General features: G+C 58.0%; 51 protein-coding genes and 1 riboswitch (2 of these 52 running past the window's edge). Of the genes, 17 read left to right on the forward strand and 34 right to left on the reverse strand.

Annotated elements, in window-relative coordinates; translation table 11 throughout:
* On the forward strand, positions 1-352 hold the 3' end of the coding sequence (gene plsB, locus C1Y41_RS13595) for a glycerol-3-phosphate 1-O-acyltransferase PlsB (protein WP_039381961.1). Its footprint begins 2072 nt before the window's first position; the window shows 352 of its 2424 coding nt (coding positions 2073-2424); the start codon falls outside the window, past its left edge; the stop codon is at positions 350-352.
* 35 nt (positions 353-387) lie between these two features.
* On the opposite strand, the gene ubiA is transcribed toward plsB, so the two are convergent.
* The 3 genes from ubiA to psiE all read right to left on the reverse strand — a co-directional run bounded on the left by ubiA (position 388) and on the right by psiE (position 2292).
* On the reverse strand, positions 388-1272 hold the full coding sequence (ubiA, locus tag C1Y41_RS13600; protein WP_039381959.1) for a 4-hydroxybenzoate octaprenyltransferase: 885 nt from the start codon (positions 1270-1272) through the stop codon (positions 388-390).
* A gap of 5 nt (positions 1273-1277) precedes the next feature.
* The gene (gene ubiC, locus C1Y41_RS13605; protein ID WP_104085618.1) at positions 1278-1793 is read right to left on the reverse strand and encodes a chorismate lyase; all 516 of its coding nucleotides are present in this window, start codon (positions 1791-1793) and stop codon (positions 1278-1280) included.
* Between the two features lie 88 nt (positions 1794-1881).
* Positions 1882-2292, reverse strand: coding sequence for a phosphate-starvation-inducible protein PsiE (psiE, locus tag C1Y41_RS13610; protein WP_039381954.1), 411 nt, complete (start codon positions 2290-2292; stop codon positions 1882-1884).
* A gap of 285 nt (positions 2293-2577) precedes the next feature.
* On the opposite strand from psiE, the gene C1Y41_RS13615 reads away from it, so the two are divergent.
* Positions 2578-4203 carry a Na/Pi cotransporter family protein gene (locus C1Y41_RS13615; protein ID WP_104085619.1) on the forward strand — a complete coding sequence of 542 codons (1626 nt, stop codon included), beginning with the start codon at positions 2578-2580 and terminating at the stop codon, positions 4201-4203.
* Positions 4204-4434: 231 nt separating this feature from the next.
* On the opposite strand, the gene gntU is transcribed toward C1Y41_RS13615, so the two are convergent.
* From gntU to ggt, 4 genes are all read right to left on the reverse strand, one after another.
* On the reverse strand, positions 4435-5775 hold the full coding sequence (gene gntU, locus C1Y41_RS13620) for a gluconate transporter (protein WP_039381950.1): 1341 nt from the start codon (positions 5773-5775) through the stop codon (positions 4435-4437).
* Positions 5775-6314 (reverse strand): gluconokinase, encoded by a 540-nt coding sequence (gntK, locus tag C1Y41_RS13625; protein WP_039381948.1) that lies wholly within the window; start codon positions 6312-6314, stop codon positions 5775-5777. Before gntK ends, gntU begins: the two co-directional genes overlap by 1 nt.
* Before the next feature lie 141 nt (positions 6315-6455).
* Positions 6456-7451, reverse strand: coding sequence for a gluconate operon transcriptional repressor GntR (gene gntR / locus C1Y41_RS13630; protein WP_039381945.1), 996 nt, complete (start codon positions 7449-7451; stop codon positions 6456-6458).
* Positions 7452-7611: 160 nt separating this feature from the next.
* Entirely contained in the window at positions 7612-9363 is a 1752-nt protein-coding gene (gene ggt / locus C1Y41_RS13635) for a gamma-glutamyltransferase (RefSeq protein ID WP_104085620.1), read from the reverse strand.
* Between the two features lie 201 nt (positions 9364-9564).
* Between ggt and C1Y41_RS13640 the strand changes: the two genes are divergently transcribed.
* Complete coding sequence (locus tag C1Y41_RS13640) at positions 9565-9861, forward strand: DUF2756 domain-containing protein (protein ID WP_039381941.1); 297 nt, start codon at positions 9565-9567, stop codon at positions 9859-9861.
* Here the strand turns inward: C1Y41_RS13640 and ugpQ are convergent.
* The 10 genes from ugpQ to C1Y41_RS13690 form a co-directional block, all read right to left on the reverse strand.
* A complete protein-coding gene (gene ugpQ, locus C1Y41_RS13645; RefSeq protein ID WP_104085621.1) occupies positions 9858-10601 on the reverse strand; it encodes a glycerophosphodiester phosphodiesterase in 744 nt (247 codons plus the stop codon). The genes C1Y41_RS13640 and ugpQ overlap by 4 nt on opposite strands.
* Positions 10598-11671, reverse strand: a complete 1074-nt coding sequence (locus C1Y41_RS13650; RefSeq protein ID WP_039381936.1) for a sn-glycerol-3-phosphate import ATP-binding protein UgpC — start codon at positions 11669-11671, stop codon at positions 10598-10600. Before C1Y41_RS13650 ends, ugpQ begins: the two co-directional genes overlap by 4 nt.
* Positions 11672-12514, reverse strand: a complete 843-nt coding sequence (gene ugpE, locus C1Y41_RS13655; RefSeq protein ID WP_039381934.1) for a sn-glycerol-3-phosphate ABC transporter permease UgpE — start codon at positions 12512-12514, stop codon at positions 11672-11674.
* On the reverse strand, positions 12511-13401 hold the full coding sequence (gene ugpA, locus C1Y41_RS13660) for a sn-glycerol-3-phosphate ABC transporter permease UgpA (protein WP_039381930.1): 891 nt from the start codon (positions 13399-13401) through the stop codon (positions 12511-12513). Before ugpA ends, ugpE begins: the two co-directional genes overlap by 4 nt.
* Before the next feature lie 55 nt (positions 13402-13456).
* Positions 13457-14773 (reverse strand): sn-glycerol-3-phosphate ABC transporter substrate-binding protein UgpB, encoded by a 1317-nt coding sequence (gene ugpB / locus C1Y41_RS13665; protein WP_071668456.1) that lies wholly within the window; start codon positions 14771-14773, stop codon positions 13457-13459.
* Between the two features lie 223 nt (positions 14774-14996).
* Positions 14997-15710, reverse strand: coding sequence for a high-affinity branched-chain amino acid ABC transporter ATP-binding protein LivF (livF, locus tag C1Y41_RS13670; RefSeq protein ID WP_039381926.1), 714 nt, complete (start codon positions 15708-15710; stop codon positions 14997-14999).
* 1 nt (position 15711) lies between these two features.
* Complete coding sequence (gene livG, locus C1Y41_RS13675) at positions 15712-16479, reverse strand: high-affinity branched-chain amino acid ABC transporter ATP-binding protein LivG (protein ID WP_039381923.1); 768 nt, start codon at positions 16477-16479, stop codon at positions 15712-15714.
* The gene (locus tag C1Y41_RS13680) at positions 16476-17747 is read right to left on the reverse strand and encodes a high-affinity branched-chain amino acid ABC transporter permease LivM (RefSeq protein ID WP_094111289.1); all 1272 of its coding nucleotides are present in this window, start codon (positions 17745-17747) and stop codon (positions 16476-16478) included. Before C1Y41_RS13680 ends, livG begins: the two co-directional genes overlap by 4 nt.
* On the reverse strand, positions 17744-18670 hold the full coding sequence (livH, locus tag C1Y41_RS13685) for a high-affinity branched-chain amino acid ABC transporter permease LivH (protein WP_071668458.1): 927 nt from the start codon (positions 18668-18670) through the stop codon (positions 17744-17746). Before livH ends, C1Y41_RS13680 begins: the two co-directional genes overlap by 4 nt.
* 155 nt (positions 18671-18825) lie before the next feature.
* Entirely contained in the window at positions 18826-19953 is a 1128-nt protein-coding gene (locus tag C1Y41_RS13690; protein WP_104085622.1) for a branched-chain amino acid ABC transporter substrate-binding protein, read from the reverse strand.
* 401 nt (positions 19954-20354) lie between these two features.
* On the opposite strand from C1Y41_RS13690, the gene panM reads away from it, so the two are divergent.
* Positions 20355-20750, forward strand: coding sequence for an aspartate 1-decarboxylase autocleavage activator PanM (gene panM, locus C1Y41_RS13695; protein ID WP_039381914.1), 396 nt, complete (start codon positions 20355-20357; stop codon positions 20748-20750).
* 71 nt (positions 20751-20821) lie between these two features.
* On the opposite strand, the gene rpoH is transcribed toward panM, so the two are convergent.
* The 4 genes from rpoH to ftsY all read right to left on the reverse strand — a co-directional run bounded on the left by rpoH (position 20822) and on the right by ftsY (position 25231).
* A complete protein-coding gene (rpoH, locus tag C1Y41_RS13700) occupies positions 20822-21679 on the reverse strand; it encodes an RNA polymerase sigma factor RpoH (protein WP_039381911.1) in 858 nt (285 codons plus the stop codon).
* Between the two features lie 240 nt (positions 21680-21919).
* Positions 21920-22915, reverse strand: coding sequence for a permease-like cell division protein FtsX (gene ftsX / locus C1Y41_RS13705; RefSeq protein ID WP_104085623.1), 996 nt, complete (start codon positions 22913-22915; stop codon positions 21920-21922).
* Positions 22905-23573 (reverse strand): cell division ATP-binding protein FtsE, encoded by a 669-nt coding sequence (gene ftsE, locus C1Y41_RS13710; protein WP_065650521.1) that lies wholly within the window; start codon positions 23571-23573, stop codon positions 22905-22907. Before ftsE ends, ftsX begins: the two co-directional genes overlap by 11 nt.
* A gap of 5 nt (positions 23574-23578) precedes the next feature.
* Positions 23579-25231 carry a signal recognition particle-docking protein FtsY gene (gene ftsY / locus C1Y41_RS13715; protein ID WP_104085624.1) on the reverse strand — a complete coding sequence of 551 codons (1653 nt, stop codon included), beginning with the start codon at positions 25229-25231 and terminating at the stop codon, positions 23579-23581.
* A gap of 228 nt (positions 25232-25459) precedes the next feature.
* Here ftsY and rsmD point away from each other — a divergent pair, with 228 nt between their 5' ends.
* Positions 25460-26059, forward strand: coding sequence for a 16S rRNA (guanine(966)-N(2))-methyltransferase (gene rsmD, locus C1Y41_RS13720; RefSeq protein ID WP_039381905.1), 600 nt, complete (start codon positions 25460-25462; stop codon positions 26057-26059).
* A complete protein-coding gene (locus C1Y41_RS13725; RefSeq protein ID WP_039331733.1) occupies positions 26049-26318 on the forward strand; it encodes a DUF1145 family protein in 270 nt (89 codons plus the stop codon). Before rsmD ends, C1Y41_RS13725 begins: the two co-directional genes overlap by 11 nt.
* Before the next feature lie 39 nt (positions 26319-26357).
* Here the strand turns inward: C1Y41_RS13725 and C1Y41_RS13730 are convergent, their stop codons facing one another.
* Complete coding sequence (locus C1Y41_RS13730) at positions 26358-26714, reverse strand: DUF2500 domain-containing protein (RefSeq protein ID WP_039381903.1); 357 nt, start codon at positions 26712-26714, stop codon at positions 26358-26360.
* A 159-nt stretch (positions 26715-26873) separates the two neighbouring features.
* Here C1Y41_RS13730 and C1Y41_RS13735 point away from each other — a divergent pair, with 159 nt between their 5' ends.
* Both C1Y41_RS13735 and C1Y41_RS13740 read left to right on the forward strand, forming a co-directional pair.
* Positions 26874-27503: a lysoplasmalogenase gene (locus tag C1Y41_RS13735; protein ID WP_039381901.1), complete on the forward strand. Its 630-nt coding sequence runs from the start codon at positions 26874-26876 to the stop codon at positions 27501-27503.
* 92 nt (positions 27504-27595) lie between these two features.
* The gene (locus C1Y41_RS13740; RefSeq protein ID WP_104085625.1) at positions 27596-29878 is read left to right on the forward strand and encodes a zinc/cadmium/mercury/lead-transporting ATPase; all 2283 of its coding nucleotides are present in this window, start codon (positions 27596-27598) and stop codon (positions 29876-29878) included.
* On the opposite strand, the gene tusA is transcribed toward C1Y41_RS13740, so the two are convergent.
* Positions 29856-30107, reverse strand: a complete 252-nt coding sequence (gene tusA / locus C1Y41_RS13745) for a sulfurtransferase TusA (protein ID WP_039381895.1) — start codon at positions 30105-30107, stop codon at positions 29856-29858. The two genes, C1Y41_RS13740 and tusA, sit on opposite strands and share 23 nt — an antisense overlap.
* A gap of 249 nt (positions 30108-30356) precedes the next feature.
* Between tusA and C1Y41_RS13750 the strand changes: the two genes are divergently transcribed.
* The gene (locus C1Y41_RS13750) at positions 30357-31022 is read left to right on the forward strand and encodes a 7-cyano-7-deazaguanine/7-aminomethyl-7-deazaguanine transporter (protein WP_039381893.1); all 666 of its coding nucleotides are present in this window, start codon (positions 30357-30359) and stop codon (positions 31020-31022) included.
* Between the two features lie 113 nt (positions 31023-31135).
* Positions 31136-31690: a DcrB family lipoprotein gene (locus C1Y41_RS13755; RefSeq protein ID WP_104085626.1), complete on the forward strand. Its 555-nt coding sequence runs from the start codon at positions 31136-31138 to the stop codon at positions 31688-31690.
* A 70-nt stretch (positions 31691-31760) separates the two neighbouring features.
* Here the strand turns inward: C1Y41_RS13755 and glgP are convergent, their stop codons facing one another.
* The 6 genes from glgP to asd form a co-directional block, all read right to left on the reverse strand.
* Positions 31761-34208: a glycogen phosphorylase gene (gene glgP, locus C1Y41_RS13760; RefSeq protein WP_104085627.1), complete on the reverse strand. Its 2448-nt coding sequence runs from the start codon at positions 34206-34208 to the stop codon at positions 31761-31763.
* 22 nt (positions 34209-34230) lie between these two features.
* Positions 34231-35664 carry a glycogen synthase GlgA gene (gene glgA / locus C1Y41_RS13765; RefSeq protein WP_039381887.1) on the reverse strand — a complete coding sequence of 478 codons (1434 nt, stop codon included), beginning with the start codon at positions 35662-35664 and terminating at the stop codon, positions 34231-34233.
* A gap of 65 nt (positions 35665-35729) precedes the next feature.
* Positions 35730-37022, reverse strand: a complete 1293-nt coding sequence (gene glgC, locus C1Y41_RS13770) for a glucose-1-phosphate adenylyltransferase (protein WP_094112167.1) — start codon at positions 37020-37022, stop codon at positions 35730-35732.
* Between the two features lie 10 nt (positions 37023-37032).
* Positions 37033-39012: a glycogen debranching protein GlgX gene (glgX, locus tag C1Y41_RS13775; protein ID WP_104085628.1), complete on the reverse strand. Its 1980-nt coding sequence runs from the start codon at positions 39010-39012 to the stop codon at positions 37033-37035.
* Complete coding sequence (gene glgB, locus C1Y41_RS13780) at positions 39012-41198, reverse strand: 1,4-alpha-glucan branching enzyme (RefSeq protein WP_104085629.1); 2187 nt, start codon at positions 41196-41198, stop codon at positions 39012-39014. The genes glgX and glgB overlap by 1 nt, the downstream gene beginning before the upstream one ends.
* 355 nt (positions 41199-41553) lie before the next feature.
* Positions 41554-42663: an aspartate-semialdehyde dehydrogenase gene (gene asd, locus C1Y41_RS13785; RefSeq protein ID WP_104085630.1), complete on the reverse strand. Its 1110-nt coding sequence runs from the start codon at positions 42661-42663 to the stop codon at positions 41554-41556.
* 220 nt (positions 42664-42883) lie between these two features.
* On the opposite strand from asd, the gene C1Y41_RS13790 reads away from it, so the two are divergent.
* Positions 42884-43477, forward strand: a complete 594-nt coding sequence (locus tag C1Y41_RS13790; protein WP_039381881.1) for a YhgN family NAAT transporter — start codon at positions 42884-42886, stop codon at positions 43475-43477.
* 46 nt (positions 43478-43523) lie between these two features.
* Here the strand turns inward: C1Y41_RS13790 and panS are convergent, their stop codons facing one another.
* Positions 43524-44444: a ketopantoate/pantoate/pantothenate transporter PanS gene (gene panS / locus C1Y41_RS13795; protein ID WP_039381880.1), complete on the reverse strand. Its 921-nt coding sequence runs from the start codon at positions 44442-44444 to the stop codon at positions 43524-43526.
* A 296-nt stretch (positions 44445-44740) separates the two neighbouring features.
* Positions 44741-46096 carry a lysine-sensitive aspartokinase 3 gene (gene lysC, locus C1Y41_RS13800; RefSeq protein WP_094112172.1) on the reverse strand — a complete coding sequence of 452 codons (1356 nt, stop codon included), beginning with the start codon at positions 46094-46096 and terminating at the stop codon, positions 44741-44743.
* Between the two features lie 112 nt (positions 46097-46208).
* A riboswitch (Lysine riboswitch) is annotated at positions 46209-46403 on the reverse strand.
* Positions 46404-46857: 454 nt separating this feature from the next.
* On the opposite strand from lysC, the gene pgi reads away from it, so the two are divergent.
* The 6 genes from pgi (at position 46858) to iclR (ending at position 53837) form a co-directional block, all read left to right on the forward strand.
* Complete coding sequence (gene pgi / locus C1Y41_RS13805) at positions 46858-48504, forward strand: glucose-6-phosphate isomerase (RefSeq protein WP_065650404.1); 1647 nt, start codon at positions 46858-46860, stop codon at positions 48502-48504.
* A gap of 505 nt (positions 48505-49009) precedes the next feature.
* Positions 49010-49264: an exopolysaccharide production protein YjbE gene (yjbE, locus tag C1Y41_RS13810; protein ID WP_039381876.1), complete on the forward strand. Its 255-nt coding sequence runs from the start codon at positions 49010-49012 to the stop codon at positions 49262-49264.
* A 75-nt stretch (positions 49265-49339) separates the two neighbouring features.
* On the forward strand, positions 49340-49987 hold the full coding sequence (locus C1Y41_RS13815) for a YjbF family lipoprotein (RefSeq protein ID WP_094112274.1): 648 nt from the start codon (positions 49340-49342) through the stop codon (positions 49985-49987).
* The gene (locus tag C1Y41_RS13820; protein WP_104085631.1) at positions 49984-50721 is read left to right on the forward strand and encodes a capsule biosynthesis GfcC family protein; all 738 of its coding nucleotides are present in this window, start codon (positions 49984-49986) and stop codon (positions 50719-50721) included. Before C1Y41_RS13815 ends, C1Y41_RS13820 begins: the two co-directional genes overlap by 4 nt.
* Positions 50721-52811 carry a YjbH domain-containing protein gene (locus C1Y41_RS13825; protein ID WP_104085632.1) on the forward strand — a complete coding sequence of 697 codons (2091 nt, stop codon included), beginning with the start codon at positions 50721-50723 and terminating at the stop codon, positions 52809-52811. The genes C1Y41_RS13820 and C1Y41_RS13825 overlap by 1 nt, the downstream gene beginning before the upstream one ends.
* Positions 52812-53003: 192 nt before the next feature.
* Complete coding sequence (iclR, locus tag C1Y41_RS13830; protein WP_039381868.1) at positions 53004-53837, forward strand: glyoxylate bypass operon transcriptional repressor IclR; 834 nt, start codon at positions 53004-53006, stop codon at positions 53835-53837.
* On the opposite strand, the gene aceK is transcribed toward iclR, so the two are convergent.
* From aceK to aceB, 3 genes are all read right to left on the reverse strand, one after another.
* The gene (aceK, locus tag C1Y41_RS13835; RefSeq protein WP_104085633.1) at positions 53834-55570 is read right to left on the reverse strand and encodes a bifunctional isocitrate dehydrogenase kinase/phosphatase; all 1737 of its coding nucleotides are present in this window, start codon (positions 55568-55570) and stop codon (positions 53834-53836) included. The genes iclR and aceK overlap by 4 nt on opposite strands.
* A 67-nt stretch (positions 55571-55637) precedes the next feature.
* The gene (gene aceA / locus C1Y41_RS13840) at positions 55638-56939 is read right to left on the reverse strand and encodes an isocitrate lyase (protein ID WP_104085634.1); all 1302 of its coding nucleotides are present in this window, start codon (positions 56937-56939) and stop codon (positions 55638-55640) included.
* 16 nt (positions 56940-56955) lie between these two features.
* Positions 56956-57671 carry the end of a malate synthase A gene (gene aceB / locus C1Y41_RS13845; protein ID WP_104085635.1) on the reverse strand. 883 nt of this gene lie beyond the right edge of the window, so only the last 716 of its 1599 coding nucleotides appear in the window; the start codon falls outside the window, past its right edge; its stop codon occupies positions 56956-56958.

Genomic DNA, 57671 nt, shown 5'->3' on the forward strand with positions numbered 1-57671 from the left:
CGCGCGCTATCGCACGCTGCAGCTGCTGGCAGCCGGTATTCGCGAAACGCTGCAGCGCTTTGCGATCACTTTCGCCATTCTCAGTGCCAAACCGACGATCAACCGCGGCACGCTGGAGAAAGAGAGCCGCACGCTGGCGCAGCGTCTGTCAGTGCTGCACGGTATCAATGCGCCGGAGTTCTTTGATAAGGCGGTATTTACCACGCTGGTGCTGACGCTGCGCGATGAGCGCTATATCAGCGACTCAGGTGATGCCGATGCGGAGCGCACGCACGCGATGTGGCAGATGCTGGCGGAGCTGGTCACCAGCGATGTGCGTCTGACGATAGAGAGTGCGGTCGCACACGAGTAAGGCAAAGCAGGGACGCAGGATGCGTCCCTGCCGGTTCAGAACAGCGCCAGAAACGGCTGCGTATTCAGCAGCACGCCAGCAAACAGCACCAGTCCCACATAGTTGTTATTCAGAAAGGCCTGAAAGCAGGCGTCGCGTTCGCGGCGGGCGATCAGGCTCTGCTGATAGACAAACAGCGCGCCGGCAGCCAGCAGTGACCAGTAGAATGCCCCGTTCAGATTCAGCATACTTCCCACCAGCGCCATCAGCCCCAGCGTGGCCAGCTGCAGCAGGCCAATAATCAGCTTGTCAAAACGACCAAACAGAATCGCCGTAGATTTAACGCCTATCTTCAAATCGTCATCACGATCCACCATGGCGTACTGGGTATCGTAGGCCACCGTCCAGCAGATATTAGCGAAGAACACCAGCCAGCAAACTAAAGGTAAGGACTCACTTACTGCAGCCCACCCCATCGGGATCGCCCAGCCAAAGGCTGCGCCGAGCACCACCTGCGGCAGATGGGTATAGCGTTTCATAAAGGGGTAGACCCAAGCCAGCGCCAGCCCGCCGAAAGAGAGCAGGATGGTCATGCGATTCATGGTCAGCACCAGCATAAACGCCAGCAGGCCCAGCGCAGCAAACAGCAGCTTTGCCTCTTTCTCTGAAACCGCCCCGCTCGCCAGCGGCCGGCCGGCGGTGCGTTTAACGTGACCATCCACTTTGCGATCGGCGTAATCATTGATGACGCAGCCGGCAGCGCGCATAACGATGACGCCAAGCACAAACACAATCAGCACCGGCAGCGGCGGCACCGCCATGCCAGCCAGCCACAGCGCCCAGAGCGTAGGCCACATCAGCAGCAGCGTGCCGATAGGTTTGTCGATGCGCATCAGGCGGCTGTAAGCCTGCCATTTGCTTACGGATAATGATTTTTGCACGGGTCTCATCCTTGCTGCAGCGCGCGGTAAAGCGGCGATGCCGGTAAAAAAAGTTCAGTTAACAGAAGGGGCTTATCCGACAGGCGCAGGCGCGAACGCCGTCCCCACAGATCGCCGACCTGGCCGGGATGAATAAAATCGCGGCTCAGCGCTGAAGAGGCAAAAAGATAGCGCCCCAGCGGGCGTGTGCCAAGTTGCTGCAGCATCTGCTCCGGTCCCTGCAGCGTACTCTCGGGCACTACGGTGCGGCCCAGCAGCCACGGCTCGCCGTCGCCGCACAGCACGATTTCGCGCAGCCAGAAGCGCGTATCGTTCGGCAGAAAAGCCGCTTCTGCTGCGACCTCCGCCGCGCTGACAAAGCCTTCACGGATGGGTTGAACGGTAACCTGCCGGCAGTGCTGCTCAAAACGGCGCGTCATGGAATCTTCTTCCATCAGCCAGTCGGTCAGCGGTGCGGGCAGCAGCGAGGAGGCGGGTAACCACTGCAAGGCATATAACTGGCGCAGCGCATCGTGCGACATCAGGCGATCTCCGGCAAAAAAGTTGCCTTAGTTTACCGCAGAGCGCGGCCGCTGGCACGGCCGCGAGCGCCGGAGATGATAAGGGACGTTATTCGCGCTTCAGCCGGTTGCTGTTTGCCAGCCACAGCGTGACTACCAGAATCAGGATCGCAGCGGAATAGCAGAGCGTGTCGAACGGGTTTTTGTGGTCAACGATAATCAGCCGGATAATGGCGGTGATCCCGATATAAACAAAGTAGCGCAGCGGAAAGTGATAGCCCGACTGAAAATATTTCACAATCAGCGCGATAAATTCAAAGTAGAGAAAGTAGATCACAATGCCTTCAATCAGCAGATAGGATGACGCCTGTTCACCGGTGCTGAACAGCACGTTAGCCAGATGAATCGTCTCCTTGCCGAGAAACACCACCAGGATCACGGCCAGGATTAACAGGCCGAGGTTAAGTACCCACTGCAGCACCGTCGCGATGAGCTGACCGGCGGCTGATTTATCTGTCATTGCTGCGTCCTTAATGCGCAAATGAGAAGATCGCTATCATGCTGCAATGTGATCTGAATCACAATATGACGTTAAGGTGGCGGTTCTCCGTCAGGGGCAGCGTAAACGCCGTGGATATCTCATCGCAGTGAACCGGATTCAGCTACAGTTAACAGGTCGACGCCGCTTCAGGTTATTTATATCTAACGAAAAATTCATGCGGTGCGCTACCGGTCTTCCCCCGCTGCCGTGTTTGCCAGGCAGGCAGCTGGCTGCTTTTTGCCTGGCATACAGGAGCCTGCGACCGTGCTAACTCTGCTTAATCTGCTTTCTACTGTCGCACTGCTGGTCTGGGGCACCCACATTGTGCGTACCGGCATCATGCGCGTGTACGGCGCCGATCTGCGCCGGGTACTGAGCCGCAGCGTGGAAAAAAAACCGATGGCTTTTCTGGCCGGCATTGGCGTTACCGCTCTGGTACAGAGCAGCAACGCCACTACGCTGCTGGTCACCTCGTTTGTGGCGCAAAACCTGGTCAGCCTGACACCTGCCCTGGTGGTGGTACTGGGGGCTGACGTCGGCACGGCCATTATGGCGCGCGTGCTGACCTTCGATCTCTCCTGGCTCTCCCCGCTGTTTATCTTTTTTGGCGTGGTCTTTTTTCTCAGCCGCAAACAGACGCGCGTCGGACAGATGGGCCGTGCTGCCATTGGTCTCGGGCTGATCCTGCTGGCGCTGCAGCTGATTGTCACCGCAGCACGTCCGATAACGCAGGCTTCGGGCGTGCAGGTGCTCTTCTCCACCCTGACCGGCGATACGCTGCTGGACGCCCTGATTGGCGCCGTTTTTGCCATCATCAGCTACTCGAGCCTGGCGGCGGTGCTGATCACCGCGACCCTGACGGCCGCCGGGGTGATCTCATTTAAGGTGGCGCTCTGTCTGGTCATTGGTGCCAACCTCGGCAGCGGCCTGCTGGCGATGATCAACGCCAGCGGTTCTAATGCGGCTGGCAAGCGGGTGGCGCTCGGCAGCCTGCTGTTCAAGCTTATCGGCAGCATTGCGGTACTGCCGTTTGTTGATTTTATTGCTGAGCTGCTGGATCGGCTGCCGGTGAATGATGAAGAGCTGGTGATCTTTTTCCACGTTTTCTACAACCTGGCACGCTGCCTGATCATGGTGCCGTTTGCGGCACCGATGGCGCGACTCTGCCAGCGTATGATTTCTGACGATGCAGAGCATCAGGCGCATCTCAAGCCCAGACATCTGGATAAAAGCGCGCTGGATACGCCTGCGCTGGCGCTGGTCAATGCCGCGCGTGAGACCCTGCGCATGGGCGACGTGCTGGAGCAGATGCTGGAGTCGTTCAGCCGCGTAGTCCGGGGCGAACTGCGTGAATCGCACCGGGTGCGGCAGCTGGATGATGATGTTGACGTGCTCTATACCGCGATCAAACTCTATCTGGCCCGCATGCCGCGCGAAGATCTGGCAGAGGAGGATGCGCGGCGCTGGGCTGAAATTATTGAGATGGCGCTGAATCTTGAACAGGCGGGTGACATCATTGAGCGCATGAGCGGTGACGTTGCGGATAAATCGTTGCAGGCGCGGCGGGCCTTTTCGGCAGAAGGGCTGGAAGAGCTGAATACACTGCAGGAGCAGGTGCTGAATAACCTGCGCCTGAGCCTCTCGGTATTTCTGTCGCATGATATCACCAGCGCGAAACGTCTGCGGCGGGCCAAACATCGCTTCCGTATTCTGATCCGCCGTTTCTCTCACTCGCACGTGGAGCGGCTGCATCTGAATAATGTGCAGAGCATTGAGACCAGTTCGCTGCATCTGGGGCTGCTGGGAGATATGAAGCGCCTTAATTCGCTGTTCTGCGCGGTGGCTTACACCGTTCTCGACCAGCCAGATGATGAGCGGGAAGTAGATTAAGGTAAGCACGCAGAGGCGCATTTATACGCCCCTGGTTTAGGGTGTGCACGGTATCAACCGCCACTAACGGCGTTATTTAATCCCGTAGGGGGCGCATTTATGCGCCCCTGGTTTAGGGTGTGCACGGTATCAATCGCCATAAATGATTCGGTGCGGGCATCGGCCAGGGCGTCATTAATGACGCCCCTACGAGGGCGATGTAGGGGGCGCATTTATGCGCCCCTGGGTTATTTACGATAACAAACTAAACGCAATCATGCCGACGATGGCGCCGGTGGTGCCGAGGATGGTCTCCATCAGCGTCCAGGTTTTCAGCGTCTCGCCCTCGGTGGCACCGGTAAAGCGGCCAAACAGCCAGAAGCCGGCATCGTTGACGTGGCTGATAATAATTGAGCCACCGCCGATACAGATTGAAAGTGCCGCGAGCTGCGCGCCGCTGTAGTGCAGCGGTTCGATCACCGGCATCACCAGCCCTACGGTGGTCAGACAGGCCACGGTTGCAGAGCCCTGAATAACCCGGATAGCGCCCGCCAGAATAAAGCAGGCCAGCGCGATCGGCATACCGGCGCCGGTCAGCGCGTGACCCAGCACCGGCCCCACGCCAGAGTCAACCAGCACTTGCTTAAAGACGCCGCCGGCACCGATAACCAGCAGAATAATGCCGGCGGGCTGCAGCGCGCTGCCGCACACCTGCATCACCTTCTCTTTATCCATGCCCTGCCGGTACGCCAGGCCATAGATCGCCACCAGCAGCGCCAGCAGAATCGCGGTAAACGGATGGCCAATAAATTCCAGCCATTCGTAAAGCCGGGTATCCGGCGTGGTAAAGCGCGCACCGATGGTTTTCAGCCCGACCAGCAGCAGCGGAAACAGGATCAGAGAGAGGCTGAAACCAAATGAGGGCAGCCTGCCCTCGTCCACATCCGGCTGATGATCTTCCGGCGGCGCGCTGAAGCTGACGTGGCGGGCGATCAGGCTGCCAAACAGCGGCCCGGCGATCAGCATCCCCGGAATGGCTGCGCAGAGTCCCAGCAGGATCATCCAGCCAAAATCAGCGTGCATTTGTGCCGCCAGCAGCATCGGCGCAGGTCCCGGCAGCAGAAACGCCGCCGCCGCCGCTACGCCGGCAAACAGCGGGATCACCAGCTTCACCAGGTTGTCATGCGTGCGGCGTGCCACCGCAAAGGCGATGCTGATCAGCAGCACCACCGCGACTTCAAAAAACAGCGGCAGCGCGCAGATCAGCCCGGCGATCCCCATCGCATAGTGCGCCCGGCTCTCGCCAAAGGTTTTCAGCATCCGGATAGCGATCTGATCCACCGCACCGGTTTCATGCAGAATTTTGCCGAACATTGCGCCAAGCGCTACGACGATAGCAAGAAAGCCCAGCGTGCCGCCCATGCCTTTCTGCATCGTATCGGCGATCTGATCGAGTGGCATACCGGAGAAAAGTCCGGCGCCAATAGAAACTAACATCAGGGCGACAAAGGCGTGCATCCGCGCTTTCATTACCAGAAACAGCAGCAGCAGGACAGAGCCTGCTGCGGTTAACACCAGCGTTGCGGTACTCATTACTCGCCCTTGTTGATTGCATCCCTGATGGTCGCAACCGTAGCTGCAACAACGTCATCCAGCGAGTGATTGATATCCACCATCAGGACATCTGCCTCATCTGTGCCAGGTTCCTGCAGCGTGGCAAACTGCGTTACCAGCATCTGCGGCTTGAAGAAGTGACCCTTACGGGCTTTGAGGCGGGTTTCAATGGTTTCGAAATCGCCTTTCAGATAGATAAATTTCAGGTTGTGATTGCCCTGGCGCAAAATGTCACGATAGGACTTTTTCAGCGCCGAGCAGACGATAATCGACACCGCCTGAGTGCGCTGCATGGCAAAAGCCGCGTCGTTCAGCGCCTGCAGCCACGGCTGGCGATCGTTGTCATCCAGCGGATGGCCTTCCGCCATTTTCATGATGTTGCTGCGCGGATGAAGGAAATCTCCATCCAGAAAAGCGGTATTCAGTTCGTGTGATACCCGATTAGCAACGACAGACTTTCCGCTGCCGGATACACCCATCAGGATAAAAACGTGATGTGATGAAGATGGCGTGATCATAGTTTTGCGCTCCGGCAGCTTATTCTGCCAATGTTACCGATAACAAATCTGTCATTCATTGTCGGAGTGCGTCCCAATGCTGACAACCCTCGTCAGCCGGAAAAGCGTAAAAGTGTGAAGTGGCTCATACAATCGCCAAAATCAGATGCTGTCACCTTCAGCAATCTCAAAGCCGATATCGAGCGGGCCGCTAAATGAACGATCGCCACCAATGCGCGCCAGCAGCATGGCAGCCGCCTCGCTCCCCATCCGTTCGCGCGGTGTCAGCACGGTTGCCAGCCGCGGCGTCACGACCTGCGTAATATCGTGACCATGAAAGCCCGCGATCGCCATCTGCTCCGGCACGCGCAGCCCCTGACGCTGGCATTCAAACATGGCGCCTACGGCCAGGTCATCGTTAGTACAGAACAGACTGTCGGTTGCCGGATAGCGCTTTTGCGCCTCGCACAGCAGCTGCGCGCCGGCGCTGAAGGAAGAGGCGTCTTCCATCATCACGCTGTGCGGCGTCAGCCCCGCCTCGCGCATTGCCTGTTCATATCCCTGCTGCTTCTGCAGCGTACGTTCATCGAGCCGCGCCCCCAGGTAGACCGTATGGCGATGCCCTTTCTTCAGGATAGCCTGCGTCATCTGTCGCGCCGCTTCGACATTATCAAATCCCACCGCCATATCCAGACACGGCGTGACGCTGTCCATGATCTCAATGACCGGGATCCCGGCTACCTCCAGCATGCGCAGCGTACCGGTGGTATGGGTGCGTTCGGTTAAGATCACGCCGTCAATATTCCAGCCCAGCAGCGAGCGCAGCTGCCGCTCCTCTTTTTCCGGATTGTAGCCAAAGTGCGCGACCAGCGTCTGATATCCCGCCTCATCGGTCACGGTTTCAATTCCGCGCAGCACGTCAGCAAAGACCTGGTTGGTCAGGGAGGGCAGCAGCACGCCAATGGCGCGGCTGGTGGCGTTTGAGAGCATATCGGGTGCACGATTAGGGATATAGCCCAGCTCATCCAGCGCGACGGCAATTTTGTCACGCAGCGCGGCGGAGACCCGCTCCGGGTCGCGCAGATAGCGACTGACGGTCATTTTGGTGATGCCGACGCGATCGGCGACGTCCTGTAATACCGGTCTTTTCTTCTTCATCGTATGCACCTGAGGCCAGAGATAGGCTGAGTTTATCACTATTTTTACCGCTTCCGTGTCTGGTGCCCGCCCGCATGCCGGATGGGTCGATCGGCGATAAAAAAAGCCAGCACGCAGGCTGGCTAAACAATACCGGAAGCAGTATCGGACTTACCGGCGATTAATAACCGGCGCTGAGATCGTCAACCGAACGCGGATCGGAGGCGCCGTAGCGCATGCCATCAGGACCGATCATGATGCTCTGCGTGCTGCCCATTGCCGGCAGCACCTTCACGTGCTGGCCTTTCGCTTCCAGCAGGCGCAGCGTATCGGGACTGAAGCCTTTCTCCACGCGCAGCTGATCGGGCAGCCACTGATGATGAAAACGCGGCGCGTTAGTCGCTTCCGCCACGTTCATCCCGAAATCGATGCTGTTAACCACCATCTGCAGCACGGTTGTGATGATCCGGCTGCCGCCCGGACTGCCGGTGACCAGCCAGGTTTTCCCCTCTTTGGCCACAATTGTCGGTGACATGGAGGAGAGCGGACGCTTCGCCGGCTGAATCGCATTCGCCTCGCCGCCGACCAGACCGTAAACGTTTGGCGTACCCGGCTTCGCGGAGAAATCATCCATTTCGTTGTTCATCAGGATGCCGCTGTTGCCTGCCACGATCCCGCTGCCAAAGTAGGTGTTCAGGGTATAAGTTACCGCCACAGCGTTGCCCGCTTTATCCACCACCGAGAAGTGGGTGGTCTGATTGCTCTCGTACGGTGCCAGCTTACCCGGTTTGATCTCTGACGACGGCCGCGCTTTGCTGACATCGATCTGCTGCGCCAGGGTCCTGGCGTAGGCTTTGCTGGTCAGCGCCTGCTGCGGCACTTTAACGAAATCGGGATCGCCAAGATACTCTGAGCGATCGGCGTAAGCGTACTTCTCCGCTTCTGCCATGACCTGCATGGCGTCTGCGCTGCCAAAGCCCCACTTCGCCAGATCGAAGTTCTCCAGGATATTCAGGATCTGCACAATGTGAATCCCGCCCGATGAGGGTGGCGGCATAGAGAACACTTCATAGCCGCGGTAGGTGCCGCTGACCGGTTTACGCTCTACGGCACGGTAAGCGGCGAGATCCGCTTTGCCAATCAGCCCGCCGTGCTGTGCCATCTCGCTGGCGATCTCATCAGCAATGCGGCCGGTATAAAACGCATCGGCTCCCTGCTGCGCAATCAGCTGCAGGCTGCGCGCCAGGTTCTTCTGCACCAGCCGATCGCCTTTCTGGTAAGGTCTGCCATCCGCTTTGTAAAAAATTGCCCGGCTGGTGGCGTGATTGATCAGGTTCTCTTTGCCATAGGTGGCGAGATCGTCCGCCAGCGCATCGTTGACGATAATGCCGTCACGCGCCAGCTTTATAGCCGGGGCCAGCAGCGTGCGCAGCGGCAGCGTGCCATACTTCTTTGCCGCCAGCGCAAATCCCGCAACCGTACCCGGCGTGCCAGACGCCAGGTGAGAAGTAAGTGATAACTTACTATCCGCATTACCCTGCTTATCAAGGAACATATCGCGCGAGGCGCGCGCCGGCGCCATTTCACGAAAGTCGATAGCAGCAGTCCGCCCGGACGCCGTGCGCAGCAGCATAAAGCCGCCACCGCCGAGATTACCCGCCTGCGGATGAGTAACGGCCAGCGCAAAGCCCACGGCGATCGCCGCATCCACCGCATTGCCGCCCTGTCTGAGAATATCCACGCCTACCTGCGTTGCCATCGCATCCACCGAGGCGACCATGCCGTGCTGCGCCTTCACCGGATGAAAGGTGTCGCTGTCAACGCCATAGGAGATCGGCGGCGCGCTTGCGGGCGCCGCAGCAGCCCCCTGCACCACGGTAAAACTCATTAACATCGCCCAGCTCAACTGGCGCAACCTGCCTGCTGTCCTCATCCTGCCACCATCCTTTTCAGTTGTTTACATTTGTTATTTATCGATGCAAGTGTTTGCTAAAGCAGTAAAAACATAACACTTAACGCAAATTGCACGCACGCCCGATTTCAGGCTTTGTGATATCGCATAAACTTATGATTAAGAGGCAGACGACCTGCGGGCCGCCTGTTTACACAGCAGGTCAGACGATCGGAGGGAATAATGAAAACATGGCTTATTGCGCTGGCAGCCCTGCTGCCGCTGAGCGGTATGGCAAATACGCTGAATAACAATAATGTGAATCAGCCCGGCTATAACCCAAGCCAGCAGCGTATGCAGACCCAGATGCAGACCCAGCAGCAGCAGCAGCAGCGCCTGCTGCACCAGGATCAGCAGCGGCAGACGCAAAATATGCAGCGGCAGCTGCAGGAAAAACGCGACAGCACCCGGCAGCAGGTACTGCAGTCGCAGCCGGGTCAGAATACGCAGCAGAACGGCACCATGCCGAATAACAACTAACTGAAATCGGGACCGATAATGTCGATGCGATCGGTGCAGATGGCATCCACACTCCAGCTCAGCAGCTCGCGGGCACGCGCGGGCTGGTTAACCGTATAGGCCAGGATACGCAACCCGGCTGCCTTCAGCAGCGCGGTGCGCTCCGCGTCGAGCAGCCGGTAATTCAGGTGAATCGACACGCACTCCAGCCGGCTGGTCAGCGCCTGCCATGCGTCATCCCACTCATCGAGCAGCAGACCGCGCGGCAGCTCTGGCGCAGCCTGCTGTGCTGCCGCCAGCGCTTCAGGTGAGAATGAGGAGAGCAGCGGAGGTGTCTGCCCCTGCCAGAGCTGACGGGCGGCGAGCGCCACGGCAGCGCCCGTCTCCGCGTCGGTGCCGGTGGTGGGTTTAATTTCGATGTTCGCCATCATCCGGTGCTGACGACAGCGCGCCGCCACGTCCGTCAGCAGCGCCAGCGGCTCGCCCGTAAACGCCCCGCTGAACCAGTCGCCGGCATCGAGCTGTGCCAGCTGCGCCCACGTCTGTTCGCCCGCCACGCCCCAGCCGCTGCTGGTGCGATCGAGCGTGTCATCGTGCAGCAGAAAGATCTGTTTATCCTGCGAGAGTTTGGCATCAAACTCAATCATGGTATGGCCATAACGCGCGCCGGTATCAATTGCCGCCAGCGTGTTTTCCGGCGCGAGTTTACCGCCGCCGCGATGGGCCACAATTTTCGGGTAGGGCCAGTTGTTGTTACTCATTCCAGACGTTTTCCATGAACAGCATCGAAGAAGTGTAACGCATCCGGCGGCAGATGCAGCCACAGCGTGCTGCCCGCCTGCGGACGTTCGCTGTGCGGCAGCCGTACCACCAGCCGCGCCTGACCAAGATGGCCGTGTGCCAGGTTATCCGCGCCGAGGATCTCCAGCGTATCGACCACCAGCGGCACGCCGCCTGCTTCACGCGAAGAGAGATGAATATGCTCAGGACGGATGCCGAGCGTCAGCGGCCTGTTAGCCCACTGCGGCCGTCTCTCGCCCAGCGGCAGGCTGTTCAGCGCATCCAGCGTAAAGTGCAGGCCATCGCGGCTGATCTCTCCTGGCAGCAGGTTCATCGCCGGGGAGCCGATAAAGGCGGCAACAAACTGGCTGGCCGGACGCTCATAAACCTCTACCGGCGTGCCAACCTGCTCCACAATCCCTTTGTTCATCACCATCACCCGCTCCGCCAGCGTCATCGCCTCAACCTGATCGTGCGTGACGTAAAGGCTGGTGGTTTTCAGACGGCGGTGCAGCTGCTGCAGTTCAAGACGCATCTGCACGCGCAGGCGCGCATCAAGGTTGGAGAGGGGTTCATCGAACAGGAAGACAGCCGGTTCACGCACGATAGCGCGTCCCATCGCCACACGCTGCCGCTGCCCGCCCGAGAGTTCACGCGGTCGCCGGTTCAGCAGGTGGTCAAGCTCCAGACTACGCGCGGTCTCCAGCACGCGCTGGGCGATCTGCGCTTTGCCCATGCCGCGGATTTTCAGGCCATAGCCCATGTTTTCGCCTACCGTCATATGCGGGTAGAGCGCGTAGTTCTGAAACACCATCGCAATGCCGCGATCTTTCGGCTCCATCTCCGTGACCCGCTGCTCAGCAATAAAAATGTCGCCGGAGCTGACGCGCTCGAGTCCGGCCACCATGCGCAGCAGCGTCGACTTGCCGCAGCCGGAGGGCCCCACCATCACCATAAACTCGCCCTCGTTGATGGTGATGGTCAGCGGCTGGATCACCGCATTTTTGCCGTCATACGATTTCGTCACGCTCTGTAAGGTTACGCCTGCCATCTATTTCTCATTCTCCACCAGGCCACGCACAAACGCGCGCTGCATTACAAGAACCACCACAACCGGTGGGATCAGGGTTAATAACATCGCCGCCATCACTTCATTCCACTGCGTCGGGCCGCCGCTGGTGTTGATCATGCTTTTTACCCCCGCCACGGCGGTGCTCAGACTGGCATCATTGATAATCAGCAGCGGCCAGAGATACTGATTCCAGCCGTAGATAAAGGTGATCACAAACAGCGCGGCAAGATTGGTTTTTGACAGCGGCAGAACAATGTCCCAAAAGAAGCGCATCGGCCCGGCACCGTCAATGCGCGCGGCTTCAATCAGCTCGTCCGGCAGCGACAGGAAGAACTGGCGGAACAGAAAGGTGGCCGTTGCCGACGCCATCAGCGGCAGCGTCAGCCCGCTGTAGCTGTCGAGCAGATTAAGGGTAGCGATCACCTCAACCGTCGGGAAGATACGCACTTCAACCGGCAGCATCAGCGTAATGAAAATCAGCCAGAAAAAGAGCGTGCGCAGCGGAAAGCGAAACCAGACCAGCGCAAAAGCTGAGAGCATAGAGACGCTGATTTTGCCGATCGTAATCGCCAGCGCCATGATAAAGCTGTTCAGCAACATCATGCCAAACGCGGCGCTGCCGTTAACGCCCTGCGTCCAGATACGCGAAACGTTCTCCCACAGATGCGTGCCGGGCACCAGCGTCATCGGGACCTGATAAACCGCCGTGTTATCCAGCGTGGCGGCGACAAAGGCGACATAGAGCGGAAACAGAATGGTCAGCACGCCCAGAATCAGCAGCGTGTGGCTGAAAATATCCAGCCCGCGTCGGTTCTCAATCATTGATATTGCACCTTACGCTCAACAAAGCGGAACTGCAGAATAGTGAGGCCAATCACCAGCAGCATCAGCACGACTGACTGCGCGGCAGATGAGGAGAGATCGAGACCGGTAAATCCTTCCCGATAAATTTTGTAGATAAGCGTGGTGGTGGACTGTACCGGCCCGCCACCGGTGGCGGCATCAATGACCGGGAAGGTATCAAAGAAGGCGTAGACCAGGTTGACCACCAGCAGAAAGAAGCTCACCGGCGTAATCAGCGGCAGAGAAAGATGAAAAAAGCGCCGTACCGGCCCGGCCCCGTCGATAGCGGCCGCCTCAGTCAGCGACTTCGGAATCGACTGCAGCGCCGCGAAGAAAAACAGAAAGTTGTAGCTCATCTGCTGCCAGATAGAGGCGAGCACGATCAGAAACATCGCCTGACCGCTGTTCTGCGCATAGTTCCAGTTATAGCCCATCTGATTAAGCAGATGGCTGAGCAGCCCAAGCCCTGGATTAAAGAGGAACATCCACAGCACTGCGGCGACCACCGGTGCCACCGCGTACGGCAGCAGCAGCAGGGTCTGATAGAGCTTCTGCAGACGCACAACATAGTCAACCAGCGCGGCCAGCAGGAGCGAGAACAGCATCCCCAGCACCGTGACCAGCAGGCTGAACACTATCGTGGTCCAGAAGGAGTCGAGATAGTAGGGATCGCTGAACAGACGGCTGAAGTTCTCCAGCCCGACAAAGGTGCTGGAGATGCCAAACGGATCGATGCTCTGCAGCGAATACCAGAGTGCTTCTCCGGCAGGCCAGAGAAAGAAGATGGCGGTGATAATCAGCTGCGGTGCCATCAGCAAATAGGGCAGCAGCCGGGCACGAAAGACCGGACGAGACGATGAGGGCATAGCGAACTCACGCTGAAAGCGGGAGCGACCCAGCGCCGCTCCCGGTGGATCGGATTTATTTCACCTGCTGTTCAAAGCGACGCAGCAGTGCATTACCGCGCTTAACCGCGTTATCCAGCGCTGCCTGCGGCGTCTGCTTGCCGGTCCAGACGCCTTCCAGCTCTTCATCTACCACCGTGCGGATTTGCGGCATATTGCCGAGACGCATCCCTTTGGTGTACGGCAGCGGATCTTTGTTGAGCATCTGCCGGGTAGCGATATCCGCGCCCGGGTTCTTCTCATAGAAACCCTGCTTTCTGGTCAGCTCGTAGGCGGCGGTAGTGATCGGCAGGTAGCCGGTTTTCTGATGCCATTCGGCGGCAATCTCCGGCTGCGCGAGGAACTTCATAAACTCCGCCGCCCCTTTATAGGTGGCCGCATCTTTGCCTTTCATCACCCACAGGCTGGCGCCACCGATGATGGCGTTCTGCGGTGCTTCAGGCACGGTCTCGTCATACGGCATCATGCCTACGCCGAAGTTAAATTTGGCGTAGTGCTTGATATCCGCCAGCGAGCCGGAAGAGGCGGTCGTGATCCCGCAGTCGCCATTATAAAACTTGGCGGTCGGCTCATCCTTGCGTCCAAAGTAGGTAAAATCACCTTTTTTGTTCATCTCTTCGAGCATCTGGATATGCCGCACCTGCACCGGCTTGTTGAACTCCAGCACCGCATCCGTGCCGTCGAAGCCGTTGTTTTTACTGGCTACCGGCAGCGCATGCCACGCGCTGAAATTTTCAATCTGGATCCAGCCCTGCCAGCCGCTGGCATAGCCGCAGCTCATGCCGGCTTTACGCAGCGCAGCGGCGTCTTTTGCCAGCTCCTGCCAGGTTTTCGGCGGCTGCTCCGGATCCAGCCCCGCTTTTTTAAAGGCATCTTTGTTGTAGTAGAGCACCGGCGTTGAGCTGTTAAACGGCTGAGAGATCAGCTGACCGCTGCTGTCGCTGTAGTAACCCGCCACGGCTGGCACAAACTGCTTCGCATCCATCTGCACGCCAGCCTGGCTGAACACGTCGTGCACCGGCACAATCGCTTTCGAGGCCATCATGGTTGCCGTACCGACTTCATAGACCTGCAGCAGCGCAGGCGCTTTACCGGTGCGTACCGCTGCGATCCCCGCCGCCAGGCTCTGCTCGTAGTTACCTTTGTAAGTGGGCACAATTTTGTAATCGGGATGCGCCTGGTTAAAACGCTGTGCCAGAGAGTCAACTTCTTTGCCTAACTCCCCTTCCATTGAGTGCCAGAAAGGGATTTCGGTCGCAGCCAGCGCGTTACCGCTGAGCGCCAGACCAAGCAACACACTCATCAGACGGGGACGAAGCGTTAAAGCGGTCATAAAGTTTTCCTGTGCTGTTAGGTACGCGCAATATCACGCATTTTTTGTTCGCGGAGTAACATGACACGGGAAGATGATAGAAAAATAACCGAAATATGACAGAGATATGACACACAGAAACGCGCCAGCCGGGCGGTAAAACGTGAACGTTGTGCACATTTTTCAGCAAAAAAGCGGCAGGCAGGAAAAAGGCGGCCCGGCAGGATACCGGGCCGCAGGCCGATCAGGCACCGAGATAGGCGCTGCGCACCGCTTCGTTAGAGAGCAGCGCCTCACCGCTGTCCTCCAGCACCACGTGACCGTTCTCCAGCACGTAACCGCGATCGGCAAGCTTCAGCGCCTGATTGGCGTTTTGCTCAACCAGAAAGATGGTCATCCCCTCTTTACGCAGCTGCTCAATAGTGTCAAAAATCTGCTGGATGATGATAGGCGCCAGCCCGAGCGAGGGTTCATCCAGCAGCAGCAGACGCGGCTGGCTCATCAGCGCACGACCAATCGCCAGCATCTGCTGTTCACCGCCGGACATGGTACCGGCACGCTGCACTTTGCGTTCTGCCAGCCGGGGAAACAGCTGGTAAACCCGCTCAATACGCGTCTGATACTCATGCCGGCTGGCAAAGAAACCGCCCATCGCCAGATTCTCCTCCACCGTCATGCGGGAAAACACCCGACGCCCTTCCGGCACGATCGCGATCGCCTCCCGCATGATTTTTGCCGTCTGCCAGTCGGTAATGTTTTTTCCGTCAAACACAATGGTGCCGCTGGTGGCGCGTGGCTCGCCGCACAGCGTACCCAGCAGCGTGGTTTTACCGGCGCCGTTGGCACCAATCAGCGTGACGATCTCCCCCTGACTGATATGCAGATTAATATTGTGCAGCGCCTGGATCGGACCGTAGTGGGCGCTTACACCCTGCAGCGTTAACATCGGGTTTGCCATCTTACGCCTCACCTAAATAAGCCCGGATCACGTCCGGGTTGTTGCGGATCTGTTCCGGTGTACCGTTCGCCAGCGGCGTTCCCTGATTGACCACGTAGATGCGGTCGGAAATGCCCATCACCAGCTTCATATCGTGTTCAATCAGCAGTACTGATACCTTGTGCTCGCTGCGCAGCTCGGCGATCAGCGCATCCAGCTCATGCGTTTCACGCGGGTTAAGGCCCGCGGCCGGTTCGTCCAGCATCAGGATCTCCGGGCGCGTGACCATGCAGCGGGCAATTTCCAGCCGGCGCTGCTGGCCGTAAGCCAGATTACCCGCCTGGCGGTTTGCCAGCTCCAGCAGGCCGATACGCTCCAGCCAGATGGCTGCGCGATCGAGCGCCTCGCTCTCACCGCGGCGAAACGCCGGGGTTTTTAACAGGCCGGAAAAGACGCCGCTTTTCAGATGCTGATGCTGCGCCACCAGCAGATTTTCAATCACCGTCATCTCACGGAACAGCCGCACGTGCTGAAACGTGCGCACAATGCCCATGCGCGCGATTTTCTGTCCCGGCAGGCCCTGCAGCGGCCGATCGCGCAATTTAATGGTGCCGCCGGTCGGCTTATAGAAGCCGGTCAGGCAGTTAAACACGGTGGTTTTACCGGCACCGTTGGGTCCGATAAGTGAAACAATCTCCTGCGGATGCAGCGCCAGTGCCACATTGTTGACGGCCAGCAGGCCGCCAAAACGCATCATCAGGCCTTCAACGGCTAATAAAGGCTGACTCATGCCTGCTCTCCCTGTTTGCTCTTTTTCAGTTTCAGATGCGGACGCTTCATCGGTAGCAACCCCTGCGGACGCCAGATCATCATCAGCACCATCAGGCCGCCCAGCACCAGCATGCTGTACTCATTAAGATCGCGCATCAGTTCACGCGATACCACCAGCAGGATCGCCGCGAGGATCACCGCCAGCTGAGACCCCATCCCGCCCAGTACCACGATAGCCAGCACAAAAGCGGATTCAACAAACGTAAACGACTCCGGGCTGACAAAGCCCTGGCGCGCTGCAAACAGCGTCCCGGCAAAACCGGCAAATACGGCGCTGATGGTAAAGGCGGTCAGCTTGATGCGCGTCGGGCTCAGCCCCAGCGAGCGGCAGGCGATCTCATCTTCGCGCAGCGCTTCCCATGCGCGCCCCAGCGGCATACGCAGCAGGCGATTGATCACAAATAGCGTCAGTACCACCAGCAGCAGCGCGACCAGATAGAGGAAAATCACGCGGTGATTGGGGTTGTAGGCAAGCCCGGTCAGCTCGTGGAACGTCGTCCAGCCCCCTTCGCTGACGCGGCGGCCAAACTCAATGCCAAACAGGCCGGGTTTGGGGATTTGCGCGATACCGTTCGGCCCGCCGGTAATCGACGTACTGTTCAGCAGCAGAATACGCACGATTTCACCGAAACCGAGCGTGACAATCGCCAGATAGTCGCCGCGCAGGCGCAGCACCGGAAATCCCAGCATCAGGCCAAAGGCGCCCGCCACGATGCCCGCCAGCGGCAGGCTCTCCCAAAAGCCAAAACCGTAGTAGTGGTTCAGCAGCGCAAAGGTATAGGCGCCAATGGCATAAAAACCGCCGTAGCCCAGCACCAGCAGTCCGGAGAGGCCAACCACCACGTTAAGCCCCAGTCCCAGCATGACGTAGATCAGCGTCAGCGTAGCAATGTCGATGCTGCCGCGTGAGGCAAACAGCGGCCACGCAACGGCAGCGACGATCAGCAGCGCCATCAGCAGTTTCTGCTTCGCGGTAGATCCATCAAACGCCGGCAGCACAAAGGCTTTACCGCTGCGGCGAAACCGGCCTGAAAACAGCGGACGCAGCAGCTGAAAGATAAAGACCACCGCGCAGCCGGCGAAGATCCAGTTCCAGCGAACCTCGCCCGCGCTGACCACAATCAGCCGGGTGCCATCCAGGTCGAGACGCATGCCCATAAAGAAGCTGGCCAGTACCAGCAGCATTGCCGCGGAAAGCACGGCGTTAAGCAGCCCGAGACGCTTCATACTTTCTCTACCTCCGGGCGGCCCAGGATACCGGTTGGCATCACCAGCAATACCACGATCAGCAGCGCAAAGGAGACCACATCTTTATATTCCGTCGAGAGGTAAGCTGACGTCAGCGCTTCCGCAATGCCGAGTACCAGTCCGCCAATCATGGCGCCCGGAATACTGCCGATACCGCCCAGCACCGCTGCAGTAAATGCTTTCATGCCGGCCATAAAGCCGATAAACGGGTTGATTGAGCCGTAGAACTGCCCCAGCAGCACGCCAGCAACCGCTGCCATAGCCGCACCAATCACAAAGGTCAGCGAAATGACGCGGTCGGTATTGATGCCCAGCAGGCTCGCCATTTTCAGATCTTCTGCGCAGGCGCGGCAGGCGCGGCCCATACGCGAATAGCGGATAAACAGCGTCAGCGCCAGCATTGCCAGAAACGTCACTACCCAGATCACCAGCTGCATGGTCGTGAGCGTGGCGGCGAAGCCGTTGCTTTCACCCAATGTCCACTGGCCGGTGATCAGACTCGGCAGCGCCAGATCGCGCGAGCCCTGGGTCAGGCTGACGTAGTTTTGCAGGAAAATAGACATCCCGATGGCGGAGATAAGCGCAATCAGCCGCTTGGAAGAGCGCACCGGCTTATAGGCAACGCGTTCAATACTCCAGCCGTAAGCGCTGGAGATGATCACTGCCATGATAAAACCGGCGGCGATCATCAGCCACGAGGTATCAATGCCCATCATCATCAGGGCGGCAATGACAATAAAAGAGACATAGCTGCCGATCATGTAAACCTCGCCGTGGGCGAAGTTGATCATGCCGATAATGCCATACACCATGGTGTAGCCAATCGCGATCAGCGCATAGGTGCTCCCGAGGGTGACCCCGTTGAACATCTGCTGAATAAAATAGAGAAACTGCTCGGACATAATGAGGACCTGCAAGTGGATCAGAGATTCCCTCTCTGGGGTAAGAAAGGGTCAGGGCAGCAAACCGCTCGCGGCGCGTCTGCCAGCTCCCTGCCCCCGCCCGCGCACGGGAGGGGGAGATAGTTACGCTATGCGGTAGAACCGGTTAACAGCGCTTATTTCACTGCGGTTGATGAGCCATCTTTGTGCCATTTAAACACGCCGAACTCGAACCCTTTCAGATCGCCTTTCTGATCCCAGCTCAGGTTGCCCATCACGGTTGGCACCGGTGCGCCCTCTTTCAGGTTTTTTGCAATCGCATCGGGCTCATCGCTTTTGCTGCGCTCAATGCCCGCCACCAGCGACTGGATTGCGGCATAGGTGGTCCAGACAAACGGGCCGGTCGGATCTTTGCGGTTTGAAGCGCTGTTGCCCTTAATGGCATCAACGATCGCTTTGTTCTCCGGCAGCTGGTCATAACGCTTTGGCAGCGTGACGTACAGCCCTTCTGACGCATCGCCAGCAATATTGGAGAGTGAGGCGTTACCCACGCCCTCTGGTCCCATAAAGCCCGCTTTCAGGCCGGCAGTTTTTGCCTGGCGCAGGATCTGCCCCAGCTCCGGGTAGTAGCCGCCGTAGTAAACAAAATCGACGTTCTCTTTCTTCAGGCGGGCAATCAGCGTGGAGAAATCTTTATCGCCGGCGGTGATGCCCTCAAACAGCACCACGTTGCCACCTTTGGCCTTCAGGGTTTTCTGCACGGACTCCGCCAGACCCTGGCCGTACTGCTGCTTGTCATGCACAACGGCAATACGCTTCGGCTTGATCTGCTCCAGAATATAGGTCGCTGCCGTCGGCCCCTGATCGGAGTCGAGACCGGTAGTGCGCATAACGTCAGCATAGCCACGCGCCGTCAGTTCAGGGGCGGTGGCGGCCGGCGTGATCATCAGAATGCCTTCATCGTTATAGATGTCAGATGCAGGCTGCGTAGAAGAGGAGCAGAGATGGCCGATAACATATTTAATGCCGTCGTTAACCACTTTGTTCGCCACCGCAACCGCCTGTTTCGGGTCGCACGCGTCGTCATACTCCACGCCAACCAGCTTGTCGCCGTTTACGCCGCCTTTGGCATTAATATCTTTGATCGCCTGCGCTGCACCCGTGAACTGCATATCACCATATTGCGCGACCGGGCCGGTTGCTGCACCCACGATAGCGATTTTAATATCGGCAGCCAGCGCGGCATGGCTCAGTGCCAGTGCAACGCAGCCCGCCAGTAACGCGCGTCCTTTACTCATCTTCATGCGTACTTCCCCATCTGTTATGTCGTGTCTGTTGTGATTGGTTTTATTTCAGCCAGTGAAAGAGGAAACTGATTCAGATAGAAGGAGTTAGCGCTCTTATCTGGCTTTTTTTGTTAAAACAGCTTTATTTTCAGGTTATTAAACAGGAATTTTCTGCTGTAAATCAACTGACATATTCAGTAATGAGCGGCCTGAACAGCATAATACTCTGGAGGTTATGGCCGTAATTTGTGCACCAGGGTAGCGTGTTATGCTGGCTTATTCGGCAATCGTTGCGGGCTTACTCCACAATCCTGGCAAAGTGTCTGCCATTTGACCTGTTTTTATCGCAAAAAAGTGACAGCGCTCTGACTGTATAAATTCGCTACACTATGCCCTTTCTGCCAGTACAGGTACGGGTTATGAAACTCACTATTCAGCGTATCGTTTCACTTACGCCGCAGGATCGCATCGACCTCGCTAAAATCTGGCCACAGCAGGATATTGCGCAGCTGGAAAAGACATTGAGTGATACGCAGCGGCTCTATGCCGCGCGGTTTAACGATCGGCTGCTGGGCGCGCTGCAGCTGGAAATCCGCGGTACCCACGGCAAAATCACGCACTTTGAAGTCCGTGAGGCTACGCGCCGGCGCGGCGTCGGGCGTTACTTACTGGAGGAGACTCTGGCGCAGAATGGTTCGCAGGATCACTGGTGGATTGCGGATGATGGCTATGCTGACCAGGGGATCCGGGCGGCGTTTATGCAGGCGTGTGGCTTCCGCGCGCAGGCAGATGGCTGGGTAAAAGTGGCAGAGTAGCGTTACGCGGCCGGATGGCGGACATAAAAAAGGGCAACCCTGAGGTTGCCCTTATTACCGTCTGCGAACTGTCAGGCTTCAATCGCCATGCGCAGCTTTTTCATCGCATTCTTTTCCAGCTGACGCACGCGCTCCGCTGAAACGCCATAGCGGTCGGCCAGCTCCTGCAGCGTGGTTTTATTGTCATCATCCAGCCAGCGGGCACGGATGATATGCTGACTGCGTTCATCCAGGCTGAGCATCGCATCACTCAGCTTATCCGCTGCGTGGGCGTCCCAGTTATCCTCTTCGATACCGTCAGCGAAGTCTGATGTTTTATCCTGCAGGTAGAGTACGGGAGCCATTGGCTTGCCGTCGCCCGCCTCATCGTCAGAGGACATATCAAAGGTCATGTCCTGTGCCGCCATACGCGACTCCATCTCCAGCACATCTTTCGTGCTGACGCCGAGTTCACGCGCCACCATGTCAACTTCATCCTGATTAAACCAGCCCAGACGCTGCTTGGTTTTACGCAGGTTAAAGAACAGCTTACGCTGCGCTTTGGTAGTAGCGACTTTGACAATGCGCCAGTTGCGCAGCACGTACTCGTGGATCTCTGCTTTGATCCAGTGCACTGCAAATGAGACCAGGCGCACGCCCACTTCCGGATTAAAACGGCGCACCGCTTTCATCAGGCCGATGTTGCCTTCCTGAATCAGATCCGCCTGTGGCAGACCATAACCTGCATAGTTACGTGCGATGTGAACAACAAAGCGCAGGTGTGACAGGATCAGCGTTTTCGCTGCATCCAGATCGCCCTGGTAATGCAGCCGCTCAGCCAGTGCTTTTTCCTCTTCTGCCGTCAATACCGGCCAGTTGTTGGCAGCCCGAACGTAAGATTCCAGGTTGCCCAGAGGAGCAATCGCTAAAGTTTGCATTTCTTTGGTCATTCAAACCCTCACAAATTCAATGGAGTTGCTGCGCGTGTCCTTACGCAGACGCTACAGTATGTCAACGTCAGGCGAAAACCAACAGCAATCTGTGCTAATTAGACGCCAGGGTTATCCACAAGTTCAATTATAGCAGTGAATATTTTACACACAGGTGACAGCGGGGAAAATCGGAGCATTCCTCTGCGCCTGCATCGCTGGCGGCAGAGGAAGAGTATATCAAAAAATCGTTGCCATGGGTTACTGCGGCGTAAATCGGCGTAAATGTTGTACAGTGGCAAGCCAGGCAGCAATCCAGCCAATAATGGCGGCAATCAGCAGCAGCAGCAGGCCTTCGTCCCACGCAAAACCTTCCAGCGTAAAGGCGGTGCCAAACACCGACGCGACCTGCGCCACCACCGACTGCAGTCGCAGCACCAGCACTTCAGACAGCACCAGCGACAGCAGCGCACCGGCAAAACCGAGCAGCGCACCGCCATAGAGGAACGGCCGCAGGATAAAGCCATCCGTTGCGCCAATCAGCTTCTGGACGTTGATGGTGTCACGCCGGGCAAAGATGCTGAGCCGGACGCTGTTACCAATCACCAGGAACACTGCCACAATCATCAGCAGACCGATCATAGAGGCCACCTGCCCGACCAGACCGGTCAGCGCCGCCAGACGGGCAAACCAGCTGTCATCCATCCGTACTTCATCCACGCCCTGCACTTTTGCCACCCGATCGCGCAGGCTTGCCATAGTGTCTGAGTTCTGGAAATTAAGCTTCGGCGTGATGATGGCCACCGCCGGCAGCGGATTCTGCTCCAGCAGATCCATCGCGCCGCCAAAACCAGACCAGTTGCGAAACTCACTCTGCGCCTCGTCGCGCGTCAGGTAGTTCACACTGTCGACGCCTTCCAGCTGCTTAAGCTGTGCGGTGACGTTTTCTGCCGCACTGTCGTCCAGCGTCTTGTCGAGATAGACCGTCAGCTGCGGCGCCGGATACCACTGGGTGGCCGCCTGGCTGACGTTTTTCCACACCATGTAACAGACGCTCGGCAGCGTCAGTGAAATCGCGATAACCATAACGGTAAGCAGCGTTGCCAGCGGCTGGCGCCACATATCAGACAGGGTGCCGCGCAGGGCGTAGCGCCACTGCTCCTGCCAGCCACCTTTTAGCGCTTTGCGCTTTGACGGCGTTTTAGGCTGCTTTGCCGCTCTGGCCGCCGCCGGGCGCTTGTTGCGTTTATTGACCATCGTGGCCTCCGTGCAGACGTCCCTGATTCAGCGTCATCACGCGGTAGTTACGCCGCGCGATCAGCCCCAGATCGTGGGTTGCCATCAGTACCGTTACCCCGACCCGGTTGAACTCTTCAAACAGGCGCAGGATATCTTCTGACAGCGCATTATCGAGGTTACCGGTGGGTTCATCTGCCAGCAGTACGGCGGGTTTATTAACCACCGCGCGCGCAATACCCACGCGCTGCTGTTCACCGCCGGAGAGCTGAATCGGGTAACTTTTCGCTTTGTCGAGCAGGCCGACTTTATCCAGGGCCGCTGAAACACGACGGCGGATATCTTCGCCGCTGGCGCCGGAAATAATCAGCGGGATAGCCACATTGTCATAGACAGAGCGATCCATCAGCAGATGGTGATCCTGGAAAATCATGCCAATCTGGCGCCGCAGAAACGGCACTTCGCTGTGACGCAGGCGGGAGATATCGTGCCCGCTGAACCAGATCTGTCCGGCGCTCGGACGCTCAATGCCGCAAATCAGCTTCAGCAGGGTACTTTTACCCGCGCCGGAGTGTCCGGTCAGGAAGGACATCTCGCCGGGACGCAGATGAAAATCAACGCCCTGCAGCGCCTGGCGCCCTCCCAGATAAGCCTTACTGACTTCTTCAAAGCGAATCATGCCAATCATTCCTCTCGGGCAAACAGTGCCTCAATAAAGTCTTCGGCCTTAAATGGCCGTAAATCTTCGATGCCTTCTCCGACACCGATATAGCGAATAGGAATGCCGAACTGATCGGCAATGGAGAAGATAACGCCCCCCTTCGCCGTGCCGTCCAGCTTGGTCAGGGCGATACCGGTCAGCCCTACCGCTTCATTAAACAGTTTTGCCTGACTCACCGCATTCTGTCCGGTGCTGGCATCTAACGTCAGCATCACTTCATGCGGCGCATCCTCATCCAGCTTCTTCATCACGCGGGTGATTTTTTTCAGCTCTTCCATCAGGTGCGATTTGTTCTGCAGGCGACCAGCGGTATCCGCAATTAACACATCCACATTGCGCGACTTCGCCGCCTGAATAGCATCGAAAATCACCGAGGCGGAATCCGCACCGGTATGCTGTGCCACAACCGGAATATGATTGCGCTCTCCCCACACCTGCAGCTGCTCGACCGCAGCGGCACGGAAGGTATCGCCGGCAGCCAGCATCACCGATTTGCCTTCCGCCTGATACTGGCGCGCCAGTTTACCGATAGTGGTGGTTTTGCCGACGCCGTTTACGCCGACCATCAGGATCACAAACGGCGTTTTGCCACTGACATCCAGCGGCGCATCGACTTTATCGAGAATGCCGGCCATTTCCGCCTTCAGCAGACCATAGAGCGCTTCAGCATCGCGCAGCTGTTTGCGGCTCGCCTGCTGAGTCAGGCTGGTGATAATCCGGCGAGTAGTTTCCACGCCCACATCCGCAATCAGCAGCTGCTCTTCCAGCTCGTCAAACAGGTCGTCATCAATCTTTTTACCGCGAAACAGGCTGATAAAACCTGAGCCAAGGTTGGTGCGCGTTTTAACCAGGCTGCGCTTGAGGCGCGCAAAAAAGCCCTCTTTAGTCGGGCGCTCCTGCTCCTGCGCCACAATAGGCGCGGCCGCCAGCGGAAGATCGCTTACGGTGTCTGCAGAGTCTGCAGCGGCGTCTTCAGCGTAGGTTTCCGCCAGCGCCAGTGCCTCCAGCTCTTCATCGCTGAGCGGCGCATCCTCATCTGCCAGAGGTTCCGCTTCCGCCAGCTGGCTTTCATCGCCGGGCAGAACCGGTTCCGGCGCGACGGCGGCTGTCAGCGGTGGCTCCCCGGCAGTGGCAGCCGGTATCTCTTCCGGCAGCGGCGCCAGTTCAGGTTCTTCTTGCGGCAGGGTCTCTTCAGCAACCGGCAGCGGCGCCCGTTCAGGCTCCTCTTCCGGCAGGATCTCTTCATTAACCGGCAGCGGCGCCAGCTCAGGCTCCTCTTCCGGCAGGATCTCTTCATTGACCGGCAGCGGCGTCAGCTCAGGCTCCTCTTCCGGCAGGATCTCCTCCGGCTGCGCGGTGATGATGGCCTCTTCAGGTGGCAGCGCATGCCGGGCTGCCTGATCTGCTGCCGCCTGCTCTTTCGCCAGTTGCTCCGTCAGCGCAACGGTTTCTGCTGCCTGCGCTTCGGCACGCTCTGACGCACTCTCTTCAGCGGCAGCGGGCTGAGCCTCCTCTGCAGGCTGCTCTTTTACCTGCTCTTCAGCCGGGGCGGGTGCCTGCTCTTCCTTGCCAAATCCCAGCCAGGAAAAAAAGCCGCGTTTTTTCTCTTTTGCCATTGTGTAACTACACTCCTCGATGGCTTATTCCCGGTAGCACGCTGTCCCCAGGGGATATAAATTCAGTTTTTTGGCTTTCTGCGGCGTAAAATCAGCGAATTACGCACGCTTGTATCGTTCAATAGTCTAACACTTTCCGGCCAGCGCACCACAGCACCCTTTTTTACGTTTCTTCTGCCTGTCGCGCCCGTTAAACTACGCAACAAATTATGACGAGTTGTGAGCAAAATGAGTAAATCACCCCGCAGCGGCGGCGGCGCTGGCCAGATCCGCATCATTGGCGGCCAGTGGCGCGGCCGTAAACTTCCGGTGCCGGATAGCGCAGGCCTGCGCCCCACGACCGATCGCGTACGCGAAACCCTGTTTAACTGGCTGGCACCCGACCTTCCGCAGGCGCGCTGCCTCGACTGCTTCGCCGGCAGCGGCGCGCTGGGTCTCGAAGCGCTGTCGCGCTATGCGGGTTCAGTCACGCTGCTGGAGCTGGAGCGCAGCGTAGCGCAGCAGCTGTCGCGCAATGTCGACACGCTGCGCGCCACGCAGGCGACGGTGGTGCAGACCAGCGCGCTGCAGTGGCTGGCGCAGCCTGGCGAAGCTTTTGATATCGTATTTGTCGATCCACCCTTTCGCAAAGGGCTGCTGGCGGAGACGCTGGCGCTGCTGGAGCGCAATCAGTGGCTGAGCGCAGACGCGCTGATTTACGTGGAAAGTGAAGTGGAACAGGGGGCGCCTGACGTGCCCGCCAGCTGGCAGCTTTACCGGGAGAAGATCGCCGGTCAGGTCGCCTATCGACTCTATCAACGCCAACAGGAGGCGCATGATGTGGCTTAATCTGGGACGGTTACTGATGATTTGCGTCTGGGCTTTTCTGCTGCTTAATCTGGTGCACCCTTTTCCCACACCGCTGCGCTATTTTGTGCATGTCGCCCTGTTTTTCATGGTGATTATGCATGGACTGCAGCTGGTGCTGCTGCGCGCCACCCAGCCCAAAGAGGCGCCGAAGCTGAGCGGCGCCACGCAGGCTAAGATTTTCTTTTTCGGGGTATTTGAGCTGCTCGCCTGGCAGAAAAAGCACTATCCGAAGATGTGATCCGGCGCTAACCGGGGCACCTTTGCCGGCGCTCCGGTTTCAGCGCGCGGGGGTAAAGCTGACAAAACGGCTGCCCTGCATCTTCAGCTCGCCTTTTACGCCCTTATCCATCTGGTGATAATCGCTGGCGCTGACCGCGGTTTTAATGTCGCTCGCCCCGTTCAGCGGATGAAACCAGGCTTCATATTTCATCTCTTCACCGGCAATCTCTTCGCGCTGACGCGAACGACGATTCGGTGCCGGATATTCACGCTTGGTTTTTACCTGCACGGTCAGCGATCGTACCGGGGAGGCGTCGTTAACCGCAGCTTCCCGCCGCTGCTTGATAAACTGCCGGGTCGCCAGAATGGCGATAATCGCCAGGACGATAAAAAAGATTAGCGGTGGTTTGCTCATGTTTTTGCTCGCACTTCACTTCATTTGATCATTAAAAAAGAAGCTAAAGCATACAACCAGAGTTGCCCGATTGTCACATTTGCCAGCGGTAACTTAAACTCAGAGAGAGTCTGGGATATTTCAACAGTGTGGACATCTGGTCTACAAAAGGGAGAAAAAATGCTTTGGTCTTTCCTTGCAGTACTTTTTTCCGGCTGGCTTTATGTGGATGCCTCCTATCGCGGTCCGCAGTGGCAACGCTGGCTGTTTAAACCTGTTACCCTGCTGCTGCTGGTTGCCTGGGCCTGGCAGGCACCGGCTGTGAACACCACTGACTATCTGATCCTTGCCGGACTGATTGCCACGCTGGCAGGCGATGCGCTGATGCTGCTGCCCCGACAGCAAATGCTTTATGCGCTGGGCGCGTTTTTCCTTTCGCATCTGCTCTACACCATCAGTTTTACCGCCCATATGACCATGAGCTTCTACTGGCCTATTCCGCTGACGTTTCTGATTATCGGCGTTGCGGTCATTGCGCTGCTCTGGACGCGGCTGGAGGAGCTGCGCTGGCCCATCTGTACCCTGATTGGCATGACGCTGGTGATGAACTGGATGGCGGCTGAAAACTACTTTTTCCGTCCGACCGACTACAGTTTCTCGCTGCTGATTGGTGCGGGCCTGCTGCTGCTGGCCAATATCATCTGGTTTATTTCACACTATCGCCGCCGCTTCAGCGCTGACAGCGCCATTGTCGCCGCCTGCTATTTTGCCGGTCATTTTATGATCGTGCGTTCACTCTGGCTCTCCTGATACACCGGCCATTCCAGGCTTGACTCTGGAGCTGACTCCAGAGTGTAGCCTTCAGTAACGGGCAACTGCCCGTTACTGATACCGGAGGCTCCATGCATCAACAGATTTCCCCCTGCGGCTGTGACCGGCCGGGCAGCAAACTGCGGCCACACGCTGCCGTGCGCCCCCTGCCCGCGGCCCGCTTCACCCGTCTGACCACGCCCGTCACAACCGGCACCGCCTGCTGTGCCGGAAGCGCGGCGTCAGCTAACGCGGATGAAAACAGAGACTCTGCTAACGGGCAGCCTGCACTGCGCTGGCGAATTACCGGGATGGACTGCCCGGGCTGCGCGCGCACTATCGAAACCGCCGTACAAAAGCTGCCGCAGGTCACGCAGGCGCGCGTGATTTTTGCCAGTGAAAAGCTGGAAGTCTGTGCCCCCGCTGCCATGCAGGCCGCTATAGAACAGGCGGTAAAACAGGCGGGCTTCAGGCTGCACGCCGCTGATGCCCCCGCTCCCCCGCCGGCGACTTCATGCTGGCGCGATCGCGCCGCGCTGCTGCTGCTGGCACTGCTGATGCTGACGAGCTGGCTGATAAGTCAGCAGTCACCGATCTGGGGCGATCGCCTGTTTGTTGCGACCGCGCTGGCCGGTCTCCTGCCGGTCGCGCACAGCGCCTGGCAGCGGATCCGCAGCGGCTCGCCTTTCTCAATCGAAACGCTGATGACGGCGGCGGCAGCCGGCGCGCTGGTAACGGGCGCTCATGCCGAAGCTGCGATGGTGCTGCTGCTGTTTTTAATCGGTGAGCGGCTTGAGGCCTGGGCCGCAGCGCAGGCGCGACGCGGTGTGACCGCTCTGATGGCGCTGCGTCCGGAGCGTGCGACACGGCTGCAGGGCGCGCTGCGCGTTGCGGTCCCGCTGGCGGCGCTGCAGCCGGGCGACATTATTGAAGTTGCCGCCGGCGGCCGCCTGCCGGTTGATGGCGAGCTGCTGCAGTTCAGCGCCAGTTTTGATGAAAGCGCATTAACCGGTGAGTCCCTGCCGGTGAGCCATCAGCCCGGCGATCGGCTGATGGCCGGCGCCACCAGCGTTGATCGGCTGGTGCAGATAAAAGTGACCTCTCTGCCGGGAGAGAGCGCTATCGATCGTATCCTGCAGCTCATTGATGAAGCGGAGAGCCATCGCGCACCGGCAGAACGCTTTATCGATCGCTTTAGCCGCATCTATACGCCGGCCATTATGCTGCTGGCGCTACTGGTGATGGTGGTCCCGCCGCTCTCTGGCCTGGGAGAGTGGCAGCCGTGGATCTATAAAGGGCTGACGCTGCTGCTGATTGGCTGCCCCTGCGCGCTGGTGATCTCAACGCCGGCGGCGGTGACTTCAGCGCTGGCCTCTGCCGCGCGTCAGGGCGTGCTGCTTAAAGGTGGCGCCGCGCTGGAGCAGCTGAGCCGCGTGCAGGTTATCGCCTTCGACAAAACCGGCACGCTGACCCTGGGTAAACCGCAGGTTACGGCGATCCGCGCTTTCGGTCAGACTGACGAAGCGGCGCTGCTGCGCCTCGCGGCGGCGGCAGAGCGCGGGTCCGGGCATCCGCTGGCGCAGGCAATTGTCGCAGAAGCCGCGAAACGGCAGCTGACTCTGCCGGATGCGCAACAGCAGCAGGCGCTGGCGGGCAGCGGTATTCGCGCGAGCATTGACGGCGTCCCTTATCAGCTGCTGACACCGCGTGCCGCGCCGGGATTGAGCGATCAGCAGCGGCAGCGTGTGATGGAGTACGAGCGCGAGGGCAACACGGTGGTGATCCTGCTGCAGGCAGATCGGCCGCTGGGGCTGCTGGCGCTGCAGGATCGGCTGCGTGAAGAGGCTGCGGCGGCTATCGATCAGCTCAGAGCCGCGGGGATCGCCAGCGTCATGCTGACCGGAGATAACCCGCGTGCGGCCGCCGCCATAGCGGCAGAACTTAATATTGAATATCGGGCGGGTTTGCTGCCGGCAGACAAAGTCAGTGCCGTACGCGCGCTGAGCCAGCAGCAGCCGCTGGCTATGGTAGGTGACGGCATTAATGATGCGCCAGCGATGAAAGCGGCGGCTATCGGGATTGCTATGGGCAGCGGCACCGACGTGGCGCTGGAAACGGCCGACGCTGCGCTGACGCAGAACCGCCTGACCCTTCTGCCGCAGACCGTCGCGCTGGCGCGGCGCGCCCGCGCCATCGTGCTGCAGAATATTACGCTGGCGCTGGGGCTGAAGGCGCTGTTTCTGCTCACGACGCTGCTCGGCTTAACCGGCTTGTGGCTGGCAGTGCTGGCCGATTCGGGCGCTACGGCGCTGGTGACCGCAAACGCTCTGCGTCTGCTGCGCCAGCCCCCCGTCAGGCCTCCGCGCCTTTCCTGATCAGATACTGGTACGGCAGCGCTTCGGTCTGCTGTGCCAGTAAATCGTGATCCATAAAGCGGCAGAAGCCGGGGATATCGCGCGTAGTCGCCGGATCGTCGGCAATAATCAGCAGCGTTTCACCCGCCTGCATCGTGCGTACCGTCTTGCGTACCATCATCACGGGTTCAGGGCAGCGCAGGCCCAGCGCGTCCAGCGTGTGGTCGGGTGCGGAGAAAGGATCGCTCATGATTCTCTTATCGGTCAGTAAACAGGGATGCTCATTCTAGCTCGCCATTTCCGCAGCGCAAGGCGACAACGATTGCGTTAAAATTAACCGTTGCATAAATTGCGCAACGGGTTAAGATGCCGTCCGATTTTTCAATACCGTTGCTTAGTCCCCAAAATCGTTAGTCTTTTAGCACGCGCAGCCAGCGCAGCAAAAATGCGAACGATGAAGGGATGGGTTCCCTCACCCCATTGTTAAAAAAGGCTCAATATGATCGCTTTTTCTGCGCGTCAGCGCATGCACGCCCTTTTCTGGCTGTCGCTGTTTCATCTGCTGGTGATCACTTCCAGCAATTATCTGGTTCAGCTGCCGGTCGCTATTTTCGGTTTTCATACCACCTGGGGTGCGTTCAGCTTTCCCTTTATTTTTCTCGCAACCGACCTGACCGTGCGTATTTTTGGCGCCCCGCTCGCGCGACGCATTATTCTCGCGGTGATGATCCCGGCGCTATTTATCTCGTACGCTATCTCCTGCCTCTTTTATCAGGGGGCATGGCAGGGCTGGGCGTCGCTGCAGCAGGTCAATCTGTTTGTCGCCCGTATCGCCTGCGCCAGCTTTATGGCCTATGCGCTGGGTCAAATCCTTGACGTTCACGTCTTTAACCGTCTGCGCCAGCTGCCGCAGTGGTGGATAGCGCCAGCCTGCGCCATGTTTCTCGGCAACGTCAGCGATACGCTGGCCTTTTTCTTTATCGCTTTTTATAAGAGCCAGGATCCCTTCATGGCAGCGCACTGGGTCGAGATTGCCCTGGTGGACTACAGCTTCAAAGTGCTGATCTGCCTGATCTTCTTCCTGCCCGCCTACGGCCTGCTGCTGAATGCCGCCCTGAAGCGCATGGCGGAACGGCATCAGGCCCGCCAGATCAATTTCGGCTAATGTGCCATAGACGAAATGGCGCGGTGCGCTAAGATTTCCTGACACATCGGCGGTTGCTTTTGACCGCCGATTCCGTTTGTATAAGCCAGACTGGAATTGTAAAAGGGAACAGAATGCGCAACGTAGTGAAGTATGCAGGTATCGGCCTGCTGGTGCTGGGCCTGGCGGCGTGCGATCAGAAAAAAGAGGATGCTGCTGACAACAGCGGTACCAGCGTCAGCCAGTCCGCTCAGACGGTGAATCTGATGGAAGGGAAACTGAGCTTTACGCTGCCTGCGGGCATGTCTGATAAGAGCGGTAAACTCGGCTCTGAATCCACCAATATGCACGTCTACGCTAATGAAACCGGCCAGCGCGCCATTATCGTGATTGCCGGCGACCCGACCAGTGACTCACTTGAGACGCTCTCAAAACGTCTGGAGCATCAGCAGCGCAATCGCGATCCGCAGCTGCAGGTGGTGTCGAATAAAGCGGTAACGCTGAAAGACCAGCCGGCACAGCAGCTGGATACGGTGATTTCCGCTAACAACCAGACATCGTGGTCAACGGTGGTGCTGGCAAAAGTCGATAATCAGCTGCTGACGCTGCAGATCACCCTGCCGGCAGAGAATCAGCAGCAGGCGCAGAGCGATGCAGACAGCATTGTGAAGAGCATTACGCTGAAGTAAGCCGTTACCCGATGCGCATTAATGCGCATCGGGCCATATTTTGCAGGGTCGCCATTCATGGCGACCTTTTTTATAACCGCACCGGCGAAATATGCCAGATCTCATCCGCATACTCCTGAATGGTGCGATCTGACGAGAAGTAGCCCATACCGGCGATATTCAGCGCTGCACGCCGCTGCCACTCATCCGGCTGCCGGTAAAGCTTATCCACTTTATCCTGCGTATCCACATAGCTGCGGTAATCCGCCAGCAGCTGATAGTGGTCACCAAAGTTAACCAGCGCATCAAACAGGTTGCGATACCGTCCAGGCTCCTGCGGACTGAACACGCCGGTGGCAATCTGCGTCAGCACTTGGTGCAGCTCAGCATCTTCCTCAAAGTATTTGCGCGGGTTGTAGCCCTCTTTGCGCAGCTGCTCAACCTGCGGCGTGGTGTTGCCGAAGATAAAGATGTTCTCTGCGCCCACGTGCTCGCGCATCTCCACGTTTGCGCCATCCAGCGTGCCGATGGTCAGCGCGCCGTTTAGCGCAAACTTCATGTTACTGGTGCCGGAGGCCTCAGTACCCGCCGTGGAGATCTGCTCGGAAAGATCGGCCGCCGGAATGATGATCTGCGCGAGGCTGACGCCGTAGTTAGGAATAAACACCACTTTCAGCTTGTTCTTTACCTGCGGATCGTTGTTGATCACGTCAGCCACATCGTTGATCAGATGGATAATGTGTTTTGCCACGTAGTAGGCCGAGGCGGCTTTACCGGCAAAAATATTTACGCGCGGCACCCAGCTGGCATCGGGATCGGCTTTGATCCGGTTATAGCGGGTGATCACATGCAGCACGTTAAGCAGCTGCCGTTTGTACTCGTGAATACGCTTGATCTGTACATCGAACAGCGCGTTCGGATTGAGCACGATATCCATATTCTTGGCGACCCATGCCGCCAGCCGCTGCTTGTTGGCAAATTTGGCATCGGCAACCTGGCGAATAAACGCCGGGTAGTCGATATGCGGCTGCAGCTCGCTGAGCTGTGACAGATCGGTGCGCCAGGTGCGGCCAATGGTTTCATCCAGCACGCCGGAGAGCGCCGGATTCGCCAGCGCCAGCCAGCGACGCGGCGTCACGCCGTTGGTCTTGTTGCAGAAACGTCCCGGAAAGAGCCGGGCAAAGTCGGCAAACAGCGACTGCACCATCAAATTGGAGTGCAGCTCAGAGACGCCGTTTACTTTGTGACTCACCACCACCGCCAGCCACGCCATACGGATGCGGCGGCCATCATTCTCATCGATAATCGAGATGCGCGACATCAGATCCCAGTCGTCGGGATAGTGCTCCTGAATCGTCTTCAGGAAGTAATCGTTGATCTCGAAAATAATACTCAGGTGACGCGGCAAAATTTTGCCGATCATATCTACCGGCCAGGTCTCCAGCGCCTCGCTCATCAGCGTATGGTTGGTATAGGAGAAGATCTGACAGGTGACTTCAAACGCGTCATCCCAGCTGAATTTATACTCATCAATCAGCAGCCGCATCAGCTCCGGGATCGCCAGAACCGGATGCGTGTCGTTCAAATGGATAGCGACTTTGTCAGCAAGGTTGTCCCAGGTTTCATGCATTTTCCAGTGGCGATGCAGAATATCCTGCACCGTAGAGGAGACAAGAAAGTACTCCTGACGCAGCCGCAGCTCGCGTCCTGAGTAGGTTGAATCATCCGGATAGAGAACCCGCGAAACGTTCTCGGAATGATTTTTGTCCTCGACGGCCGCAAAGTAGTCGCCCTGGTTAAACTTGCCGAGATTGATCTCATTGCTCGCCTGCGCCCCCCACAGCCGCAGGGTATTGGTGGCATCGGTGTCAAAACCGGGAATGATTTGATCGTACGCCATCGCGACAATCTCTTCCGTTTCAATCCAGCGAACGCGCGCGCCCTCATGCTGCAGACGACCGCCGAAACGCACTTTATAGCGGGTATTATGGCGCTGAAATTCCCACGGATTGCCATACTCCAGCCAGTAGTCCGGCGACTCACGCTGCTGGCCGTCGACAATGTTCTGCCGGAACATACCGTAGTCATAGCGGATGCCGTAACCGCGTCCCGGCAGGCCTAACGTTGCCAGCGAATCTAAAAAGCAGGCGGCCAGACGACCAAGGCCGCCGTTGCCGAGTCCGGGATCGTTCTCCTCTTCCATCAGTTCGCTGAGATTGAGTCCCATCTCATCCAGCGCCTGATTGAGATCGTCATAAATGCCCATCGCCAGCAGCGCATTGCCCAGCGTGCGGCCCATCAGGAACTCCATCGACAGGTAGTAAACCTGACGCACATCCTGCGACAGCTGCGCACGGCTGGAACGCAGCCAGCGCTCCACCATACGGTCGCGCACCGCGAGCAGCGAGGCGTTCAGCCACTCGTGTTTATTCGCGATTGAAGGATCTTTGCCAATCGTAAACATCAGCTTATAGGCGATTGAGTGCTTCAGCGCTTCAACCGTCAGCGTGGGTGAGGCGTAGGTGAAAGGTGCATTCATATCCGGACTCCCAATCTCTCAATTACAGCATACGTTGATAAAGATCGCGGTAGGCCTGCGCAGCCACCTGCCAGCTGAAATCCATCGCCATGGCCTGGCGCTGAACATAGCGCCACAGTGAAGGCCGTGACCAGAGTACAAAGGCGCGACGAATAGCCCGCAGCAGTGACCAGGCATTGCTGTCTTCAAAACTGAAGCCGCTGGCAACACCATCCGCCAGGTTCTCCAGAGAGCTATCCTGTACGGTATCGGCCAGGCCACCGGTACGACGCACCAGCGGCAGCGTGCCATATTTCAGGCCATAGAGCTGCGTCAGCCCGCAGGGTTCAAAGCGGCTGGGAACCATAATCACATCGGCACCGCCAACAATGCGGTGTGAGAACGCTTCGTGATAGCCAATCTGCACGCCTACGCTGCCGGGGTGTTCCGCCGCGGCCGCAAGGAAACCCTGCTGCAGTTCGGCGTCGCCCTGACCCAGCAGCACCAGCTGCCCGCCCTGCGCCAGCAGACCCGGCAGCGCTTCCAGCACCAGATCGAGCCCTTTCTGTTTTGTCAGCCGGCTGATGACGCAGAAAATCGGCACTTTATCGTCGACCTTCAGTCCCATGGCGATCTGCAGCTGACGTTTGTTTTCCGCTTTGCTTTCCAGGGTTTCGCGGTCATAACGGGCGGTCAGCAGCAGGTCATGAGCCGGATCCCAGATGCCCGGATCCACACCGTTGAGAATACCGCTCAGACGACCTTCACGCAGACGCTGCTCCAGCAGCGCTTCCATGCCATAACCAAACTCCGGTCGGGTGATCTCCAGCGCGTAGGTCGGACTGACCGCCGTGATGTGATCGGCAAAGAACAGACCAGCCTTGAGGTAAGAGATCTGGCCGTAAAACTCCAGGCCATGCATGCCAAAATATTCGCGCGGGATCTGAATCTCATCCAGATGCCGGGCGTTAAACAGCCCCTGATAGGCAAGGTTGTGTACGGTAAAGACCGTTTTAGCCGGATTGCCGCGCGCGGCGATATAGGCGCAGGTCAGACCGGCATGCCAGTCATGCGCGTGCACAATCTGCGGACGCCACAGGCCATCTACTCCGCTGGCCAGCTCGGCACCCATCCAGCCCAGCAGTGCGAAACGCAGATAGTTGTCTACGTATGCGAACTGCGACGTGTCGTGGTAGGGGCTGCCGGGACGGTCATACAGTCCTGGCGCATCAATCAGATAAATACCGACACCGTTGTACTGCCCGAACAGCAGGCGCACGGGCCCGGCAAAAGTTTGCAGCTCCGCCACCACGTCAGTATCAGGAATTCCTTTACGCAGATCCGGAAACGCCGGGATCAGTACCCGCGTATCCGTACCATCGGCTATTTGCGCCTGCGGTAATGCGCCGACGACATCAGCCAGCCCGCCCGTTTTCAGCAGCGGAAAAAGCTCTGAACAGACATGTAAAACCTGCATCCTGAACCCCTATTATGTTATCGCGCGCGTTCCACGCGGCGGTTTTTTTGTATGCTTGTCGCCACTCACTGACCCGCGGTGGCCAGCCTGGCCAGCATGGCGCGCGTCACCAGTACGATGCCCTCTTCCGATCGGTAAAAACGCCGGCTGTCTTCATCCGGATTCTCTCCAATCACCATGCCCTCCGGGATTGCGCAGGCACGGTCAATTACACAGCGGCGAAGCCGGCACGAACGGCCTACCACAACATCCGGTAGCAGCACCGCTGAATCAATATTGCAAAATGAGTTTACGCGCACGCGCGGAAACAGCACTGAATTCACGACTACGGAGCCGGAAATAATACAGCCGCCCGATACCAGCGAGTTCATGGTCATGCCATGACTGCCGGAGCGATCCTGCACAAATTTAGCCGGCGGCAGTGGCTCCATATGGGTCCGGATGGGCCATTCATGGTCATACATATCCAGCTCTGGCGTCACGGATGCCAGATCAAGATTCGCACGCCAGTAGGCCTCCAGCGTACCTACATCACGCCAGTAGGGTTCTGCATTCTCATCGTTCTGCACGCAGGAGAGCGTGAATGAATGTGCATACGCCTCACCGCTCGCCACAATTTTTGGCAGCAGATCTTTGCCAAAGTCGTGGCTGGAGTTCTCTACCAGCAAATCTTCTTCCAGTAACTGATAAAGATAGTCGGCATTGAAAACATAGATACCCATACTTGCCAGCGCCTTATCTGCGTCGCCAGGCATAGCGGGAGGAGTCGCGGGTTTTTCAACAAAATCGACCACGTTGTTGTCAGCATCTACCGCCATCACGCCAAAGGCGGTCGCTTCCGCCAGCGGAACCGGCAGACAGGCGATAGTGCACTTCGCCCCGCGTTCAGCGTGGTCGAGCAGCATACGCGAGTAGTCCATTTTGTAGATGTGATCGCCAGCAAGGATCACGATGTACTGTGCGTTATAGCGCCGGATAATATCGAGGTTCTGCGTCACCGCATCGGCAGTGCCGCGATACCAGTACTCCGTCGCGGCGCGCTGCTGAGCGGGCAGCAAATCGACAAACTCATTCATCTCTTCGTTAAACAGTGACCATCCGCGCTGAATATGCTGCGTCAGCGTATGCGACTGATACTGGGTAATAACGCCAATGCGCCGGATGCCTGAGTTAATGCAGTTGGAAAGGGCAAAGTCGATGATACGAAACTTGCCGCCAAAGTGAACGGCAGGCTTCGCGCGTTTTGCGGTCAGATCTTTCAGACGCGTGCCGCGTCCGCCAGCAAGGATCAGGGCAACTGTCTGGGTAGGGAGCTGGCGCGCCAGCATCAGAGGATCGTTTCTGTCTAACTTCACCATGTCTGACTCCTTATGATTGCTTTAGGAACACACACACGCCGCGTGCGGGCCCGTGCCAGACAGTTGTCAAAATGGGATTATCTTCCCCGGCGAAAGGAGGTATGGCATGCCATTCTCCGTCTGGTAAGGCTAGGTCACTGATTGCATCTGTTGCATTTATTGTTATCAGCCAGCGATCCGACAGCAGGATTTGCATCTGATGCGCACCCCGCTCCCACTCTTCTGGTTCCAGTGGTTTGCCGCTGGCATTGAACCACTGCACCTGACCATCACCTTCCTGCCACCAGCAGTCTGCCGTCAGCGCCGGAATGCGCTGGCGCAGCTGGATCAGCGCCGCAGTAAAGTCGACCAGTCCTTCATCATCCTGCTGCCAGTTGAGCCACGTCAGCAGGTTATTCTGACAGTAGGCGTTGTTGTTGCCATACTGGCTCTGGCCGCGCTCATCGCCCGCCAGCAGCATCGGCGTGCCCTGTGCCAGCAGCAGCGTGGTCAGCAGCGCATGCGCGCTGTGCCGCCGCCGCTGCAGGACATCCGGATTCGCTTTCAGCCCTTCATGCCCGTGGTTATGACTGAAGTTGTCACTGCTGCCGTCGCGGTTATCCTCGCCGTTAGCCTGATTATGTTTATGGTTATAGCTCACCAGGTCGCGCAGCGTGAAGCCATCATGCGCGGTAATAAAATTAATGCTGGCGTGCGGCCGGCGCCCTGCCTGCTGAAACAGATCGGCTGAGGCGGCAAACCGACGCGCCAGCTCGCCGTTGTTCAGTTCGCCATGCAGCCAGTAGCGGCGTGCGGCGTCGCGAAAATGGTCGTTCCATTCGGCAAAGCCTGGCGGAAACCGGCCCACCTGATAGCCGTTTTCGCCGATATCCCACGGCTCAGCAATCAGCTTGACCTGCGACAGAACCGGACAGGCGCGAATCGCCGCCAGCAGCGGTGCTTCAGCGCAAAAGTCCGGCGTACGCCCCAGCACGCTGGCGAGATCAAAGCGAAAGCCATCAACGTGACAGTGCTGTACCCAGTATCGCAGCGCTTCCAGCGCCCACGCCACCACCTGCGGATCGCTGAGATTTAGCGTGTTGCCGCAGCCGGTCCAGTTCTGGTAATTCCCCTGCTCATCAAGCCAGTAGTAGCTGGCGTTATCCACCCCGCGCAGCGATAGCGTCGGGCCAATCTCTTCCAGCTCTGCGGAGTGGTTAAAGACCACGTCCAGGATCACTTCAATACCTGCTGCGTGCAGCGTTTTCACCGCCTGCTGAAACTCCAGCAGCGCTGTGACGCCCGCTTCCCCTGACGCATAATCCGGGTGTACCGCCCAGAGCGCGTAGGGGTTGTAGCCCCAGTAGTTTTGCAGCCCTGTCCGCTGCAGCCGCGGCTCGCTGGCAAACGCCGCCACCGGCAGCAGCTCCAGCGCGGTAATGCCGAGGTCGCGCAGGTACTTCACCATAGCAGGGTGGCCGAGCGCCGCATACGTCCCGCGCAGCGTTTCAGGAATTTCCGGATGCAGCTGCGTCAGACCGCGCACGTGCGCTTCGTAAATGACCGTTTTGCCCCAGGGCGTACGCGGTGGCCGATCGTCTTCCCAGTCAAAGTCTTCAGCGATAACCAGCGATTTGGGCATGCAGCCGGCGCTGTCCTGACTGTCAGGCTGCGCGATGCCGCCATACAGCGCGGCGTCATCCGCAACGCTGCCGGTAACGGCTTTGGCGCAGGGGTCCACCAGCAGTTTAGCCGGATTAAAACGGTGTCCCCGCTGCGGATCCCACGGACCATAAACGCGATAGCCGTAGCGCTGACCCGGCTTCAGCCCGGCAATATAGCCGTGCCAGATATCGCCGCTGCGGGCGGGCAGCGTCAGACGCTGCTCCTCTCCTTCACAGCTGAACAGGCAGAGCTCCACCTTCTCTGCGTGACGCGAGAAGAGCGTGAAGTTGACGCCGCGTCCATCATAGCGGGCCCCGTGCGGCGCAGGCTGGCCCGCTTCGATCATCAGTCCGCCTCCCGCACCAGCCAGATGGTCGACAGCGGTGGCAGGGTCAGACTCAGCGACTGCGCGCGGCCGTGGCTGGCAATCTCGTCGGTGCGGGCGATGCTGTGGTTACGCACGTCGCTGCCGTGATAGTCGTGCTGATCGGTATTCAGCACTTCGCGCCAGCTGCCCGCCTGATTGACGCCAAAACGGTAATCCTGGCGCGTGACCGGCGTAAAGTTGCTGGCAACAATGATCTCATTGCCTTCGCGGTCGCGGCGTACAAAGACAAACACCGAGTTATCGTGGTCATCCACTACCAGCCACTCAAAGCCCTGCGGATCAAAGTCGAGCTGATAAAGTGGCGCATAGTGGCGATAGGTGTGGTTGAGATCGCGTACCAGACGCTGCACGCCGTGATGCCAGTTGTCATCGCCTTCCAGCAGGTGCCAGTCGAGGCTGACGTCATGGTTCCACTCGCGCCCCTGAGCAAACTCATTGCCCATAAACTGCAGCTTTTTACCCGGAAACGCCCACATCCAGCCGTAGTAGGCGCGCAGGTTAGCGAACTTCTGCCAGGCGTCACCCGGCATGCGATCGAGAATAGAGCGCTTGCCGTGCACCACTTCGTCATGGGAGAGCGGCAGCACGAAGTTTTCGCTGTAGTTGTAGGCCATGCCAAATGTCATCAGATTGTGATGATAGCGGCGATGTACCGGGTCGAGCTTCATGTAGTCGAGGGTGTCGTGCATCCAGCCCAGGTTCCACTTAAACCAGAAGCCCAGCCCTTCATTTTCGCTCGGGCGCGTGACGCCAGGGAAGTCGGTTGACTCTTCCGCCACGGTGATGCTGCCAGGTACCGCCGTGCCCAGCGTCTGGTTGGTATGACGCAGAAATGCAATCGCTTCCAGATTTTCGCGCCCGCCCAGATGATTCGGGATCCACTCGCCCGCTTTACGGCTGTAGTCGCGGTAGATCATTGAAGCCACCGCATCCACGCGCAGGCCGTCAATGCCAAACCGCTCCAGCCAGTAAAGCGCGTTACCGGAGAGATAGTTGCTGACTTCACGCCGCCCAAAGTTATAGATCAGCGTATTCCAGTCCTGATGATACCCTTCGCGCGGATCGCTGTGTTCATAGAGTTCAGTGCCGTCAAATTTCGCCAGACCGAAGTCGTCGTCAGGAAAATGGCCCGGTACCCAGTCCAGCAGTACGTTGATACCCGCCTCATGTGCCGCTGCAATAAACTGACGGAACTCATCGCGCGTGCCGAAGCGCCGCGTCGGCGCATACATGCCCAGCGGCTGATAACCCCAGCTGCCGTCAAACGGATGCTCATTAATCGGCAGCAGCTCGATATGGGTAAAGCCCATCTCTTTGACATAGGGGATAAGCTGCTCAGCCAGCTCTTTGTAGCTCAGCCAGAAGTTGTTATCGGTGTGGCGTCGCCATGAGCCGAGGTGCACCTCATAAATAGAGATAGGCTGATCAAAACCGTTCGCCGCTTTGCGCGCTGGCTGCATCTCAACCTTCGGCGGCAGGCCGCAGATCATCGATGCCGTCTGCGGGCGCATCTGCGCTTCAAACGCAAACGGGTCAGCTTTGATACGCATCTGCCCGTGTAAATCGACAATCTCATATTTATAGAGCTGTCCGTTTACCGCACCCGGCACAAACAGCTCCCAGATACCGAGTTCGCGCCGGAAGCGCATCGGATGACGGCGGCCGTCCCAGAAGTTGAAGTCGCCCACCACAGAGACGCGCCGGGCATTCGGCGCCCATACGGCAAAGCGGATGCCGCTGACGCCATCAATGGTCGCGCCGTGCGCACCCAGGGTTTCATACGGACGCTGGTGCGTACCTTCAGCCAGCAGCCAGGCGTCCATATCGGCCAGCAGCGGGCCAAAACGGTAGGCGTCATCAATCAGATTCTGCTGACCATGCCAGTTCACCGCCAGCTGATAGCGAAACATGTTCTTGCGGCGCGGAATTACTCCGCTGAAAAAGCCGCGTGAATCCAGACACTTCAGCTGACCACATTTGCGGCCGGTTTTGGTTTCAATCACCCAGACTTCAGACGCATCCGGCAGCAGCGCGCGGACTTCAAGGCCCTGAACGGTCTGGTGCATTCCCAGGACAGAAAAGGGGTCGGCGTAATCCCCGGCAAAAAGCGCATTGATCGCATCGCGATCGGGAAACTCTGACATGACTTTCTTCCTATGATTTTGTGCAGGCGACCGCAGGGGCAGCTGTGCCGCTGTAAGTGCGCTGCTTTTCATTGAGTCATACGTACGCTGGCAAGAGAGGCCACCCTCCATGGGAAAATTCGTTGCCAGGTACCACTACTAATTCGCTTACAAAGTACAACCTGTTAACAATCGGTACTTCTCAGTTAAATCATAGCTTGGGGTTGGCAGAAGCCAGGGAGGAACGTGAAAAATTGTTATCGGAAAAACAAAAAAGGGAAGCCGATCACTCGCTGGCGGCAATTTGCCTTAGGTTTTGCCCGTCAGCTGATTAAAAAAAAGCCGGGAAACCCCGGCCTGTCTGATGTCGCTGCGCTTAGTCGATAAGCAGACGCAGCATGCGACGCAGCGGTTCTGCGGCACCCCACAGCAGCTGATCGCCAACGGTGAAAGCGGAAAGATACTCCGGTCCCATGTTGAGTTTGCGCAGGCGGCCAACCGGCGTGGTCAGGCGACCGGTAACCGCAGCGGGCGTCAGCTCGCGCATCGTGATCTCGCGATCGTTTGGCACCACTTTTACCCATTCGTTATGCGCTGCAAGCAGCTGCTCAATCTCTGCCAGCGGCAGATCTTTTTTCAGCTTCAGCGTAAACGCCTGGCTGTGGCAGCGCAGCGCGCCGACGCGCACGCAGAGGCCGTCAACCGGAATGATGTTGCCGGTATTGAGGATCTTGTTGGTCTCCGCCTGCCCTTTCCACTCTTCGCGACTCTGCCCGTTATCCAGCTGTTTATCTATCCACGGGATCAGGCTGCCCGCCAGCGGAACGCCAAAGTTGTCGACAGGCAGCGTGCCGGAACGGGTAAAATCAGTCACGCTGCGCTCAATCTCCAGAATAGCGGAAGCGGGATCCTGCAGCGCCGGAGCGACATGATCATGCAGCATACCCATCTGCGTCAGCAGTTCGCGCATATGACGCGCGCCGCCGCCGGACGCCGCCTGGTAAGTCGCCACCGAAGCCCACTCCACCAGATCGTTCGCAAACAGGCCGCCCAGCGACATCAGCATCAGGCTGACGGTGCAGTTGCCACCGACAAAGGTTTTGATGCCGTTGTTCAGGCCGTCGCGAATAACCTGATGGTTGACCGGATCGAGAATAATGATGGCGTCATCTTTCATGCGCAGCGTAGAAGCTGCATCAATCCAGTAGCCCTGCCAGCCGCTCTCGCGCAGCTTTGGATAGACTTCACTGGTATAGTCGCCGCCCTGGCAGGTAATAATGATGTCGAGCGCTTTCAGCGCGTCAATATCAAACGCATCCTGCAGCGCGCCGGTTGACTTACCGCCAAACGCGGGCGCAGCCTGACCCAGCTGCGACGTAGAGAAGAACACCGGATTGATCACGTCAAAATCGCGTTCTTCGCTCATTCGTGACATCAGCACAGAGCCGACCATGCCACGCCAACCAATAAAACCTACATTCTTCATTTTCTGTCCGTCTCAGGAGCTCGGGCCGAGGCCTGTATAGTGCATGTATCAGACCCGGCGCTAACGATGCGCGAGCCTGCGTAATATTCAGGTTTACCTGCGACCTTCAACTCTACAAAATGCTGCACTTCTGGCAAGTGAATTAATTCGATTACACCTGTTTTTTCAGCAACAGAGCTAATAATAGTGAACACCAACAGAAAGGAGTGGTTTACCGCCCATGACTGAAATGATATCTGCGACCGTGCTGCTGCTGCTGATCATGGATCCTCTCGGCAACCTGCCTATTTTTATGTCGGTGCTGAAACATCTGGAACCCAGACGCCGTCGCGTGGTGCTGATGCGCGAAATGCTGATTGCGCTCGGTCTGATGCTGCTGTTTCTGTTTGCCGGTGAACGCATTCTGATGTTCCTGAACCTGCGCACCGAAACGGTCTCTATTTCCGGCGGCATTATTCTGTTCCTGATCGCGATTCGCATGATTTTTCCCTCCGGCGACACCGGCAGCAGCGGCCTGCCGGCTGGCGAGGAGCCGTTTCTCGTGCCGCTGGCCATCCCGCTGGTCGCCGGCCCCTCACTGCTGGCCACGCTGATGCTGCTGTCGCACCAGTACCCGCATCAGATGAGCCATCTGGTCGGCGCGCTGCTGATCGCCTGGGGAGCTACGGTTATCATTCTGCTGCTGTCGGGGCTGTTTCTGCGCCTGCTGGGCGACAAAGGCGTTAACGCGCTGGAGCGGCTGATGGGACTGATCCTGATTATGCTGGCGACGCAGATGTTTCTGGATGGGATCCGGGCGTATCTGAAGTTATAACCGCATGCTATGGCTGCGGGCGACTGGCATCGCCCGCATCAACCATTCAGGATTTTTTCTTTATGGGTTTGCCAGACCAGTAGCCTGCCAGCAGTGAGCCGGAGAGGTTGTGCCAGACCGAGAAGAGTGCACCCGGCAGGGCAGCAAGCGGTGAGAAATAGAGTTTGCCGAGCGTAGCCGCCAGCCCCGAATTCTGCATCCCCACCTCCAGCGCCAGCGTGCGGCAGGTCGACTCATCAAAGCCAAACAGCTTGCCGCCCCAGTAGCCGCCGAGCAGACCAATGGCGTTATGCAGGATCACCGCCAGAATAACCATCAGGCCCACCGATCCGATAAAGCTCTGGCTACCCGCCACCACCGCGCTGATAATCAGCAAAATGCAGAGCATGGAAAACGCCGGCAGCCAGGGTTCAACGCGGCGCACCACGCTGTTCATGGTGTGATGAATAATCAGCCCGAGTGAAATCGGGATCACCACAATTTTCACGATGCTCAGCAGCATCCCCACCACGTCGACCTGAATATGCGTATCAACGTAAAAACGGGTCAGCAGCGGAGTGGCAAACACGCCCACCAGCGCAGAGACGGAAGAGATCGTCACCGAGAGCGCCACATCGCCCTTCGCCAGGTAAATCATTACGTTTGACGCGGTTCCGCTGGCGACGCTGCCGACCAGAATCATGCCGGCAGCCAGATCGGGCGGCATCTGAAACAGCTTTGCCAGCGCCCATGCGGCCAGCGGCATCACCAGATAGTGCAGAAAGGTGCCGGCAATCACCGGAGCCGGACGCACCAGCACGCGTTTAAAATCGTCAATATTTAGCGTAACGCCCATGCCAAACATGATCAGCATCAGCAGATAAGAGACCCACGGACCGATACCGGTAAAGGTGGATGGCGAGTAATAGGCGGCGACTGAGAGCAGTACAGCCCAGAGTGGAAACAGGCGGGTGAGACTGGCGAGCATGAAACACTTCCTTTTTCAGAGACCTTTGTCCGCTACAAAAACGAGCCGGAGAGGTTTTAGATAATGTGCCACAGGTGAAAGATCGCACGGGGAACGACCGCTGCAATCGGAAGGGATCATAACATTTCGTTATCGCCGACGACGGTGCCGGCGGCAATTGCCTATCAGCTGCTGCGTATTGCGCCCTGAAGCGGGAAATAACACTGCGCTTTGCGGCAAACGCCAGCAGATATGGCGGGGTTAGCCAGAAAAAAAGCCGGACAGCGTCCGGCTAATCAGCATCATAAAGGGGGTTATCAGGCACCAAACAGGTTGTGATGCAGCGCGCGCACCACTGCTTCCGCATCTGGCGTCGGCACCAGGAAACAGAGGTTGTAGCTGCTGGCACCGTAGCAAATCATGCGCAGATTAAACGGCTCCAGCGCACCAAAGACCTCTTTGCCCACGCCGCAGGCTTTCGACAGGTTGTTACCGATAATAGCGACCAGCGCCAGATTCTCTTCAACTTCCACGCGGCACAGCGAAGAGAGCTCGGTAAGCAGCGCCTGCGTCAGCAGGCTATCCACGCTGCTGGTGGAGCCGGTGTTATCCAGCGTCAGCGCCACGCTGACTTCAGAGGTGGTGACCAGATCCACAGAAACATTATGGCGCGCCAGAATCGCAAACACCTCAGCCAGAAAACCGTGCGCGTGCAGCATGTTCAGGCTGTGCAGCGTCAGCAGCGTCTGCTTGCGACGCAGTGCCAGCGCGCGGAAAAGCGGCGGATTACGCGTTTCATTGCAGACGCGCGTGCCGCCGGCGGCCGGATCTTTACTGGAGCCAACAAACACCGGGATATCGCTGCGTACCGCCGGCAGCAGCGTGGCAGGATGGAGCACTTTCGCGCCAAAAATTGCCATTTCTGCCGCCTCTTCGAAGGTGATCTCTTCGATACGGCGCGCAGCCGGCACCACGCGCGGATCGGTAGTATAGATACCTGCCACGTCGGTCCAGATATCGATGCGCTCAGCCTGCAGCGCCTCGCCCAGCAGCGCAGCAGTATAATCGCTGCCGCCGCGGCCCAGCGTGGTGGTGCGCCCTTTGCTCTCGCTGCCGATAAAGCCCTGGGTAACCACCAGCGCCTCCGCAATGCGCGGCTGCAGCTGCGCCGCTGCCAGCGTCTGCAGCTCAGCCACCTGCGGCTCGGCCCGGCCAAAACGATCGCTGGTGCGCATCACTTTGCGAACGTCAAACCACTCTGCATTGACACCGCGCTCGCGCAGGATCTCGACAAACAGCAGCGTTGACATCAGTTCGCCGTGGCTGACCAGCTCATCGGTAAGAGCCAGAGAATTGGCCAGCGCCGTGGTATCTGACAGCATGGTGATGTTTTCCAGCACGCGGTCAATTTCTTCACGGATCACATCCGGCGCAGCAAGGCGATCGATAATGGCGTACTGGATACGGCGAATTTCATCCAGCATCTGGGTACGCTCTGCCTGATCCTGGCCCTCGGCCAGCGCGACCAGCAGATTCGTCACGCCAGCAGACGCAGAGAGAACGACCAGACGGGTGTGGGCATCGGACAGCACAACGTCTGCGCTGCGGTTCATGGCATCGAAATCGGCAACGCTGGTGCCACCAAATTTTGCCACAATCAACGGTTGAGACATGTAACAAACCTCGTGTCAGGTTATCTTCCGCCGGGAATTCGGTTCAGAAGACAGGGATAACAGCCTTGGCACAAGAGAAGAGCGGAATTGGACAGACAAGATCAGGAGATGAGTCACCAAAAGCACTTCACCTTGCGAAACGTCCGACTGCGGACGCTTCTGGTGACAACCCAGAGGATTCAGCCCCTGCAGCCGACAGCACAACACTCCGCGTGTTATGCCATCTCGGCGTCGCACCCCCTGATGTGTTTTCGCCGGATACGGATCCTCAAACACACTGCCTGGGCGACGCGCCTCTTCTGGCTTGCACCCGGAGGTGCAAGTCGCGGGCATAAATTATCGACAAATTGTGCTGCTGTCCAGCCTTGTGGCACCCGGAGAAATGATTTTTTAACGCGCGAAGCCCCGCTGTAAATGCGCGCCGCGCCCGATGCGGGATCCCTGATACAAAAGCGCCCGCTTACGCGGCTTTTTACTGACGCGCCGCAGAATTTATCTTTTCCGCATGCGGCATACTGGCGCCTGGATTTCACTGAAACCGTGCGGCCAGGGTCACAAAATTTTTCCTTTCGCCTGCAACTATGGTCATACTGAAATGCGTTTGCGCGATGCCTGTTCGACTGTACCCGACGCGGTTATGCCCCTGATAAACAGGCGCACACCGGGGTATCAGCAGCGCGCCGTAAGAGAAACTAAGCATGCCGGGCCAGCGGAACGCGCCCGGATGAAATGACGGTTCTTATATCAACAAGAGTGTTGCCATGAAAAATATCAATCCGACACAAACCGCAGCGTGGCAAGCGCTGCAGCAGCATTTTGAACAGATGAAATCAGTGCAGATCGCCGATCTTTTTCAGCAGGATGCCGATCGTTTTGCGAAATTCTCCGCTACGTTCGATGACCAGATGCTGGTGGATTTCTCAAAAAACCGTATCACTGAGGAAACCCTCACAAAATTACAGGCGCTGGCTAAAGAGACTGACCTGGCGGGCGCCATTAAATCGATGTTCTCCGGCGAGAAGATCAACCGTACGGAAGAGCGCGCCGTGCTGCACGTGGCGCTGCGCAACCGCAGCAATACGCCGATTCTGGTTGATGGCAAAGATGTGATGCCGGAAGTCAACGCCGTGCTGGACAAGATGAAAGGCTTCTCTGAGCGTATCATCAGCGGCGAATGGAAGGGATACACCGGTAAGCCCATTACCGATGTGGTCAACATCGGCATTGGCGGCTCCGATCTCGGTCCGTTTATGGTGACTGAGGCGCTGCGCCCTTATAAAAACCATCTGAATATGCACTTTGTCTCCAACGTTGACGGCACGCATATTGCTGAGACGCTGAAAGATCTGAACCCGGAAACCACGCTGTTCCTGGTGGCCTCAAAAACCTTCACCACGCAGGAAACCATGACCAATGCGCACAGCGCACGCGACTGGTTCCTGAAAACGGCGGGCGATCAGCAGCACGTGGCAAAACATTTTGCCGCGCTCTCTACCAACGGCAAAGCGGTCAGCGAGTTTGGTATTGATACCAGCAACATGTTTGAGTTCTGGGACTGGGTTGGCGGGCGCTACTCGCTCTGGTCGGCCATCGGCCTCTCTATTATTCTCTCCATCGGATTTGACAACTTCACGCAGCTGCTCAGCGGCGCACACGCGATGGATCAGCATTTTGCCACCGCTCCGGCGGAGCAGAACCTGCCGGTGCTGCTGGCGCTGATCGGTATCTGGTACAACAACTTTTTTGGTGCCGAAACCGAAGCGATCCTGCCTTACGACCAGTATATGCATCGCTTTGCTGCCTATTTCCAGCAGGGCAACATGGAATCGAACGGCAAGTATGTCGATCGTGAAGGCAATCCGGTCGACTATCAGACCGGCCCGATTATCTGGGGCGAGCCTGGCACCAATGGTCAGCATGCGTTTTATCAGCTGATCCATCAGGGAACCAAGCTGGTGCCGTGCGACTTTATTGCACCGGCCATTACCCATAACGCGCTGGCCGATCACCACCAGAAGCTGCTGTCGAACTTTTTTGCTCAGACCGAGGCGCTGGCGTTTGGTAAGTCACGCGATACGGTAGAGAAAGAGTTTACGGATGCCGGCAAATCGGCGGAGTCCGTGGCGCACGTTGTGCCGTTTAAAGTGTTTGAAGGTAACCGTCCGACTAACTCCATTCTGCTGCGCGAAATTACCCCTTACAGCCTGGGTGCGCTGATTGCGCTGTATGAACATAAGATTTTCACGCAGGGTGCCATTCTGAATATTTACACGTTCGATCAGTGGGGCGTGGAACTGGGCAAACAGCTGGCAAATCGTATTTTGCCTGAGCTGGAAAATGACGCAGATATTGCCAGTCACGACAGCTCGACCAATGGATTGATCAATCGCTACAAATCCTGGCGTTAATTTGCATCAGGATCATCAGGGCGGCCGCTGGCCGCCTTTTTTTATTCCGCTTATTTGCCGGTTTTAATACGGCCATTCATTGCTGATGAAATATCCCTTCGGCTGGCTACAGAAAATCTGATGTTGCGCTAAGCCTCTGCAAAAATCACAGATTTTACCGGATCTGATTGCGTGCAACAGGCGCTCAGCCCCCTGAATCCACGCGGATTTAAATTTACAACCCATCAGGAAAATCCGATAATTCCTATTCCGTGCCAAATTTTACTAAAAAAGTGTAAAATCCTGCCGTATATAATGTCGTCATATTTACGCTTCAGGCAGTAGCAAACGGGCCACGGAAAAAAGCTATTCACGCCGATTTTTTCTGACTGCAATACCACAGCAGCCGGATACGGGCGCGCTTTTTAGCCTGCTACAGGCTGATATTTTATTGCTCTGACGTAAATGCGCCTGAAACCAGGATAGCTCCTTCATTCATTTTTTTCTAAATGCAGGAAACGCTGTTATGAAAAAACTCGTGGCTGCCGGTGCAGCCTTGTTATATCTCGCGGTCGCTTCTGCCGCCCACGCCGTACCGGAAGAGACCGGCGCAGCAGCCGGCGCACAGGCGGGCGCGATCTCCTCTGGCGCATCGACCGCGGTGGGGATTGGCGCGCTCGGCGCGCTGGTAGGTCTCGGCCTTGCCGCTGCTGGCGGCGGCGGCGGCGGTGATGGCGCAAATACCGGTACAACAACAACCACAACGGGCACGACCCGCTGATAATACGCTTTGACTCCTGACCATACCGCCGTGTGGTTATTTTTTGCTTTTGTTTTTTAGACAGGGATACACACAGTGCGCCAACTCTCTTTGCTGCTGCTTTGTCTGTTGCTGCAGGCCTGCACACAGACGCAAAAAGGTCTTGAGCAGACCGTCATGCTTGCCGTCAATGGTCCCGACGACGTCACGGTCAGTGCCGAACAGATTCAGAAACTCCCTTACGCCAGTATGTACGCCCGCATCGACAATGGCGCACGTATCTTTGTGGTGCTCGGCTACCTTGAAGCGGGTCAGCAAAAGTGGGTGACTCAGGACAAAGCCATGCTGGTGATGCAGCATGGCCGCCTGGTGAAAACGCTGGGACTGCGCGACAACCTGCAGGCGGTCAGCAACCTCGCCGGGGATCCGCTGGCTGATGCGCTGCATCTGCAGAACGGTGCCAGCTGGACACGCGTCGTGCAGTGGCGTGAACAGGATCGGGTACGCGCCGCAACGGCGGTCTCGCAGTTTGAGCGCGGCACCGATGAAGTGCTGACGCTGGCGGGAGAAGCGATACCGTGCCGCGTCTGGCAGGAAAATGTGTCGATGGCGAGCCTGAACCGCACCTGGCAGAACACGTTCTGGATCGACAACCGCGACGGCACGGTGCTGCAGGCGCAGCAGATGCTTGCCGCTGACCAGTTTCCTGTTGTAACCACCCTTTTGAAGCCGGCTAAATCATGAAAAAAATAATAACTCTGCTGGCTGCACTGGCTCTGCCTGCGGCAGGCAACGCGCTGGCCGCAGGCCAGATTACCGTGCACGCTGCGACAGGCGATAGCAGCATGCAGATTGATGACGTTCAGCGTCTGAGCCAGCTGCTGACGCATCCCGGCCTCAATACCTGGTGGCCCGGCACCGTCATAGCAGAGCGCGGTGCTACCGCTGCCGTACAGCAACAGCGCCACCAGCTGCTGACCGATCTGCGCGCCTGGCAGGGCAGCAGCGATGCCGCACTCGGCGCAACCATCGGTGAAGTGATCCGGCAGCTCAACGCGCTGCCGGTTACCGGCCGGCAGTTTACCTCGCTGGATATCGACTGGCTGCGGCTGCATCCGGAAGCGGATCGTGCGCTGCAGGGCAGTTATGACCTCTATACCCTGCCGGAACCGCACCAGGTACTGATTATGGGCGCCCTCGCCCGGCCTGGCGCAGAGAGCTGGCAGCCCGGACGCAGCGTACGCGACTATCTCGCCGCACACGAACGCCTGACCGGTGGCGATCGCAGCGTGGCCACCGTTATTGCGCCATCTGGCGAGGTCCGTCAGGTTCCGGTCGCCTACTGGAATCAGCGTCATGCTGAAGTTGAACCCGGCAGCATTATCTGGCTCGGCTTTACCTCATGGAGCCTGCCGTGGGGCCAGGCAGATTTAAATACGCGTCTGATTTCTGTTCTGACTCACCGGATCCCGCAATAATGAAAAAACAACTACTGCTCAGCCTGCTGGCTGCATCTGTCTCTGCCGCCTGCCAGGTGCAGGCTGAAACCTGGCCGCAGCCGGTGGGTCCTTCACAATCCGATTTTGGCGGCGTCGGCCTGCTGCAGACGCCTACCGCCCGCATGGCGAAAGAGGGTGAATTCAGCCTTAACGCGCGGGATAACGATCAGTATCGCTACTACTCCGCCTCGCTTCAGCTTCTGTCGTGGCTGGAAACCACCGTACGCTATACCGATGTGCGGACCCGTCGCTACAGCGGCGTGGAAGATTTCAGCGGCAACCAGAGTTATAAAGATAAAGCGTTCGATCTGAAACTGCGCCTCTGGCAGGAGAGCTACTGGCTGCCGGAGGTGGCGGTGGGTTCACGCGACCTCGGCGGCACCGGGCTGTTTGACAGCGAATATCTGGTGGCGTCTAAAGCCTGGGGGCCATTCGATTTTACGCTGGGCCTTGGCTGGGGCTATCTCGGCAACAGCGGCACCGTGAAAAACCCGTTTTGCTCTTACAGCGACAGCTATTGCAGCCGCACCGGTGGCGGCACGGCCGGTTCAGTCAATGGCTCACAGCTGTTTCATGGCCCTGCTGCCCTGTTTGGCGGCGTGGAGTATCAGACGCCGTGGCAGCCGCTGCGCCTTAAGCTGGAGTATGAGGGCAACGATTATCAGGATGACTTTGCCGGACGGCTGGAGCAGCGCAGCAAAGTCAACGCCGGTGCGATTTATCGCCTTACTGACTGGGCAGATATCAATGCCAGCTATGAGCGCGGCAACACCTTTATGTTTGGCGTCACCATTCGCACCAACTTCAACGATCTGCGCCAGACGCATATCGATACGCCGAAGCCTGCTTACGACCCGCATCCGCAGGGCGATCTGCTGGATTCTGCCGTGGTCGCCAGCCAGCTTAGCGCACTGAAGTATGACGCCGGATTCAATGGCCCGCGCATTCAGACCAAAGGCGCTACCCTTTACGTCAGCGGTGAGCAGATCAAATATCGCGATACGCGCGAAGGCGTTGATCGCGCCAATCGTATTATGATGAATCACCTGCCGGCCGGCATTGACACGATTGCCGTCACGGAGTCGCGCTTTAATATGCCGCAGGTGACGACGCGCACGCAGGTTGCCAGCCTGCATAATACGCTCAGCGGCTATCCGCTGGGGCATGAGCAGCCGCTGCAGCAGTCGCGCGTTAATCCGGTCGATCCGGGCGCAACCGAGCAGGGCCTGTTTATGCGTAAAGATCGCCTGAATTACAGCCTGTCACCGGTGCTCAACCAGTCAGTTGGCGGGCCGGAAAGCTTCTATATGTATCAGGTTGGCGCGATGGCAAACGCGGATTACTGGCTGACCGATCACCTGCTGGTGGGCGGCAGCCTGTTTGGCAATATCGTGAACAACTATGACCGCTTCAATTATAACGGCGCGCCCTCTGACTCCACGCTGCCGCGCGTGCGTACCCATATCCGCGACTATGTGAAAAACAATGTCTACGTAAACGATCTGCAGGCCAACTATATGCATTACCTCGGTAATAACCTGTATGGTCAGGTTTATGGCGGCTATCTGGAGACCATGTATGGCGGCGCCGGTGCTGAAGTGCTCTACCGCCCGGTAGACAGCAACTGGGCGGTGGGCGTTGATGCCAACTATGTCAAACAACGCGACTGGGACAACATGATGCAGTTCCGCGACTACAAAGCGCCAACCGGTCATCTGACCGCCTACTGGCGCCCGTGGTTTATGCAGGATGTGCTGGTGAAAGCGAGCGTGGGGCAATACCTGGCGAAGGATAAAGGCGCCACGCTGGATATCTCCAAACGCTACGACAGCGGTGTCACCGTGGGCTTCTACGCCACCAAAACCAACGTTTCATCTGAAGCGTATGGCGAAGGCGACTTTACCAAAGGCTTCTATATTTCGGTTCCGATGGATCTGTTTACCGTCACGCCAACGCGCGGCCGTGCACAGGTGAACTGGGTGCCGCTGACGCGTGATGGTGGCCAGATGCTGAGTCGTAAATATCAGCTTTACGATCTGACCGCCGATCGCGACGCGCGGTTTAATTAAGATCGGGCGCGGGGTAACACCCGCGCACTCTATCTGTGCTGATGCTCTCCACCCCTCTTTCCCCTGGCATCAGTCAGACTCCGCACGCTTTCTTTCCTCATTGCTCACAGATCCGACCAGCACAACTGCATTTGCCTCCATAATGGTTAAAACGAAAATGGTTTCCACGTACAACGCTGAAATGGAGCAACTATGGCTACCCCGGTACCGGCTAAACGCGGAAAAAAACCTCGCGTTACCTCCCCTGCGGCTACGCCGCCGGCTGGCGGTCAGGTTCAGTCGCTGACGCGCGGCCTGCGTCTGCTGGAGCTAATTGCCGACGCGCACGGCAGCGTGGCGCTGACCGAGCTGGCGCAGCAGGCGGGCCTGCCAAATTCAACCACGCATCGTCTGCTCTCCACGATGCAGCAGCAGGGCTTTGTGCATCAGGTGGGCGATCTGGGCTACTGGACGATTGGCGCCCACGCCTTTGTGGTGGGCAGCAGTTTTCTGCAGAGCCGCAATCTGCTGGCCATTGTGCATCCGGTGTTACGGCGACTGATGGAGGAAGCTGGCGAGACGGTGAATCTGGCGGTGCTGGACCTGAGTGATTATCAGGCGGTGATTGTTGATCAGGTGCAGTGCACGCAGCTGATGCGTATGTCAGCCCCGATTGGCGGCAAGCTGCCGATGCACGCTTCCGGCGCCGGGAAAGCTTTTCTGGCCCATCTGAATGACGATCAGGTAACTGCACTGCTGCATCAGAAAGGCCTGCACGGCTATACGCCTAAAACGCTGATGTCGCCGCATACGCTGAAAGAGAATCTGGCGCTGATCCGCAAAATGGGCTTCTCGCATGATGATGAGGAGCATGCGCTGGGGCTGCGCTGCGTAGCGGCACCTATTTATGACGAGCACGGCGACGCGTTTGCCGCGATCTCTATTTCAGGCCCGCTGGCCCGTATGACGGACGATCGTATTACCGAGCTGGGTGCGCTGGTGATCCGCGCCGCCCGAACGGTCACGCAGGCGTACGCCGGGCGTTAAACTGCTACCGTGGCGTAGCGCACGCTGAAGCGCCGGGCGTTACGCCACGCCATCGCCTCTTCAACATGGCCATTGCGGATCTGCGCCTGCAGCGATCGCCACCAGCCGGGGTCAAACAGCTGCGGATGCAGCGTCTGCAGCAGCCTGCCGGTCGCGGGTTCGCTGCAGAGCGCGTAACGGAACGTCTCCGGAAATATGTCATCGGGCCCGACGCTGTACCAGGGCTCTGCCTGCAGCTCCTGCTCTTCATAACGCGCGGGCGGAACGTCACGGAATATCAGCTCAGTCATCAGGCGGATTTCATCGTAGTCATAAAACACCACGCGCCCGTGGCGCGTCATACCGAAATTTTTAAACAGCATATCGCCGGGAAAAATGTTAGCTGCCGCCAGCTGACAGATGGCATTGCCATACTCCTCCAGCGCATGCCGACGCTGCGCCTCGCTGGCGTGCTGCAGCCAGAGGTTGAGCGGCTCCATGCGACGCTCCAGCCAGAGATGACGAATGATAACGTTCTCATCGCGCAGCGTGATCTTTTCCGGTATATCGCGCATGAACTCCGCCATCAGCGCGTCCGGGATCTGCGCGCGCGGCAGGGCAAAATAGCGAAACTCCTGCGTATCCGCCATGCGTCCGACGCGATCGTGCTCTTTGACCAGCCGGTAGCAGTCGTGCACCTGCGCTTCCGTTACCTCCTTTTGCGGCGCGAAACGGTCTTTAATGACCTTGAATACCCGATCGTAGCCCGGCAGAGTAAACACCAGCATCACCATGCCGCGCACGCCAGGCGCAGGCGCAAATGCGTCATCATGGTGTGCCAGATAGTGCAGATATTCGCGGTAGCTCTCGGTTTTACCGTGTTTCTGGCAGCCAATGGCGATATAGCGCTCGGCGAGGGTTTTGCCTGGCAGCAGCGGCTGCAGCCACGCCACCAGCGCCGCAGGCACCGGGGCGTAAACCATGAAGCTGGCGCGGGCGAAGCCAAATACGATGCTCGCCTCATCGCGATCCGTCAGGCAGGTATCGATCCACAGCTGCCCATCGCTGTCGCGCTGGATCGGCAGCAGACAGGGCAGGATCTCACCGCTGCGGAACTGCAGCCGCGCGACAATCCACGCGGTTTTGTTACGATAGAAAAGTTCGCTGGCGACCTCCAGCACGGCACCGGCCAGCTGCGCCGCGCTGAACTGCTCCTTCAGATGCCGCTCAATCCAGCGGATATCGCGTGCCCGATCCTGCCACGTCAGCCGCAGGGGAAGATCGGACAGCAGCTGCCGCAGCGCACTCTGCCAGTCCGGCCGGGGAGCATAGCGACGCGACAGTGGACGCTGCGCTTCCGGTTGTTGCAAACCCGGCTGCGAGGAGTGAATAAACAGCCGCTCCGGAAACAGATGGCTGTGCCCCTGCAGCCGGCAGTAAACGGAGTTAAAAAAGCTCTCTGCAATTTCATGGCGCGGATAGCCCGGCAGCAGCGTCTCATAGTGCGCCTTTACCCGCAGCCAGAAGGCGGTATCCCACTCCGCCTGCCCGTTCAGCACGCGCAACTGACTGACTACCAGGGTGACATGATGATCATACAGATGTATGCGCTCCTTCATGGCGCGCTGCGCCGCCGGCCAGTCCGCCTGCTCAAACCGCTGCTGCGCACCGGCGGTGATATCGAGAAAACGACCGTACTGCGCGTCAAAGCCCTGCAGAATGGTATGGGCAATAAGGGATTCTCCGGGTGACATCAGTTATCTCCGGTACGCGGTGGCCACGAGCCGCTGCACAGCAGCGGCGCCTCTCTTGCCGATCCGATCAGAACTGCGCGGTTTCCGTTGAGCCGGTCAGGGCCGTCACAGAAGATGCGCCGCCCTGAATCACCGTGGTGATGCGATCAAAGTAACCGGTGCCCACTTCCTGCTGATGCGATGAAAAGGTGTAGCCTTTGTCGCGCGCCGCAAATTCCGGCTGCTGCACTTTTTCAACGTAGTGGCGCATCCCCTCGCCCTGCGCGTACGCGTGCGCCAGGTCAAACATGCTGAACCACATGCTGTGGATCCCGGCCAGCGTAATAAACTGAAAGCGATAGCCCATGTCGCTCAGCGCCTGCTGAAAGCGTGCGATGGTGCGATCGTCGAGGTTTTTCTTCCAGTTAAATGAGGGTGAGCAGTTATAAGCCAGCAGTTTGCCGGGATAGCGCGCGTGTATCGCGTCAGCAAAGCGCTGCGCCAGCGCCAGATCGGGCGTGGAGGTTTCACACCATAAAACATCGGCATAGGGCGCATAGGCAAGACCGCGGCTGATCGCCTGCTCGATCCCGGCACGGGTGCGATAAAACCCCTCCGGCGTACGTTCACCGGTGATAAACGCGCTGTCGTTCGGATCGCAGTCAGAAGTAATTAAGTCAGCGGCATCCGCATCGGTGCGCGCAATCAGCACGGTTGGCACATTCATGACATCAGCCGCAAGGCGTGCAGCTACCAGTTTCTGAATCGCGTCCTGCGTTGGCACCAGCACCTTACCGCCCATATGGCCGCATTTTTTTACCGCCGCCAGCTGATCTTCAAAATGCACGGCGCCAGCCCCGGCCACAATCATCGATTTCATCAGCTCAAAAGCGTTCAGTACGCCGCCAAAGCCCGCCTCCGCATCGGCCACTATCGGCAGAAAATAGTCGACATACGCGTCATCTTCCGGCGACAGGCCGCTGGCCCACTGGATCTGATCGGCGCGCTGAAAGCTCTGATTAATCCGCTGCACCACCTCCGGTACAGAGTTAACCGGATAGAGCGACTGATCGGGGTACATCTGCCCGGCGAGGTTCGCATCCGCCGCCACCTGCCAGCCAGAGAGATAAATAGCTTCAATACCGGCTTTCGCCTGCTGCAGCGCCTGACCGCCGGTTAATGCGCCGAGACTGTTGATATAACCTTTTGCCGCACCGCCGTTAAGCAGCGACCAGAGCCTGACGGCGCCCCGCTCTGCCAGCGTGCAGGCCGGCGTCACCGATCCGCGCAGGCTGATGACCTCTTCTGCCCGATAGGGACGCGTGATACCGTTCCAGCGCGCATCCTGCCAGCTCATTTCCAGCTGTGTGATCTGTTGTGTCCGATTCATAGCACTCTCTCCGGGGTCAGGGCAGCAGGCGGTAGCCTGGCAGCGTCAGAAATGGAACCAGCTCGTTATCCGTGGTGATTTGCGCCATCAGCGCGGCTGCATCTTCAAAGCGTCCCTGCTGAAAACGTACGTCGCCGTAGCGCTGACGCAGCGCGGCCAGCTCTTCGTCAAGAAACTGCTCAAACAGGGCAGCAGTGACCAGCTGGCCATCACTCAGGATCTGTTTGTGACGGATCCACTGCCAGATAGAGGCGCGGGCGATTTCAGCCGTTGCCGCATCTTCCATCAGTCCCTCAATCGGCACGCAGCCGTTACCGCTAATCCACGCTTCCAGATACTGCAGCGCAACGCGGATGTTTGCGCGCATGCCCGCTTCGGTACGTAAACCGCGGCAGGGACGCAGCAGCCGCTCAGCCGTTACCGGCGAATCGGTATTACGCGTCACGTGCAGCTGATTGGCGCGATCGCCCAGCTGGCGATCAAACACCTTCATGGCAATATCTGCCAGACCAGGATGCGCAACCCATGTCCCGTCATGGCCGTTACCCGCTTCGCGCGCTTTATCTTCCTCAACTTTCTCTTTTACCCACGCATTGCGCGTCTCTTCCTGCGCCGGGATGAGTGCAGACATGCCGCCCATTGCCAGTACGCCGCGCCGGTGGCAGGTTTTAATCAGCAGCCGGGAGTACGTATCCAGAAATGGCTGATCCATGGTGATCTGCTGTCGATCGG

It is taken from the genome of Pantoea sp. ICBG 1758 (genome assembly GCF_002928325.1).
Taxonomy (GTDB): domain Bacteria; phylum Pseudomonadota; class Gammaproteobacteria; order Enterobacterales; family Enterobacteriaceae; genus Pantoea; species Pantoea eucrina.

Bases quoted from the DNA above. Each gene is read 5' to 3' on its own strand.
- ubiC (WP_104085618.1), bottom strand. From the start codon at position 1,793: ATGTCGCACGATGCGCTGCGCCAGTTATATGCCTTGCAGTGGTTACCC.
- psiE (WP_039381954.1), bottom strand. From the start codon at position 2,292: ATGACAGATAAATCAGCCGCCGGTCAGCTCATCGCGACGGTGCTGCAG.
- gntU (WP_039381950.1), bottom strand. From the start codon at position 5,775: ATGAGTACCGCAACGCTGGTGTTAACCGCAGCAGGCTCTGTCCTGCTG.
- gntK (WP_039381948.1), bottom strand. From the start codon at position 6,314: ATGATCACGCCATCTTCATCACATCACGTTTTTATCCTGATGGGTGTA.
- gntR (WP_039381945.1), bottom strand. From the start codon at position 7,451: ATGAAGAAGAAAAGACCGGTATTACAGGACGTCGCCGATCGCGTCGGC.
- ggt (WP_104085620.1), bottom strand. From the start codon at position 9,363: ATGAGGACAGCAGGCAGGTTGCGCCAGTTGAGCTGGGCGATGTTAATG.
- C1Y41_RS13640 (WP_039381941.1), top strand. From the start codon at position 9,565: ATGAAAACATGGCTTATTGCGCTGGCAGCCCTGCTGCCGCTGAGCGGT.
- ugpQ (WP_104085621.1), bottom strand. From the start codon at position 10,601: ATGAGTAACAACAACTGGCCCTACCCGAAAATTGTGGCCCATCGCGGC.
- C1Y41_RS13650 (WP_039381936.1), bottom strand. From the start codon at position 11,671: ATGGCAGGCGTAACCTTACAGAGCGTGACGAAATCGTATGACGGCAAA.
- ugpE (WP_039381934.1), bottom strand. From the start codon at position 12,514: ATGATTGAGAACCGACGCGGGCTGGATATTTTCAGCCACACGCTGCTG.
- ugpA (WP_039381930.1), bottom strand. From the start codon at position 13,401: ATGCCCTCATCGTCTCGTCCGGTCTTTCGTGCCCGGCTGCTGCCCTAT.
- ugpB (WP_071668456.1), bottom strand. From the start codon at position 14,773: ATGACCGCTTTAACGCTTCGTCCCCGTCTGATGAGTGTGTTGCTTGGT.
- livF (WP_039381926.1), bottom strand. From the start codon at position 15,710: ATGGCAAACCCGATGTTAACGCTGCAGGGTGTAAGCGCCCACTACGGT.
- livG (WP_039381923.1), bottom strand. From the start codon at position 16,479: ATGAGTCAGCCTTTATTAGCCGTTGAAGGCCTGATGATGCGTTTTGGC.
- C1Y41_RS13680 (WP_094111289.1), bottom strand. From the start codon at position 17,747: ATGAAGCGTCTCGGGCTGCTTAACGCCGTGCTTTCCGCGGCAATGCTG.
- livH (WP_071668458.1), bottom strand. From the start codon at position 18,670: ATGTCCGAGCAGTTTCTCTATTTTATTCAGCAGATGTTCAACGGGGTC.
- C1Y41_RS13690 (WP_104085622.1), bottom strand. From the start codon at position 19,953: ATGAAGATGAGTAAAGGACGCGCGTTACTGGCGGGCTGCGTTGCACTG.
- panM (WP_039381914.1), top strand. From the start codon at position 20,355: ATGAAACTCACTATTCAGCGTATCGTTTCACTTACGCCGCAGGATCGC.
- rpoH (WP_039381911.1), bottom strand. From the start codon at position 21,679: ATGACCAAAGAAATGCAAACTTTAGCGATTGCTCCTCTGGGCAACCTG.
- ftsX (WP_104085623.1), bottom strand. From the start codon at position 22,915: ATGGTCAATAAACGCAACAAGCGCCCGGCGGCGGCCAGAGCGGCAAAG.
- ftsE (WP_065650521.1), bottom strand. From the start codon at position 23,573: ATGATTCGCTTTGAAGAAGTCAGTAAGGCTTATCTGGGAGGGCGCCAG.
- ftsY (WP_104085624.1), bottom strand. From the start codon at position 25,231: ATGGCAAAAGAGAAAAAACGCGGCTTTTTTTCCTGGCTGGGATTTGGC.
- rsmD (WP_039381905.1), top strand. From the start codon at position 25,460: ATGAGTAAATCACCCCGCAGCGGCGGCGGCGCTGGCCAGATCCGCATC.
- C1Y41_RS13725 (WP_039331733.1), top strand. From the start codon at position 26,049: ATGTGGCTTAATCTGGGACGGTTACTGATGATTTGCGTCTGGGCTTTT.
- C1Y41_RS13730 (WP_039381903.1), bottom strand. From the start codon at position 26,714: ATGAGCAAACCACCGCTAATCTTTTTTATCGTCCTGGCGATTATCGCC.
- C1Y41_RS13735 (WP_039381901.1), top strand. From the start codon at position 26,874: ATGCTTTGGTCTTTCCTTGCAGTACTTTTTTCCGGCTGGCTTTATGTG.
- C1Y41_RS13740 (WP_104085625.1), top strand. From the start codon at position 27,596: ATGCATCAACAGATTTCCCCCTGCGGCTGTGACCGGCCGGGCAGCAAA.
- tusA (WP_039381895.1), bottom strand. From the start codon at position 30,107: ATGAGCGATCCTTTCTCCGCACCCGACCACACGCTGGACGCGCTGGGC.
- C1Y41_RS13750 (WP_039381893.1), top strand. From the start codon at position 30,357: ATGATCGCTTTTTCTGCGCGTCAGCGCATGCACGCCCTTTTCTGGCTG.
- C1Y41_RS13755 (WP_104085626.1), top strand. From the start codon at position 31,136: ATGCGCAACGTAGTGAAGTATGCAGGTATCGGCCTGCTGGTGCTGGGC.
- glgP (WP_104085627.1), bottom strand. From the start codon at position 34,208: ATGAATGCACCTTTCACCTACGCCTCACCCACGCTGACGGTTGAAGCG.
- glgA (WP_039381887.1), bottom strand. From the start codon at position 35,664: ATGCAGGTTTTACATGTCTGTTCAGAGCTTTTTCCGCTGCTGAAAACG.
- glgC (WP_094112167.1), bottom strand. From the start codon at position 37,022: ATGGTGAAGTTAGACAGAAACGATCCTCTGATGCTGGCGCGCCAGCTC.
- glgX (WP_104085628.1), bottom strand. From the start codon at position 39,012: ATGATCGAAGCGGGCCAGCCTGCGCCGCACGGGGCCCGCTATGATGGA.
- glgB (WP_104085629.1), bottom strand. From the start codon at position 41,198: ATGTCAGAGTTTCCCGATCGCGATGCGATCAATGCGCTTTTTGCCGGG.
- asd (WP_104085630.1), bottom strand. From the start codon at position 42,663: ATGAAGAATGTAGGTTTTATTGGTTGGCGTGGCATGGTCGGCTCTGTG.
- C1Y41_RS13790 (WP_039381881.1), top strand. From the start codon at position 42,884: ATGACTGAAATGATATCTGCGACCGTGCTGCTGCTGCTGATCATGGAT.
- panS (WP_039381880.1), bottom strand. From the start codon at position 44,444: ATGCTCGCCAGTCTCACCCGCCTGTTTCCACTCTGGGCTGTACTGCTC.
- lysC (WP_094112172.1), bottom strand. From the start codon at position 46,096: ATGTCTCAACCGTTGATTGTGGCAAAATTTGGTGGCACCAGCGTTGCC.
- pgi (WP_065650404.1), top strand. From the start codon at position 46,858: ATGAAAAATATCAATCCGACACAAACCGCAGCGTGGCAAGCGCTGCAG.
- yjbE (WP_039381876.1), top strand. From the start codon at position 49,010: ATGAAAAAACTCGTGGCTGCCGGTGCAGCCTTGTTATATCTCGCGGTC.
- C1Y41_RS13820 (WP_104085631.1), top strand. From the start codon at position 49,984: ATGAAAAAAATAATAACTCTGCTGGCTGCACTGGCTCTGCCTGCGGCA.
- C1Y41_RS13825 (WP_104085632.1), top strand. From the start codon at position 50,721: ATGAAAAAACAACTACTGCTCAGCCTGCTGGCTGCATCTGTCTCTGCC.
- iclR (WP_039381868.1), top strand. From the start codon at position 53,004: ATGGCTACCCCGGTACCGGCTAAACGCGGAAAAAAACCTCGCGTTACC.
- aceK (WP_104085633.1), bottom strand. From the start codon at position 55,570: ATGTCACCCGGAGAATCCCTTATTGCCCATACCATTCTGCAGGGCTTT.
- aceA (WP_104085634.1), bottom strand. From the start codon at position 56,939: ATGAATCGGACACAACAGATCACACAGCTGGAAATGAGCTGGCAGGAT.